Source organism: Sphingobacterium gobiense (assembly GCF_002980575.1).
In the GTDB taxonomy this organism is placed as follows: Bacteria; Bacteroidota; Bacteroidia; order Sphingobacteriales; family Sphingobacteriaceae; genus Sphingobacterium; species Sphingobacterium gobiense.
Genome location: NZ_PVBS01000001.1, coordinates 346,028 through 403,698 on the forward strand (window position 1 = coordinate 346,028; position 57,671 = coordinate 403,698).

At 40.9% G+C, this 57,671-nt stretch carries 57 protein-coding genes and 1 pseudogene (1 of these 58 cut by a window edge); 30 read left to right on the forward strand and 28 right to left on the reverse strand.

Annotated elements, in window-relative coordinates:
• The first annotated feature begins 22 nt into the window (after positions 1–22).
• Entirely contained in the window at positions 23–1,975 is a 1,953-nt protein-coding gene (locus tag C5749_RS01520; protein WP_105722382.1) for a PAS domain-containing sensor histidine kinase, read from the forward strand.
• Between the two features lie 122 nt (positions 1,976–2,097).
• On the opposite strand, the gene C5749_RS01525 is transcribed toward C5749_RS01520, so the two are convergent.
• Positions 2,098–2,715: a potassium channel family protein gene (locus tag C5749_RS01525; protein ID WP_207795763.1), complete on the reverse strand. Its 618-nt coding sequence runs from the start codon at positions 2,713–2,715 to the stop codon at positions 2,098–2,100.
• A gap of 679 nt (positions 2,716–3,394) precedes the next feature.
• Between C5749_RS01525 and C5749_RS01530 the strand changes: the two genes are divergently transcribed.
• Together C5749_RS01530 and C5749_RS01535 are read left to right on the forward strand one after the other, a co-directional pair.
• Positions 3,395–4,021, forward strand: coding sequence for an outer membrane beta-barrel protein (locus tag C5749_RS01530; protein ID WP_181151244.1), 627 nt, complete (start codon positions 3,395–3,397; stop codon positions 4,019–4,021).
• A gap of 24 nt (positions 4,022–4,045) precedes the next feature.
• Positions 4,046–4,666 (forward strand): outer membrane beta-barrel protein, encoded by a 621-nt coding sequence (locus tag C5749_RS01535; RefSeq protein ID WP_105722386.1) that lies wholly within the window; start codon positions 4,046–4,048, stop codon positions 4,664–4,666.
• A gap of 137 nt (positions 4,667–4,803) precedes the next feature.
• Here C5749_RS01535 and C5749_RS01540 read toward each other — a convergent pair whose 3' ends face one another.
• Entirely contained in the window at positions 4,804–5,229 is a 426-nt protein-coding gene (locus C5749_RS01540; RefSeq protein WP_105725094.1) for a nuclear transport factor 2 family protein, read from the reverse strand.
• 274 nt (positions 5,230–5,503) lie between these two features.
• On the opposite strand from C5749_RS01540, the pseudogene C5749_RS01545 reads away from it, so the two are divergent.
• Together C5749_RS01545 and C5749_RS01550 are read left to right on the forward strand one after the other, a co-directional pair.
• A pseudogene (locus C5749_RS01545) lies at positions 5,504–5,677 on the forward strand (PD-(D/E)XK nuclease family transposase); the annotation flags it as partial.
• 445 nt (positions 5,678–6,122) lie between these two features.
• Entirely contained in the window at positions 6,123–6,443 is a 321-nt protein-coding gene (locus tag C5749_RS01550; protein ID WP_105722390.1) for a hypothetical protein, read from the forward strand.
• A gap of 236 nt (positions 6,444–6,679) precedes the next feature.
• Here C5749_RS01550 and rsgA read toward each other — a convergent pair whose 3' ends face one another.
• Positions 6,680–7,735: a ribosome small subunit-dependent GTPase A gene (gene rsgA, locus C5749_RS01555; protein WP_105722392.1), complete on the reverse strand. Its 1,056-nt coding sequence runs from the start codon at positions 7,733–7,735 to the stop codon at positions 6,680–6,682.
• Between the two features lie 820 nt (positions 7,736–8,555).
• Between rsgA and C5749_RS01560 the strand changes: the two genes are divergently transcribed.
• From C5749_RS01560 to C5749_RS01585, 6 genes are all read left to right on the forward strand, one after another.
• On the forward strand, positions 8,556–9,140 hold the full coding sequence (locus C5749_RS01560; RefSeq protein WP_105722394.1) for an RNA polymerase sigma factor: 585 nt from the start codon (positions 8,556–8,558) through the stop codon (positions 9,138–9,140).
• A gap of 92 nt (positions 9,141–9,232) precedes the next feature.
• Positions 9,233–10,381, forward strand: a complete 1,149-nt coding sequence (locus C5749_RS01565) for a FecR family protein (protein ID WP_181151245.1) — start codon at positions 9,233–9,235, stop codon at positions 10,379–10,381.
• Positions 10,382–10,516: 135 nt separating this feature from the next.
• Positions 10,517–13,846, forward strand: a complete 3,330-nt coding sequence (locus C5749_RS01570) for a TonB-dependent receptor (RefSeq protein ID WP_105725096.1) — start codon at positions 10,517–10,519, stop codon at positions 13,844–13,846.
• A 32-nt stretch (positions 13,847–13,878) separates the two neighbouring features.
• Positions 13,879–15,438: a RagB/SusD family nutrient uptake outer membrane protein gene (locus tag C5749_RS01575; RefSeq protein ID WP_219847872.1), complete on the forward strand. Its 1,560-nt coding sequence runs from the start codon at positions 13,879–13,881 to the stop codon at positions 15,436–15,438.
• A gap of 5 nt (positions 15,439–15,443) precedes the next feature.
• Positions 15,444–16,439: a DUF6528 family protein gene (locus C5749_RS01580; protein WP_105722398.1), complete on the forward strand. Its 996-nt coding sequence runs from the start codon at positions 15,444–15,446 to the stop codon at positions 16,437–16,439.
• A gap of 29 nt (positions 16,440–16,468) precedes the next feature.
• A complete protein-coding gene (locus tag C5749_RS01585) occupies positions 16,469–17,308 on the forward strand; it encodes a discoidin domain-containing protein (RefSeq protein ID WP_105722400.1) in 840 nt (279 codons plus the stop codon).
• A 135-nt stretch (positions 17,309–17,443) separates the two neighbouring features.
• On the opposite strand, the gene C5749_RS01590 is transcribed toward C5749_RS01585, so the two are convergent.
• Positions 17,444–17,869, reverse strand: a complete 426-nt coding sequence (locus tag C5749_RS01590; protein WP_105722402.1) for a nuclear transport factor 2 family protein — start codon at positions 17,867–17,869, stop codon at positions 17,444–17,446.
• Between the two features lie 242 nt (positions 17,870–18,111).
• On the opposite strand from C5749_RS01590, the gene C5749_RS01595 reads away from it, so the two are divergent.
• Both C5749_RS01595 and C5749_RS01600 read left to right on the forward strand, forming a co-directional pair.
• Positions 18,112–19,074, forward strand: a complete 963-nt coding sequence (locus tag C5749_RS01595; RefSeq protein WP_105722404.1) for a hypothetical protein — start codon at positions 18,112–18,114, stop codon at positions 19,072–19,074.
• Positions 19,061–19,846 (forward strand): hypothetical protein, encoded by a 786-nt coding sequence (locus tag C5749_RS01600; protein ID WP_146113646.1) that lies wholly within the window; start codon positions 19,061–19,063, stop codon positions 19,844–19,846. The genes C5749_RS01595 and C5749_RS01600 overlap by 14 nt, the downstream gene beginning before the upstream one ends.
• Positions 19,847–20,054: 208 nt before the next feature.
• Here C5749_RS01600 and C5749_RS01605 read toward each other — a convergent pair whose 3' ends face one another.
• The gene (locus tag C5749_RS01605) at positions 20,055–20,780 is read right to left on the reverse strand and encodes a hypothetical protein (RefSeq protein WP_105722408.1); all 726 of its coding nucleotides are present in this window, start codon (positions 20,778–20,780) and stop codon (positions 20,055–20,057) included.
• 350 nt (positions 20,781–21,130) lie between these two features.
• Here C5749_RS01605 and C5749_RS01610 point away from each other — a divergent pair, with 350 nt between their 5' ends.
• Positions 21,131–22,069 carry an Rpn family recombination-promoting nuclease/putative transposase gene (locus C5749_RS01610; RefSeq protein ID WP_105722410.1) on the forward strand — a complete coding sequence of 313 codons (939 nt, stop codon included), beginning with the start codon at positions 21,131–21,133 and terminating at the stop codon, positions 22,067–22,069.
• A 289-nt stretch (positions 22,070–22,358) separates the two neighbouring features.
• Positions 22,359–23,084 (forward strand): hypothetical protein, encoded by a 726-nt coding sequence (locus tag C5749_RS01615; protein ID WP_105722412.1) that lies wholly within the window; start codon positions 22,359–22,361, stop codon positions 23,082–23,084.
• 98 nt (positions 23,085–23,182) lie between these two features.
• Here C5749_RS01615 and C5749_RS01620 read toward each other — a convergent pair whose 3' ends face one another.
• From C5749_RS01620 to C5749_RS01640, 5 genes are all read right to left on the reverse strand, one after another.
• Positions 23,183–23,521 (reverse strand): (deoxy)nucleoside triphosphate pyrophosphohydrolase, encoded by a 339-nt coding sequence (locus C5749_RS01620; protein WP_245893582.1) that lies wholly within the window; start codon positions 23,519–23,521, stop codon positions 23,183–23,185.
• A 48-nt stretch (positions 23,522–23,569) separates the two neighbouring features.
• Positions 23,570–23,980 (reverse strand): nuclear transport factor 2 family protein, encoded by a 411-nt coding sequence (locus C5749_RS01625; RefSeq protein WP_219847873.1) that lies wholly within the window; start codon positions 23,978–23,980, stop codon positions 23,570–23,572.
• A 411-nt stretch (positions 23,981–24,391) separates the two neighbouring features.
• On the reverse strand, positions 24,392–25,129 hold the full coding sequence (locus C5749_RS01630; RefSeq protein WP_181151246.1) for an energy transducer TonB: 738 nt from the start codon (positions 25,127–25,129) through the stop codon (positions 24,392–24,394).
• Between the two features lie 76 nt (positions 25,130–25,205).
• Positions 25,206–25,424, reverse strand: coding sequence for a hypothetical protein (locus C5749_RS01635; protein ID WP_105722418.1), 219 nt, complete (start codon positions 25,422–25,424; stop codon positions 25,206–25,208).
• On the reverse strand, positions 25,415–25,801 hold the full coding sequence (locus C5749_RS01640; protein ID WP_105722420.1) for a (deoxy)nucleoside triphosphate pyrophosphohydrolase: 387 nt from the start codon (positions 25,799–25,801) through the stop codon (positions 25,415–25,417). Before C5749_RS01640 ends, C5749_RS01635 begins: the two co-directional genes overlap by 10 nt.
• Before the next feature lie 380 nt (positions 25,802–26,181).
• Here C5749_RS01640 and C5749_RS01645 point away from each other — a divergent pair, with 380 nt between their 5' ends.
• Positions 26,182–26,424, forward strand: coding sequence for a hypothetical protein (locus tag C5749_RS01645; RefSeq protein WP_105722422.1), 243 nt, complete (start codon positions 26,182–26,184; stop codon positions 26,422–26,424).
• Positions 26,425–26,506: 82 nt separating this feature from the next.
• Here the strand turns inward: C5749_RS01645 and C5749_RS01650 are convergent, their stop codons facing one another.
• From C5749_RS01650 to C5749_RS01660, 3 genes are all read right to left on the reverse strand, one after another.
• Positions 26,507–26,974 carry a hypothetical protein gene (locus C5749_RS01650; RefSeq protein ID WP_105722424.1) on the reverse strand — a complete coding sequence of 156 codons (468 nt, stop codon included), beginning with the start codon at positions 26,972–26,974 and terminating at the stop codon, positions 26,507–26,509.
• Positions 26,975–27,175: 201 nt separating this feature from the next.
• The gene (locus tag C5749_RS01655; RefSeq protein WP_105722426.1) at positions 27,176–27,658 is read right to left on the reverse strand and encodes a very short patch repair endonuclease; all 483 of its coding nucleotides are present in this window, start codon (positions 27,656–27,658) and stop codon (positions 27,176–27,178) included.
• 81 nt (positions 27,659–27,739) lie between these two features.
• Entirely contained in the window at positions 27,740–28,081 is a 342-nt protein-coding gene (locus C5749_RS01660; protein WP_105722428.1) for a hypothetical protein, read from the reverse strand.
• 157 nt (positions 28,082–28,238) lie between these two features.
• On the opposite strand from C5749_RS01660, the gene C5749_RS01665 reads away from it, so the two are divergent.
• From C5749_RS01665 to C5749_RS01690, 6 genes are all read left to right on the forward strand, one after another.
• Complete coding sequence (locus C5749_RS01665; protein ID WP_105722430.1) at positions 28,239–28,874, forward strand: hypothetical protein; 636 nt, start codon at positions 28,239–28,241, stop codon at positions 28,872–28,874.
• Positions 28,875–29,087 carry a hypothetical protein gene (locus tag C5749_RS01670; protein ID WP_105722432.1) on the forward strand — a complete coding sequence of 71 codons (213 nt, stop codon included), beginning with the start codon at positions 28,875–28,877 and terminating at the stop codon, positions 29,085–29,087.
• A 218-nt stretch (positions 29,088–29,305) separates the two neighbouring features.
• Positions 29,306–30,376, forward strand: a complete 1,071-nt coding sequence (locus C5749_RS01675) for a DNA cytosine methyltransferase (RefSeq protein WP_105722434.1) — start codon at positions 29,306–29,308, stop codon at positions 30,374–30,376.
• Positions 30,366–31,559 carry a DNA cytosine methyltransferase gene (locus C5749_RS01680; RefSeq protein WP_181151247.1) on the forward strand — a complete coding sequence of 398 codons (1,194 nt, stop codon included), beginning with the start codon at positions 30,366–30,368 and terminating at the stop codon, positions 31,557–31,559. The genes C5749_RS01675 and C5749_RS01680 overlap by 11 nt, the downstream gene beginning before the upstream one ends.
• Positions 31,560–31,651: 92 nt before the next feature.
• On the forward strand, positions 31,652–32,074 hold the full coding sequence (locus tag C5749_RS01685; protein WP_105722438.1) for a phospholipase D-like domain-containing protein: 423 nt from the start codon (positions 31,652–31,654) through the stop codon (positions 32,072–32,074).
• An 11-nt stretch (positions 32,075–32,085) separates the two neighbouring features.
• Entirely contained in the window at positions 32,086–33,039 is a 954-nt protein-coding gene (locus C5749_RS01690; RefSeq protein WP_105722440.1) for a restriction endonuclease PLD domain-containing protein, read from the forward strand.
• 204 nt (positions 33,040–33,243) lie between these two features.
• Here the strand turns inward: C5749_RS01690 and C5749_RS01695 are convergent, their stop codons facing one another.
• From C5749_RS01695 to C5749_RS01745, 11 genes are all read right to left on the reverse strand, one after another.
• Positions 33,244–34,965: a DUF262 domain-containing protein gene (locus C5749_RS01695; protein WP_105722441.1), complete on the reverse strand. Its 1,722-nt coding sequence runs from the start codon at positions 34,963–34,965 to the stop codon at positions 33,244–33,246.
• Between the two features lie 208 nt (positions 34,966–35,173).
• Positions 35,174–35,512 carry a hypothetical protein gene (locus C5749_RS01700; RefSeq protein ID WP_105722443.1) on the reverse strand — a complete coding sequence of 113 codons (339 nt, stop codon included), beginning with the start codon at positions 35,510–35,512 and terminating at the stop codon, positions 35,174–35,176.
• A gap of 26 nt (positions 35,513–35,538) precedes the next feature.
• Positions 35,539–35,775 carry a 5-methylcytosine restriction system specificity protein McrC gene (locus tag C5749_RS01705; RefSeq protein WP_105722445.1) on the reverse strand — a complete coding sequence of 79 codons (237 nt, stop codon included), beginning with the start codon at positions 35,773–35,775 and terminating at the stop codon, positions 35,539–35,541.
• Positions 35,776–35,780: 5 nt separating this feature from the next.
• Complete coding sequence (locus tag C5749_RS01710; protein WP_219847874.1) at positions 35,781–36,857, reverse strand: HNH endonuclease; 1,077 nt, start codon at positions 36,855–36,857, stop codon at positions 35,781–35,783.
• 6 nt (positions 36,858–36,863) lie between these two features.
• On the reverse strand, positions 36,864–37,208 hold the full coding sequence (locus tag C5749_RS01715) for a hypothetical protein (RefSeq protein ID WP_146113647.1): 345 nt from the start codon (positions 37,206–37,208) through the stop codon (positions 36,864–36,866).
• Between the two features lie 10 nt (positions 37,209–37,218).
• Complete coding sequence (locus tag C5749_RS01720; RefSeq protein WP_105722449.1) at positions 37,219–37,869, reverse strand: SLATT domain-containing protein; 651 nt, start codon at positions 37,867–37,869, stop codon at positions 37,219–37,221.
• Between the two features lie 7 nt (positions 37,870–37,876).
• Entirely contained in the window at positions 37,877–40,417 is a 2,541-nt protein-coding gene (locus C5749_RS01725) for a UvrD-helicase domain-containing protein (RefSeq protein WP_181151249.1), read from the reverse strand.
• A 128-nt stretch (positions 40,418–40,545) separates the two neighbouring features.
• Positions 40,546–43,287 (reverse strand): TrlF family AAA-like ATPase, encoded by a 2,742-nt coding sequence (locus C5749_RS01730; RefSeq protein ID WP_105722453.1) that lies wholly within the window; start codon positions 43,285–43,287, stop codon positions 40,546–40,548.
• Positions 43,288–43,348: 61 nt separating this feature from the next.
• The gene (locus C5749_RS01735; RefSeq protein WP_146113648.1) at positions 43,349–43,585 is read right to left on the reverse strand and encodes a PLDc N-terminal domain-containing protein; all 237 of its coding nucleotides are present in this window, start codon (positions 43,583–43,585) and stop codon (positions 43,349–43,351) included.
• Positions 43,586–43,618: 33 nt separating this feature from the next.
• The gene (locus C5749_RS01740; RefSeq protein ID WP_105722457.1) at positions 43,619–43,840 is read right to left on the reverse strand and encodes a hypothetical protein; all 222 of its coding nucleotides are present in this window, start codon (positions 43,838–43,840) and stop codon (positions 43,619–43,621) included.
• Positions 43,841–43,874: 34 nt separating this feature from the next.
• On the reverse strand, positions 43,875–44,390 hold the full coding sequence (locus C5749_RS01745; protein WP_105722459.1) for a hypothetical protein: 516 nt from the start codon (positions 44,388–44,390) through the stop codon (positions 43,875–43,877).
• 934 nt (positions 44,391–45,324) lie between these two features.
• Between C5749_RS01745 and C5749_RS01755 the strand changes: the two genes are divergently transcribed.
• The 3 genes from C5749_RS01755 to C5749_RS01765 are packed head-to-tail and all read left to right on the forward strand — an operon-like array spanning position 45,325 to position 51,675.
• Entirely contained in the window at positions 45,325–47,058 is a 1,734-nt protein-coding gene (locus C5749_RS01755) for a redoxin family protein (protein ID WP_105722463.1), read from the forward strand.
• 1 nt (position 47,059) lies between these two features.
• On the forward strand, positions 47,060–50,302 hold the full coding sequence (locus C5749_RS01760; protein ID WP_105722465.1) for a SusC/RagA family TonB-linked outer membrane protein: 3,243 nt from the start codon (positions 47,060–47,062) through the stop codon (positions 50,300–50,302).
• Between the two features lie 11 nt (positions 50,303–50,313).
• A complete protein-coding gene (locus C5749_RS01765) occupies positions 50,314–51,675 on the forward strand; it encodes a RagB/SusD family nutrient uptake outer membrane protein (protein WP_105722467.1) in 1,362 nt (453 codons plus the stop codon).
• A gap of 64 nt (positions 51,676–51,739) precedes the next feature.
• Here C5749_RS01765 and C5749_RS01770 read toward each other — a convergent pair whose 3' ends face one another.
• Positions 51,740–52,150, reverse strand: a complete 411-nt coding sequence (locus C5749_RS01770) for a hypothetical protein (protein ID WP_146113649.1) — start codon at positions 52,148–52,150, stop codon at positions 51,740–51,742.
• 536 nt (positions 52,151–52,686) lie between these two features.
• Between C5749_RS01770 and C5749_RS01775 the strand changes: the two genes are divergently transcribed.
• On the forward strand, positions 52,687–53,175 hold the full coding sequence (locus C5749_RS01775; RefSeq protein WP_146113650.1) for a hypothetical protein: 489 nt from the start codon (positions 52,687–52,689) through the stop codon (positions 53,173–53,175).
• 34 nt (positions 53,176–53,209) lie between these two features.
• On the opposite strand, the gene C5749_RS01780 is transcribed toward C5749_RS01775, so the two are convergent.
• A complete protein-coding gene (locus C5749_RS01780) occupies positions 53,210–54,202 on the reverse strand; it encodes an AraC family transcriptional regulator (RefSeq protein ID WP_105722473.1) in 993 nt (330 codons plus the stop codon).
• 118 nt (positions 54,203–54,320) lie between these two features.
• Positions 54,321–54,677 carry a hypothetical protein gene (locus C5749_RS01785; protein ID WP_146113651.1) on the reverse strand — a complete coding sequence of 119 codons (357 nt, stop codon included), beginning with the start codon at positions 54,675–54,677 and terminating at the stop codon, positions 54,321–54,323.
• Positions 54,678–55,002: 325 nt separating this feature from the next.
• On the opposite strand from C5749_RS01785, the gene C5749_RS01790 reads away from it, so the two are divergent.
• Both C5749_RS01790 and C5749_RS01795 read left to right on the forward strand, forming a co-directional pair.
• The gene (locus C5749_RS01790; RefSeq protein ID WP_146113652.1) at positions 55,003–55,956 is read left to right on the forward strand and encodes a hypothetical protein; all 954 of its coding nucleotides are present in this window, start codon (positions 55,003–55,005) and stop codon (positions 55,954–55,956) included.
• Between the two features lie 102 nt (positions 55,957–56,058).
• Complete coding sequence (locus C5749_RS01795; RefSeq protein ID WP_105722479.1) at positions 56,059–56,361, forward strand: hypothetical protein; 303 nt, start codon at positions 56,059–56,061, stop codon at positions 56,359–56,361.
• Between the two features lie 185 nt (positions 56,362–56,546).
• Here the strand turns inward: C5749_RS01795 and C5749_RS19470 are convergent, their stop codons facing one another.
• Positions 56,547–56,726: a hypothetical protein gene (locus tag C5749_RS19470; RefSeq protein ID WP_146113654.1), complete on the reverse strand. Its 180-nt coding sequence runs from the start codon at positions 56,724–56,726 to the stop codon at positions 56,547–56,549.
• Positions 56,727–56,831: 105 nt separating this feature from the next.
• Between C5749_RS19470 and C5749_RS01800 the strand changes: the two genes are divergently transcribed.
• Both C5749_RS01800 and C5749_RS01805 read left to right on the forward strand, forming a co-directional pair.
• Positions 56,832–57,455 (forward strand): fibronectin type III domain-containing protein, encoded by a 624-nt coding sequence (locus tag C5749_RS01800; RefSeq protein WP_105722481.1) that lies wholly within the window; start codon positions 56,832–56,834, stop codon positions 57,453–57,455.
• A gap of 1 nt (position 57,456) precedes the next feature.
• Positions 57,457–57,671 carry the 5' portion of a DUF5675 family protein gene (locus tag C5749_RS01805; RefSeq protein ID WP_105722483.1) on the forward strand. It continues 199 nt past the right edge of the window, so only the first 215 of its 414 coding nucleotides appear in the window; the start codon lies at positions 57,457–57,459; its stop codon lies off the right edge, out of view.

Consider the following 57,671-nt stretch of genomic DNA (forward strand, 5'->3'; position numbering starts at 1 on the left):
CAGTGTTCAATAAACCAAACTGATGAATCAGAACCGGAAACTGAGCAATGACCATTTACTAGCTATCCTTGGGAATGTTGATAGTGCAATAGCAATTTATTCGGGTAGCGAAATGTGTGTAGAATTCGCTAGTCAAGCAATGCTTAATGCTTGGGGCAAGGGACCCGAGATCATCGGAAAAGCATTAAGAGATGTCCGTTTCGAAGCTGAAGGGCAGCCTTTGCTCGAAGTATTACAAAAGGTCTGGGAAACAGGAATAGATGAGCGAGGAACCGTGACGCCTATGGAACAGGTCGTCGGAGGAAACGTACAGCCGTTTTATCTGGATTACGTCTATAAAGCTGTAAAACATGATGATGGCAAAGTTTGCGCTATCCTTCACACCGCTACAAACGTGACAGATAAAATTGCTAGCCAAATAGAAGCTAAACAGCCGCCGAATAAAGAATTTGTAACAATAGATAAGGAACTGATCGAGTCTAAGGATCGCCTAAGAGAGACAAATATTGACCTCCAATTAACTGATATACAACTTCATAAAGTATTGAGTGAACTACCTATTCCTGTAGTTACTTTGCTCGGGAAGGACCAAGTCATTTCGGTAACGAATCAGGCGATACTCAAGCTATGGAATAGGACGAGCGAGGAAGTTTTAGGCAAGCCCATGCTGGAAGTATTTCCTGAACTCAAGAACCAACCCTATCCATCGCTCTGGAAAAAAGTATTTGAAACCGGCGTTCCGGTCAGCTTTACAGAGAAAATGGTTGTATATAAAGACAAAGTTTCCGGAGGTGACCGATCTTTCTACATTGATTATTTTTGCCAGCCATTAGTAGATAGAAACGCAAATAGGATAGGGATTATCTCTACCGTATTTGATGTTACGGAGAAAGTTCAGTCTCGTAAACAAATAGAGGAAGCCGAAGCGAGATTAAGTCTGGCGCTTGACTCAGCCAAACTTGGAACCTGGCATATACATTTGAAGAGCAACGAGCTAACGTCATCCCCTCGTTTTAGAGAGATTTTCGGATTCGATATGCGAAAGGAGATAACGTTGGAACAGGCAACCGATCAGATCCTGGAGTCACATAGGACAGATGTAATAGAAAGCATTGAGCATTCGCTTGTAACTGGAGCATTTTACGACATGGAATACCCTATAAAGCGCTATTCGGACGATGTCATTCGCTGGGTGCATGCTACGGGAACGATGTATGGTGCGACAGGCGATAAAATAAATTTTTCGGGCATCGTTCAGGACATCACGCAACGTAAATTTGAAGAGCAGCGAAAAGACGACTTCCTCAGTATCGCCAGTCACGAATTAAAAACGCCGGTTACAGCTCTGAAGGGTTCCCTTCAACTTTTAAACCGTAGGAAGAGCGATCTGGATCACCCGATGGTACCGCGTTTGATCGATCAGGCTTACGTTAGCGTCGAAAAAATTACCGACCTGATTGATGACCTGCTTAATACTGCTCGCTCCAATGCTGGACAATTACATCTCAACTATTCGGAATTTACTATTTCCAACATGCTGGAACAATGTTGCCAGCATATTAGAATGGGAGGTAAACATGAGTTAATCCTTCAAGGCGACAAGAGTCTAAAGATAGAAGCTGATGAGGCGCGAATCGATCAGGTGGTAGTTAATTTGGTGAACAACGCAGCTAAATATGCACCAGATCAACAGCATATTTATCTTATCGTGGAAAATCTTGGAGATAGAGCCAAGGTGTCCGTAAGAGATACTGGACCAGGAATTCAACACGATAAAATCGAACATCTTTTCGAGCGGTATTATCGAACAGATTATAGAGGAGCACAATATTCGGGTTTAGGCCTCGGTTTATACATCAGTGCGGAGATCATTAAAAGGCATGATGGAGAAATCGGTGTAGATAGCACGCCTGGTGAAGGTAGTACGTTCTGGTTTACACTGCCCTACAAGCCTTTAAAACGGGCAGAAAAATGAAGCGTGCATATTTAGGCTTTATCCTCAAATACTGCGGCGATAGTCTTTTCTGTCTTTTGCCTGTTTTCCTTGCTATCGCGGTTCTCAATATCCTGATTAGGTTAAAAATACGTTAAAAGCTGCTATTCCCGTTTGAAGGATTCGACCTTTTCATTGATATATGATATTGCCGTGCCAAACGTAGCGATGCCACAAAAAATAAGAATGGAGGCCAATACCTTACCGCCCGAGGTAACCGGATAATAATCGCCGTAGCCTACGGTCGTGATGGTAATGTAACTCCACCATAATGCATCTTCCGCGGTCTGGATGTTACCTACGTCTTTCTCCACATACAACACCCCTGTGGTGGCCAACACAAGTGTAGTATACGATATAAACACAACGAAGCCATATAAGGTCGCTGCTCGGTTTTCCCGGATAAACGTCAGCAACAATGTGAACGACTTGATGATGCGCAAGACCCTAAAAACCCTGAAAATCCGGATATACCTAAATTCGGAAACCATCGGGATCGACGACAACAAGTCCAACCAGCCTGTGGTGTATAAGTACCGCCACCGACGTTCCGCCCGAAAGAGCTGCCGAAAGAAATCGATTAAAAATATCGCGCATAGCGAAAAATCGAAGTATCCAATTAAGCGATACACTTCCGAATCAGAAGGAATGAAGAATGTAATGGACAGCAGGATAATACTGAAAATCGACAACAGCGCTATAACGATATTGAAAACACTCATTATGTAGTTGTTCCCCCATTGCTTTCAGCCTCAACGCACGGGCAGAGATCAAACAGGCTCGTTTTGGAGATGTTATGCTTCATACTGTAGGTGGATTTACTATTTAATTGTTGTTCTTACAAAGTTAACAGAAAATCCCGTAAAATATAACCTTGAGTTCAGCTCAAGCATACCACCCGCTTGTGGGGCGGGTAAAATCCCTGTTGCCCCCAGGCCCCCCTGACGAACCTCCCTAAAGTCAAAGTATGCTTCCAAACCAAAGCATCTATCAAAAGCCAAATAAATTAAACAACAAAGCCGTCTCATTACTTTTGAGACAGCTTCCTAACTAAACTAAACATCGGGAAATATCTCATGAAATATACCATATTGAAACAAACATCTAAAGTCTACGGATAAGTCGTTTCTGCCTTGCTCACCTACCAACCATCTTTGCCCTGGTTCAGGGTGACGTAGTGTACCTAGATGAAGTTATCGAATGCCATTGTTGCTTTGTTTACGCATACCTTTCCATACCTAAGATCATAGGTTAGCAAAAGCCTAAGGGCAGGGCCTTTATAAACTTTGGTAGTTACGACCATCATCTCGTACACAACAGAGATAGCGCATGACAATTCTCTATTGTAAAAATATAAAACTATCTTTAGCAATATTATTTATCTATACATTTCATAAATTTATGAGAAAAACTTTACTTCTATTGTTCGCAGCGACTTGTTTCGTGTCAATGTCGCATGCACAGGAATTTAACTTTCAGAAAGGCGATATACTTCTGGAAGGAAATGCTGGGTTATACTTCACAAAGAGAAAAGGAGATTGGCAGTCGAAAAGTACCAGCTTAACCTTAAATCCTAAAGTGGGATACCTTTTAACAGAAAAATTTGCTTTGGGAATCGACTTGGGGTATGGGCTATATAAAAATATACTGCCAGGCGAAAGGTCGAGTGATAGCAAAACGCAATCATATCGGTTCGGTGCATTTGGACGTTACTATTTCTTAGAATTAGGGAAGCGTTTTAAAACCTATACCGAGGGAGCTGTATCTTATGGCTTTACCAATTATGATAATTATGCAAATTTTGATTATGATAAGTTGGATAGCTATGCCGCCAGTGCAGGTATCGGTGCAAACTTTTTTATCACGCGTAAGGTAGCTATTGGTTATTCATTCGCAAATCTAATTTCCTACACTATAGCAAAGCCGGACATGCCGGATGCCGATAATGTCAGTAGGCTTAACGTGAATGTGAATTCATTCCATAATTTTTTTGAGTCAGGTCAGTTCTCTTTGACTTTCAAGTTCTAATTATCTCATATTTTATACAGACACATGAAGAAATTTACAATTATATTGGTCGCTTTCTTGAGTTTAGTTGCTATAGTGAAAGCGCAGGAGTTTGGTTTCAAGAAAGGCGACTTTTTGGTAGAAGGTACATTGAGTGCCTCTGTAGAAGAAGGAGGGATGGAAAATTATGACAAACGCTCTACTTTTGGATTTCAACCACAAGCAAGTTATTTTCTGAGTGATAAGCTAGCTCTGGGCTTATATTTTGGTATCGGTAATGGTAAGTTTGAAGAGAGCGTCGACGCTACTGAAAGAACAATCGATCATAACTACTATTCTGTAGGAGTTTTTGGCCGTTATTATTTTTTAGATCTTGGTACACGCTTTAAGACTTTCACATCGCTGGAGGGAAGTTTTATGGAGATGAAATATAACGATGATTTATTCGATAGGCCTAATATAGAACAATACAACGTTAGAGGTGGTATTGGAGCACATTTCTTTATTACAAAAAATGTAGCTATAAACTATACATTTACGAATATTGTTGGTTTCAGTTCCGTGAAATTAGACGAGAACTCAACAACGAATAGTTTCTCTTTAAGTTTGAATAATTTTCAGAACTTCTTCAATTCCGGGTCGTTCTCTTTGAGTTTCCGTTTTTAAGTCATAAACCCTCTTCTGCACTTGACTCTCGTTAACAAAAAGAAGATGAGGAAAAAAATCAAAGCCTGCATTTGCAGGCTTTGCTAACTAAACATCGGGAAATATTTCACAACATGTCCCCACTAAACAAAAGTTTATTATGGATAAGTTGTTTCCACCTTGCTTACTTTCCAACCGTCCTTTCCTTGGTTCAAGGTAATGTAGTCTACGCGGGTGAAGTTGTCGAATGCCATCGTTGCCTTGGCTAGGCATACCTTGCCATCCTGCGATAGTATCTGGTAGCTGCTCTCGCAGTCGTATTGCATGCCTTTATTGGCCTTCAGGTATTTGATGTATTCCTTTTTGCCCGCACGGTCGTTGTTGTTCACGTTGCGGTACACAAAATCATCTGCAAAAAGGAACTTGTTCAGGTCGATGCTACCCACGGTAACAGCATCCATATAGGAGCCAATTACCATGTCCGATTCCACGTCTTTCAAAGGATTGGCTTTTTCCGAAGCAAAGGAGCTTAGTGATGTAGCCATAATCAAAGCTGCTGCGATAGTTTTCAATGTTGTTCTCATATCTGTAGTTTTTAATGTGATGTGTATAATGTTTTTTTTATTTCTTATTTGATATCTCAAAGGTAGGGCAGTGGGTAGATTTACCGAATAACGATTAGACCAAGCTCCCGCATTTCTCGGTAACTGCGGTAAAAAAATCGGTGAATAGTTTCTGCCCGACAATCCATAGCCGTTTTTAAACGTTTATAAATGCTTATTTACCGGCTTTTAGGGATGCTACTACCTAGGTTTGCTTCACAGTTATCAGAATTATGTACCATAAATTTTAATCATTATGAAGCAAGACACAACACCTGTATTTATCGACCCGACGACCGACTTCGGTTTTAAGCGCATATTCGGAACCGAGGCGAACAAGGATCTATTGATCTCCTTTCTCAATGAGCTGTTCCGCGGGCGGAAGCTTATCGAGGATCTCTATTACAACAAGAACGAACATGTAGGCGACAGATAGCAAAATTTACAAAACTTACGGTAAAGGAAATAGGCGAATTGCGATAATAACAAAAAATCCTGAAGCGGGGAACTTCAGGATTTTTACTAACTAACCAATTATAAACCTAATTATGAAGTACAAATATAACGACAATTGCTTACGTTTCGTTTCTTGTAAGTGTATATTTAACACATATTAACACGAGTCCGGTCCCATACGTAGTATTGGCTTTACTATTGGGATCTCAGCCTATTTTCTTTAAATAATAGCACTCAGTCACCTATCGCTGATAACCCGCCCAGTGAAAATATTTTTTACTCTTGTCGCGTTTAATCTAGGGCTGCCGTTTATATTTTTATAAGGCGCCTATATGTGAAATACATCTATGCCATTATTGCTACATATTATTAAAAGCAGCTTTCATTATAGATTCTAAAAGATTAAATATTTATTTGAAATGAAAAAACTATATTTTTTGATAGCCATCTTTACCATTGTATTGCATGCATGTACCAAGGAAAAAGAGCTGGATGTAGATGATGTGCCTGATTCGCTACAGCAGCACATGACGGAAGGTTGCACATGTGACCCTCGGATAGGGCTTTTTAAATGGAATGAGCGCGTACTATATGTGCATTGGTACATAGGCCCTGCGTGCAACACGATTTCGAGTTATTATAATGAAGAAGGCGGCAAACTGGATCTGACGGCAGAAGAGCAGAATCTCTTTTGGGAACAGAAAGAACTGGTGAAGATGATCTGGGTGTGTGGCGAATGAGTTAGCAGTAACTTTTCTATGATGGCATAAGTTACGTGAAGCATAATGCGTTAAATATAGGCGGTTGGGCTTTAAGTTCATTTGATCAGCCAATAGATGAGGTTTCAAAGCCGATTTGGTAATTTTTGGGGTTAAAATATCTGTCCATTCGATTATTCTGAATGATAAGGAAGTAGTCCCTTGATAAAAAGTGGAGATACTCCAATCTAAGAATATCCCCACTGTTTAAATAGAAACTAGAAATTTGATTTGCGTTTCTTTACTTCTTCCAAAATTTTCGAGAAAGATTTTTCCCTCTTACGCTTTTCATGTTCTGAAGTAGAGAAGTGCCAAGCTTCTTTACGCAGTTTCAGATAGCTTTCGTAGACTTTACGGTCTAATGTATTGTTGTTTATTGCTTCCAAAACAGCACATCCCGGTTCGTCCATATGTTTACAATTTTTAAAACGACATGATTCAGAATAATCAGAAATATCTAAAATTTCCGCGAGTGAACCAGCGTCTTCAATAGCCATTCCAAATTCCCTGACACCTGGCGTGTCGATTAAAACACCTGAACGTTCCATCAATACCATTTCCCTCCTTGTTGAAGTATGCTTCCCCTTCCCTGTAGAAGAACTTATTTCTGAAGTGAGTAAACGAGGTATATCGCAAAGAGAATTTACCAAAGAACTTTTTCCTACTCCAGAAGAGCCCACAAACACAACTGTCTCTCCTTCCGCAATAGTTTCCCGCAATTGGTAAATTGTGTGGGGTAGATGAATACTTGTAAACAACATAGGCACCTGATCGACGAGGTGCTTGGTCGCTTCCATTATACCCTCTTTGTCAAAGACTAAATCAGCTTTATTAAAAACTAAAATAGGCTTAATCTTTGCTTCAATTATTTGAAAGATAAAGCGTTCGGCTCTGCGGACATTGAAATTATCATCAAGGCTTTGCACAATAAATGCTTTATCTACATAGGATGCAATAGTTTGTTTGTCGGCAACCGTTCCACTTTTCCTGCGATACAATGTCCGTTCACGAGGCAACAAATCAACGATGATCCCCTTGCTTTCATCGAATGGTTGAAAAATCACCCAATCGCCCACACAAGGCAGTTCAAAATCCGGCTTGCCGAACATCTTATTGCCCGTTAGTTCACATTGAAATAATCCGTTCTCTGAAACAACTTCATAACAGGTACGGTGTACAATAGCTATCCGTCCATGATACAAAGATTTATGTATAGACTCTTGTTTTAGTTGGTTTAATTTATCGTTCCAACCATAAATATTCAAATTAATCATTGCTTTATCTTTTTTGCGATAAAAAACGTGTAGCCGTAGAATTCTTTATGCGAAAACATACCATTGTTCTCCACGTTATACGCACATTAAAAATTAAAATTTAATAATAGGAAATCACTCCCGAAAGGATTTATCGAGAGCAAACGAAAAGACAATCTGTAAAGGAATTACAGATTGTTTATTACACCAAATCCGACTTAGTTGTTTTTGTCATACAGCAAAGATATCGCTTTTTGATTAAAAAAATAAATCGCGGCGTTTAAGATAACGTATATATATTCTCATTTTAAATAATAAAAGCCTGCATTTGCAGGCTTTGCTAACTAAACTAAACATTGGTGGCTGCATGTTCTGAAAAACATGTCCAAAATGGACAAACTGCCCACCTACCTTCGGAAGCGGTTTTGAAACCATTCCAAGTAGTGGAATAGCTTCGATTGCATTGAGAACAAACACTGATCGAAAACATGTTTGCCATTGCAACATACAGTAAATTAAAAGGTCCCAATTTATTTTCCTTCGGATAGCGCTCCTCCACATTGGCATATTATTCGGTAGATTTACGATAGCTTAACACTTCCTTCAACAGAGATTTTTTTCAGATTGATATAATTTTTTTCATTACATTTGAAAACTGATCGCGATGACAGCGAAGGAATACGTCGATTTCAGAGGAAGTGGTAGCTACTAAATAAAGAACCTTAACATACAATTAATATTAGTAAAGGATCAAAAATTGCGAATATGCCTAACTTTGCAGTCGGATGAGAAGCATGGCATTCGTTTTATAAATGTATAAGTTAATTTTCGGAACCTGCTGATGGAAAACCTCAAAAATGAAGAATTTTTAGCGGGATACTTAGATACGCTTTCGAAGAGGCAAGTTTTTGAACGTGCTTTCAAAACGCATTGGGAAAGCATTTACCGATCTGCTTTGCAAAAGGTCGGGTCGGAAGAAGCCGCCAAGGATATCGTGCAGGACGTATTTATCGTCTTGTGGAATAAACTCGACGAATTGAAAGACCGCCCGTTGACGCCTTTCCTGCATGCGGTGTTGAAAAATAAAGTACTGCAACTTTTCGAGAGGAACGCTGTCCGGCTTCGATACGTTGTAGAGTCGACGCAGCAACCCCAGGTGGCTGAACCCTGTGACGAACCGCTGTTTGAAAAAGAACTAGACTCCATTATAAAGGATGAAGTGCTCAATATGCCTCCCAGAATGCAGACAATATATCGGATGAAAAAAGAAGAGGACCTTTCCATACGAGACATATCCAAGTCGCTACAAATATCCGAACAAACAGTCAAAAACCAATTATACAGCGCTTCGGAGCGTCTCAAAGCTAAATTAAAGCTGTATAATCCACAAATAACCTTGATGCTTTTGATCCTGTTCGTCAATTAATTTCTAGCACGGCACTCGAACAAACTAAAAAAAGAAAAATTTCTTATAGTACTTTGTCATAGCCAAACGGATATATGTTAAAAGGCTTGATTTTGAAGATATCCGACTTACAAAGACTTATAAAGAAATACAATGATGGAACCGCAAGCCCTGACGAGCGAAGATTTGTTGAAACTTGGTATGAAGACCTCCATGTTGATACAGGCAAGGCAGAAGGCGAGCTACCAAGCGATCTCGAGAATTCTATATTTTCGGCAGTAGAGGCGGAGATTGGCGATTCAGAGCAGACCCGCAACCCGAGCCTACGTATGGCTAGAACACTGTTTCGGATTGCCGCGGCGGTCACTGTCGTGATATCGATATCGATCTATCTCCTTTTCTTCCGTCTGGCACCGGTAAGCAACCACACGGTGCCTAAGGTCGTATCGGTTACGCAAAACGACGTCGAAGCAGGAGGAGATAGAGCAACCCTGACCTTGGGAAGTGGAGCGCGAATCATACTGAATGAATTGCAGCAAGACTCCTTAAACTATGGCGCTTCGGTAATAAGGAAAAATGAAGAAGGCAGTATCCGATTCGAATCGACTGGCCGCTTATTGCCGGCCGCGGAGCTTTTGGCATGGAATACGCTTTCAACGCCAACAGGCGGACAGTATAAGATCGTTCTTCCCGACGGTACGAAAGTGTGGCTCAATGCAGAATCGCATCTGCGTTTTCCAACGGTATTTGCTGGAAACGAACGGCATGTTGAACTAGTGGGTGAAGCCTATTTCGAGGTCAGCCAAGATAAAAGTAAACCTTTTCGCGTAATCGCCGACAAGGCGAAGATCGAAGTACTCGGCACCCATTTCAATGTGATGGCCTACAAGGACGAAAAATCTATGGTCGCAACCTTGTTGGAAGGGTCAATCAAAATCAGTTCGAAACATGGGGAAAAGATTCTGTCTCCGGGTCAACAGGCGCTCGTAAATCAAACATTATCGGTGAAAGAAGTTGACACAGACCTAGCGGTCGCCTGGAAAAACGGTTTCACCCTTTTTGAGAACGAAGATCTAAGGACAATCATGCGCCGAATCGAGCGGTGGTATGATGTGAAGGTCATCTTCCAAGACCATCTGACCGAAAGACGATTTACTGGCGGGATTGACAGAAAGGCCAAGTTATCATCCCTCCTTAAGATTCTAGAACTAAGTGATATACAGTTCGAACTAAACGACAGAATATTAACCGTAAAAAAATAAAACATGGAAAGTTAGGCGAATACGAAATAAAAAAAACCGGAAATGGGCCAACATTTCCGGTAACTCCGCTACTAGGTAACGGATAGAAATTTTCAAATAATCATCTTGATATTAATGAAAACTCATATCAAAAATATGAAATTTAACTATTTTATTTTACCTTTTTCGTATAAACGACGAAGGTTGTTCCTATTTGTAAAATTAATTGTTGCCCTGATACTGCTTTCATCTCTTCAGGGAAACGCAAAAATTTTTGCCCAATCGATTTCCCTCAAAAAGAAAAATGCACCGTTGGAGGAGATCTTGAAAGATATCGGAAAACAAGCCGGATACGTTTTTTGGTACGAACCGCAAACTATTAAGCCGTTCCGGGATACCGACGTTTCGCTGCACAATGTGAGCTTAGAAACAGCGCTGGAGAAGGTTCTCGAAAACAAAAATCTGGCATATTCAATTGTCGGAAAAACTATCGTTATTAAAGACAAACAAGAACGCAACGCGCAACGCGCAGTAGTAGATTTTGTGTCAGGAATTGTTGTCGACATCAATGGTCAACCTATACCCGGAGCCACGATTCGAGTTGTCGGAACAACGAGGACATCGAGCACCGATGATACGGGAGCCTTTCAGCTGAAAGATGTGGACGATGGCGATGTGATCAGTGTAAGCCACACAGGATATGAAACCGTGGAAATAAAGTTAAGTGCGCAGCGCGAACTTCGGGTCATCCTGAAACAACATATCGAAGCGGTTGAAGAAATCGTCGTCGTGGGATATGGCACACAACAAAAATCCCATATGACCGGTGCCGTATCGGTTTTGGATATGGCGGAAAAGAAAGATCAACCATTTACCAATGCAAGCCAGGCACTGCACGGGGTGTCTGGGCTATGGGTAAACCAGGCCGGTGGAAAGCCCGGACAGGACGTCGCTACCATCCGCATCCGGGGCGTTGGTACACTAAATAATCAAAATCCGCTAGTATTGGTCGATGGAATTGAATTTAATATGAACGAGCTGAATCCAAACGATATCGAAAGTATTACGGTGCTAAAGGACGCCTCTGCAGCGATATATGGTTCACGCTCCGCCAATGGCGTAATCCTCGTCACAACAAAGACGGGCAAGCGCGGACGGACAGCCGTTAATTACAGCTTTTCTCATGGTATACAACAGACCACCAGAATGCCCGATGTTGTATGGGATCCAATCCTATACATGCAGATGAGAAATACAGCCATGATCAACGAAGGATCGCCAATTACGTATTCGGAAGAACAGATTGAGGAGTATAGAAATGGTATGGCGACAAATCCACACATTTATCCCAATATTAACTGGTTTGATGAAGTCTTGAAGAATGGTTATCTCCAACAGCATAACCTTCGTTTCTCGGGAGGGAGTGAAAAAACCACATACAACCTCTCCTTAGGCTTTATGGATCAAGATGGTGTTTTAATAGACGCCAACCATGCAAATAGGTATTCCTTGGCATTGAACCTCGCAACTGATATCAGTAGCAAGTTGAAGGTTGGAGGAAGTGTTCACGCAAACTATCGTAAATATGACGAAAATGCACATGGCACGCCGTATTTCTTTAACCGATTTATGCGTGTCCTGCCGATTTTTTCACCCTACTTACCAGACGGCCGGTACGGTAATGCCGTATTTGCCACACCAGGCCGTAATGCGGTTGAAAACCCCTTGATGCTACTAAAAGAAGGACGTAAGGACCATGCGGTCCAACGTATACTGGCAAAAGCATTTGCAGACTACGAACTTCCGTTTGGGCTTCGGTATAACATCAATCTGGGAATTGATAAGCTTGACGGCTATGCAAGACAATTTGTTCCGTTTTTGACCACCTATAACCCGAAGACGGAGGTTCCGTACTATTACAACAATAATCCTTATGCCTTTAATTACGACGACAACGTGCTTAATATGTCGTTCTTTCAGACATTAACCTGGGACAAAGAAATTGATCTCCATAACGTCTCGGCGATGGTCGGTACATCATATATCAGCGAGGAAAGAGGGTGGTTCGATGCGCGTATCGAGGGATATTTTGATAATGCACTGACCGATATCTCGGCAGGCTCTATTAATCCCAGAAATAACGGTGCGGAGACGCGCGATAAACTGGGGTCATACTTCGGCCGTCTAAATTACAATTACGATGAAAAATATCTAATAGAGACCACCTTTAGATACGATGGGTCTGCCCGTTTTGCACCTGCCAACCGTTGGGCTTTTTTTCCGTCCTTTTCGGCCGGATGGCGGTTGGATAGGGAAAGCTTCTTTCCACAGTTTTCGGGTCTCAACCTTCTGAAGTTACGTGGGTCTTGGGGAAAACTCGGAAATCAGGACGTGCCATTATTTAGCTACTTACCGAAAGTTAGCTTAGGAAACGATTATAATTTCAATGGTATTATCGTTCCGGGAGCAGCTATTACCGGTTCGGTCGATCCCAACATCTCATGGGAAACGACAACCACGACGAACCTCGGGCTAGATGCCGAGATGTGGAATGGAAAATTAGGACTCTCTTTTGAGTTGTTCAAAAGGCGAACAACCGACATTTTACGCCCTGTAAATCTTCCTGCACAAGTCGGTAACCTCAGCGGCGCACAACGGAATATCGGCGTTGTAGACAACAAGGGATATGAATTGAACCTTTCACATCGCAACCTCATCAATGACTTTAGTTATGAGATTTCGGGAGGCATAACCTATGTGAAAAACCAGATTGTAGACCTTAACGGCGAGACGGTCATCAATGGGCGGCGCATATTGAAAGAAGGATACCCAATCGATGCGTATTACCTTTACGATGCGGAAGGCATTTATCAAAACCAAGAACAGATTGATTATAGCGCGGTAATCAGTTCCAATGTGAAGCCCGGGTTTCTTAAATATAGAGATGTTAATGGAGACGACAAAATTAACGGCGATGACAGGATTATCGTGGGCAGCTCAATACCAAAGTATATGTATAGTTTTAACCTTAAATTCGGATACAAAAACTTCTCTTTCGATACTTTTTGGCAAGGTGTTCAAGGGCTTAATATATACCCGACAAACAATTTAGCATATCCTATTAACAATGGAGCAGGAATTACCCATGAGTGGGTTACCGATTCCTGGACACCGGAACGTCCTGATGCAAGACTGCCTATTCTGGTGACCCCACAAGGCGCCTCAGAAAACTATCAGGCCTCTACATTTTGGCTGCAGGATGCCTCTTATCTCCGACTACAGAACGTGCAGTTAAACTATAGCTTACCAAAGGATCTCATAAGTAAGGTTGGACTCAGCAATTTCTCCCTGTTTGTTAATGGACAAAATCTGTTGACTTTTTCGAATTTTAAACAGTTCGATCCGGAAAAGGAGATAAAGGACGACACCCTTTATGATTACCCTATGCTGAAAACTTTTAGTTTCGGCTTAAATGCGACGTTTTAAAAAATGAGTAGAGTTTTGAAGAGAAAGACAAAATGAAAAAGTTACTACTAATAATATGGAGTCTGCAGCTGATGTTGGTGAGCTGCAGTACCAATGATTTGCACACAGATCCTACTGGATTTTATACAGATGAGAATTTTTGGACGTCTGAAAAGGGCGCGACAGCAGCGTTGTCGGGTTGTTATGCGACGCTACGCTCGGCGGGACTGTTCGGCGGGGACGCTGTTCCGTTATTGGAAGATACCGCTACCCCCAATGCCTACAATTATGATAATTCGGGCGGCTTCAGTGTGATCGCAAACGGGACGCAAACGGCGAATAATTCGGCCATCATCAATAACCGATGGAGAGCTTGTTATGAAGGTGTAGGACGCACGAATACATTTCTGGATAACGTCGGTAGTGTGCCGATGAGCGAAGACATTCGAAATAGAATGATTGCCGAGGCAAAATTTCTGAGAGCGCTCTATTACTCCATTTTACAGATGTATTACGGAGGCGTGCCGCTGATATTGGAAACCCCGACACTGGATCATGCATCGCTACCGAGAAATGCGAGGAACGAAATCGTTACGCAGGTGCTGAAAGATCTTGATGAAGCAGCCGAAGGACTGCCCGCAACGTATACAGGAGACGATATCGGTCGCGCGACAAAGGGCGCTGCTTTGGCGTTAAAGGCGAGGGTATTGCTGTTTGAGGCTAGTCCGCTCAATAACCCCAACAACGCTGCCGACAAGTGGGAAGCCGTAGCAGCGGCTTCCGAAAGTGTGATGAATCTCAGCGAGGCGGGGTATAACCTCTTGTCGAATTACCGTCAGGTGTTTATGCCGCAAAATGATAATAGTGCAGAATCGGTATTTGCCGTGCAGTTTAAAGCACCAGAACAGGGAAGTTCCTTCGACTTGATTGGTAGGCAGTACAATACCAACGCGCCCATTCGAGACCTGATAGATGCTTACTATATGAAGGACGGACGTTTATCTTCCGAATCAAGCTTGTTTGACCCCGCATCACCATATAGAGACCGGGACCCACGTATGTATCAGACCCTGGTATACCCGGGGGATATCTACATGGGATCGGTGACGACACCAACCGAGCCTTTCAAGATCACCGGTTACGGCGTAAAAAAGTACACCATATATGACAAAGAGCCCAATACCAATATTATTAACGGAGGACGCTCTGAAACAAACTATATGTTGATTCGGTATGCCGACGTGCTATTGATGTACGCCGAAGCCAAAAATGAAGTGTTGGACACGCCCGACGAAAGCGTCTATGCCGCTATTGAACGAATCAGGAAACGTGCCGGGCTTGATCCATATTCGCTTCCCAGAGATCTGAACAAGTCACAGATGCGCGATTTGATCCGGCACGAGAGACGGATCGAATTAGCATTGGAAGGCTTCTATTATACAGATATCAGAAGATGGAAAACGGCAGAAACTGTGTTAAACAGCACCGTCTACAACGCCATGGAGCAACCCTTGGTCACCAGACGTTTTAATCCCCAACGAGATTATTGGTGGCCTATTCCAGATCGGGAACGTGAGTTAAATCCAAATTTGGAACAAAACGCAAACTATTAAAGATCATGAAGACAATAAGTAGCTATCTGACATTTCTTCTCCTATTGATAAGCTGTTCTGGCGCGGCCGAGCCTCCGGTTCCCCCAACGGGAAATGGCGAGGAAGACCAGGTACAGCAACCGCCCAAGACAGTAGCCGAATGCGAGCAATGCATTGTTATTTCTGAACAATCTGACTCGCAGGTGGCAATAGCCGATGTGCGTTCGAACGAAGTCATCTGGTACTGGAAACCGAGGGAGAGCAACGTCAAACCGGAACATTACGCATGGTTCACCAACATGAGCGATGCCAAACCAGTGTTTAACGGAGAATATATACTGGCAACGGCATCAGGTGGCGGTGTAGCACTAATCCGTATTCGGGACAAGAAAACTATGTTCTATGTCCATGTGGGCGGAAATACACATTCAGCCGAAGTACTCCCAGACGGAAATATCGTAAGTGCATCGAGTACAGGGAATTTTCTGACAGTAATAGGAGTAGATACGTTAAACTTCCCAGAAAATGTATACAAGAAAAATATTCCTATTGATTTTGGGCATAATGTCGTTTGGGACCGGACCAATGAACTGCTATGGTCGGCTGCAAGAAGTGAGATGAAGGCTTTTGCCTATAACTTTGACTGTCATCGCCCCGATCTAGAACTGACGGAGATTATCACGATACCGGGTATCGACGCACACGACCTTTTTCCAAAGCACGACGAAGATTTGTTATGGCTGAGCATGAGTAAGAACATTTACTTGTTCGATCCTAGAACAAAGACAACAAAGCCCGCAGAGGGGCCTCAGGCAAGTATCAAGAGTATATCGTCGGGCCCGGCGAGTTTTCCCGATATTTTTCTAAAGCCCAAGGAACAATGGTGGTCCGATGAAGTGGTAGACAGTAGAGGCAATGCAATCTTTTTCAAAACCGGTTTCCGGATTTATAAAGCAAGATGGTTTGTGAAAAATGCTTTTAGCTACCCAGAGAAGCATCTATTTAAATCTTGCAATAAATAACAAGATAACTGATCTAATTTTTAAAAGTAATGAAAACGAAATATATATACGCGCTTCCCAAGATATATTGTGTAGTATTAGTATGCTTTACATGTTTTATCACCAGTTGCAGTGAACAATGGGAATCGTCGTTGTCGGAGATAGCGCCCGGCAAAGTTACACTAAAGGTACAAACCGTAGACAGCCAAACAGGCGAGGTCATGCCCAATGTTGAGGTGGCCGTCTATAGTAAACCTAGAGGACAAGCTGATGCCCGCAAGGTATTCGAAGGCACTTCCGATGATAATGGCGAGCTGAGTGTGCAAAATTTTGATGTGCCCAACCAGGCAGAGATAGTCGTCGTTGATACGCGATTTCCCCCAGCACCACCTCAAAGTGTAAAAGTATTGAGTGAGGCTACTGCTACTATTTCATTAGAAGTCAGTAAAACATGGAGTGAAACCCATATTTATGATGCCACAGGTTGGGAGGTGCTTGCAGTCAGCAGCTTAAACGGCAGTAGCCATGGACAAAATGTATTGATCGAGAATACAGCTACGTGGCACACGCGATACAGCCCGGCCCCAGCCGAAGATTTTCCACATTGGATTATCATAGACATGAAGAGCGCGTACGCCCTACACGGATTAGCTTTCAAACAGCGCGCCAACAACAATGGGCCGATTAGGGCGATCGAATTTTATGTCAGCAGCGACAACGAAAGTTGGACGCCTGCGCTCACTACAGAAGTGCCATACACGAATCCCGGCTCATGGCACGTCCTACCTTTTACCCAGGAGCACGAGGCAAGGTATCTTAAGTATGTTGTTACAGCGGGCTACCTGCAGGATGTCACGTTTATTAATCTGGAACGCTTAGGCGTGTTTTAATACAAATCAAATAAACCATACAGACAACTTTCCAAAAAAGAGCCTGCTAGTCAAGAGACTGCAGGCTTTGCTAACTAAACTAAACATTGGGAAATATCTCACGACGTATCCCTATTGAAACAAAAATTTAAAGTCTTATGGATAAGTCGTTTCCACCTTGCTTACTTTCCATCCGTCTTTGCCCTGGTTCAGCGTGATGTAATCTACGCGGGTGAAGTTGTCGAATGTCATCGTTGTCTTGGCTATGCATACCTTTCCGTCCTGCGATAGGATCTGGTAGCTGCTCTCGCAGTCGTATTGCATGCCTTTATTGGCCTTCAGGTATTTGATGTATTCCTTTTTGCCCGCGCGGTCGTTGTTGTTCACATTGCGGTACTGGAAATCATCCGCAAAAAGGAACTTGTTCAGCTCGATGGTGCCCACGGTAACCGCTTCCAGATACGTACCTATTACCATGTCTGATTCCACGTCTTTCAAAGGGTTAGTTCTCTCCGAAGCAAAGGAGCTCAAGGATGTTACCATGATCAATGCTGCTGCGATGGTTTTCAATGTCGTTCTCATATCTGTAGTTTTTAATGTGTTGTGTATATTATTTTTTCTATTTCTTATTTGATATTTCAAAGGTAGGGTGGATCGTAGATTTACCGAATAACGATTAGACCAAGCTCCCGCATTTCTCGGTAACCGCGGTAAAAAAATCGGTGAAAGTGAAGGAGGGCATTCGCCGATTTCTAAAAAAAGCGAAAATTATTTTGCATACTTTTATATCGCTCGCTATCTTTATAATAAGTAACTAATCCTTTATGAAACCTATTTCTATCTGTCTCATACTATTTTTTATCTCTACAGGGGCCCGTGGGCAGTTGTATTCCGTTGACGGCGCACATTCTTACGGTCTGGGTAGTAATATTACGCTAGGTCTACACCTCAGTCATGTGAAGAAATTTGCAGCGTATATCGAGGCAAATATCAATGCCGGATATCTTTACCAAGGGAACTGGCTCGGCATCACTCCTCAGGTCCAATACGCCTTCAAGTGGAATACGTTTTCTACTTCCGACAGAAAAACGTCTCATCAGCTATTTGGGAGTTTTCAGATCCCCATATCCTTATACCACGGAAACTGCGGTGCGTCCCTCAACAATGGATTGGAATATAACCAACCTTTCTACGCTTTTGCCGACCTCAGTATGCCAGCCATCAAAAATCCATATCGTTCAGCTATTTCACTAGGATTGCAGACTATTTTTATATTCCATCCCGGCGAGCGGATGAAATCTCAACGGGTAGGCACCTTACATCTCAAGATCCGGGAAGCGCATGTTTTTTATCAAAACGACGGCGTTTTGCCTGGCCTCCCAGTCGATAACCACGATCGTTGGTATACCAGCAGTGCCATGATCGCCTGGCATAGAAACGGGCACCGAACCGTTGACCATTTCGCGCTGGCCTATAATCGCTTTACGGGTTACAGCCATCTCGCTTACGAGGCCGCTAAGGTAATTGGCGACAATCAGGTCGATTACAAAGATCTATCCGAGATAAAATACAACGAAGACTACTGGCGGTTCACCGTCGGCCACAACCACATCGGAAACATAAACCTGAGGCTTACGAACCCGAACTTCAAACTTATGCAGGGGCAAAAAGCTGTTCATTTTCTCCAAAATATGCCGTATCACGTCGACAACTCCAGTCCCCGGCTATCCATAGATGTGCAATCCCAGGTATTTATATCTAATCATCTAAAGCATGAAGACCATTAACTATCTTTTTCTCTTACCTATCGGGATTGTATTTTTCGTTGCCTCCTGTAGGTACACCTACTCGGTCATGTCCCTTCCCGCTCATGAGACCCTTGACTCTTTTCGGGTGGACGCGTTTGATGTGTATGCTAAGTATGATACGCTGCTAAATGTTCCGGGCACTCCCCATTATACCACATCCTTAGTAGATGGGAGTGTTGTGTTAGGCGTACATTATCTATTTATAGAAAAGGAATCGACCGACTTGCGAAGGGTAATCCATTGCGCTCCCATCCATTACTATCATCGTTTTAAATCGTGGCCTCTCGCGTTGGGTAGGCAAACCGATCCGAATTTCAACGACGGACTGCACGGGAGCCGAAACCTCATCAATATCCGGGAGATATTGGAGATCCGCGAGGGAGAACTGCGGCAAGACGGTCGCGTCACCTTTAGTTCAGCGAAAAGGCGTCAAGGCTGGAACATTGTGTTAGCGGCGGACAGCTCCACTGTTACGCTCGAAAGTTTAACGGCAGCGTCTTTATGTAAAAAGAATAAAGGAAATCCTACAGTAAGGTTAGACACGATCTTCTCAGACCCGGTCGTATTCGAGCGAATGGTCGATCCTGCGTTGGTATTCGCCACACCCGGTGGCTGCGTGTTTCCGCTGTCGGACGTTTTTTATTTCACGCGGACCTGCTCTAAACGCAACGACGCCTATTTTCCAGTAACAGGCTGTTGCCCCGAGATCAAAAAACTGAAGGGAAGGGTGTACCGGGGTGTAAAACACTAGAGATAATAACAAAAAAATCCTGAAGCGGGGAGCTTCAGGATTTTTACTAACTAACCAATTATTAACCTAAATTATGAATTACTAAAATAACGTCAATTCGTGTGCCTTTCTTATTTTTGTAATGCTTTTTAACAAATCTTAACAAGTACTCCGCCCTATATGTGATAATTCCGACAAACAGGCACATCCGCTTCTGCCCAGTCGTAGCTTATAATTCGTTTATTGTATACCACGGAATTCCAAATTTTCCGTTGAAAATTAGGATTACTACATGATCCTTAACTTGATGATCCCTGAAAAACTTGCTGGAAACATAGATTGTATTCTTGTTTTTTTTAGGTCCCCACGGTCCAAGCAGAAAACTTGGTGAGCCGCGTCTCCCTCCCAAATGCTTTTTTAGGATCGTCGAGTAGTAAACTTGTGGAGTCGAGTCATCCAGTACCGCGTTTAAGGAAGTGATCGTACCGTAGGCATAACCTATTAGGAATACGTAGCTGGTTGCTGTCTTCAGGTAAACTTTAAAAGGTTGAAATTTGTATTCAATATTATTGAAGAATAAGAAACAGAGTATTAACAATGTAAATCCGAACACCAATAGCCACAGCAGGAAGTATTCCAAAATATTAAATAGTTTGAAACTTGTTAGAGTCAGACTCAAAGAAACGTATAGCATGGCATAGTATATCGTAGGTTTTACCAGATGACGCTCCGCATCTATTCTTACATACTTGCTATACAATTTTAATACGGCAATACATATCAATGGGATGGCGATGTTTACGGCAACAGCCAGTGGGTATGAGCTAGGAAAAAAGACAAGCCCTGCAGCGCACAAAATGCTCAGAGAATTCAGAAACTTGCAAATCCTTTCAGCCGTACGATGCTTAGCAACTTTTTTGTCGTAAACAGGGCCTTTGTTATTCCTGTAAATCATATAATACCGTCGTTATTTTCTGCGTATATCATATCGCTCGTATGCATACATCGGAGATTGTCAAAAATTTTTCAATATTCATATAACAGTTAATTAGTTCGTGCGAAATTAAAGCTTTTAACCTATATTTTTTAATACCCCAAACAAAAAAACAAAGCCTGCATTCCTTTTTGCCCGCGCGGTCGTTGTTGTTCGCGATGCGGTACTGGAAGTCCTCTGCCCCGACAATCCATAGCCGTTTTTAAACGTTTATAAACGACTATAAATGCTTATTTACCGGCTTTCACACTAAACATCGCTTAAGTTTGCTTCACAGTTATCAGAATTATGTACCATAAATTTTAATCATTATGAAGCAACACACAACACCTGTATTTATCGATCCCACGACAGACTTCGGTTTTAAGCGTATATTCGGTACCGAGGCGAACAAGGATCTATTGATCTCCTTTCTCAATGAACTGTTCCAGGGGCGGAAGCTTATCGAGGATCTCTATTACAACAAGAACGAACATGTAGGCGACACCGAAGAAGTCGGTACGGTCATATTTGACCTGACGTGCACGGCCAGCGATGGCGAACAATTCATTATCGAGGTCCAGCGGACCCCGCAGACGAATTTAAAAAAACGTATGCTGTACTATGGCAGCAAACTGATCGCAGACCAGGCGCCCAAAGGGAACAGAAGAGGATGGGGCTATACGATCAGTGAGGTCTATGTGATTGTGCTGATGGATGGCTTTCCCATGCCCGACGGCAGCGGCAGCACCGACTATCTCCATGACATCTGTCTATGCAACAGGGATTCTGGCGAAGTTTTTTACGAACATCTTGGGTTTATTTATGTGGAATTGATTAATTTTACCAAAGGAGAACAGGAACTGACCGTTGATCTGGACAGGTGGCTGCACGTTCTGAAGAACATGTCCAAAATGGATAAGCTGCCGACCTATCTACGTAAGCCGGTTTTTGAGAAATTATTTTCTATTGCAGCATATAGTAAGTTAAACAAGGAGGAACGCGATATGTACGATGCGAGCTTGAAGAATAAGTGGGATGCGGAGTCGATCCGCCAGACAGCCATCTTGGAGCAGAAAAAGGCGAGAGAGCGCGGGCTTGAGGAGGGTCGTGAAGAAGGTCGTGAAGAAGGTCGAGAAGAAGGTCGAGAAGAAGGTCTAAAAGAAGGCGCTCTTGCCATTGCTTTAAAATTGAAAAACATGGATATGGCTGTGGAAGATATAGTCCAAGCTACCGGTTTATCGGCTGAAGAAATAGAAAAACTAAAATGATAATCAAAAAATCCTGAAGCGGGGAGCCTCAGGATTTTTACTAACTAACCAATTATTAACCTAAATTATGAATTACTAAAATAACGTCAATTTGTGTGCCTTTCTTATTTTTGTAACGCCTTTTTAACAAATCTTAACGAAATATAGTCCTACTAGCATAATGCAATATTTCACTACGCACTTGGACTGATGGCAAAATATGCCAGTCAAGACGGCTGGCTACCTTTACACACGGTATCTACCGTCACATACCTCTGTTGTTTTACGAACAATTTTTTATGTTTGTACTATGACTGATTTATCTATCCCCGACCTTTACAAGTTTTATCGCGATCAATTGTCTTATCAAGCATTGATAAATGGTGGTGGCTATAAAAAGCACAGAAACCGGATACTGTGTGTTTTGATTCTTCCCCTAATTATTGTATTTGTATTCGGGCTAAGAACTTATAACTATCCGATACTTGATAGTGAAAGGTTGATTAATGTGATTATTTTTATTGGATTGTATATTATCTACCTCATCGGAATGGGATATTATTTCAAGTTCATGGACAAAAAGAAGGATAAATGGCTTCGTTCGCAAGAAAACCCAGAGCAGCTTTCCTTTCCAGAGTTTGTCCATAAACATCGACATCTAGCGCTTAAAGAATATCTTATGAAACAAGGTGTAAGTACACCCGAACAATGGCAACACACTATTGAAGAGTTGGAAAAGCACCGTAAGAAATCCTTAGAAGAAATACTGTTTTTAATGGTTCTGATCGGTGGAGCGCTGGGGCTGCTTAATGACGATATCAGAAATGTCTTGGTAGGAAATATTGGAGACGCGCCTCTGCAATCATGGATGTATATTTTATTTGTGTCAGCTTTGATATTTCCAGTCTATAAATTATTATTACTATTTCGTAATCAAGATACCGGGAAATGGCCTATGTACAAGGAAATGGTCAATATACTCAAGACTACCCAACCACAATCTTTGCCGAAGCCGTCCAAAGATACTCCGGAATAGGTTCCTCTAGCTTCCATTGGATAGACACCGGTTTCGATCCCGTATGGCTTACATAGTGAGCAGGGTCTATAAAAACATAACCATTATTAACAGGCCCTTCACCTTATATCCAATAATTCCCGAACAACCGGCACATCCGCCTCCGCCCAATCATAGTTCTTCAAGTCATTGTAAGAAACCCAGATGGCTTGCGCGTGCTCGGCAATAGCCAGCGAACCACCTGTCCATTTACATAGAAAAGGGTAGCGGTAGAGCGAAAATTCCGGATAATGGTGCTCCACATGGCTGAGCGCAGATCCAACTTCGATTTCCAATCCTAGCTCTTCTTTAATCTCTCTTTTTAGGCAATCCTCTTTGGTTTCTCCAGTTTCAACCTTGCCACCGGGAAACTCCCATTTCAGCGGAAGCTTCATAGAAGCCGAGCGTTGGCATATCAATACTTTACATCACCATTCCTCTCCTCCTTTCTAATCATCTAACACTGTTCAGCTTATATCCGTCAACTTTACGATCTTTCCGTTCTGCGAAAACTCAAAAATAGATTTGCCTTTTAGTTTTACCTTATCTCCTTTTTTAATGCCATTAGGGAAATCCATTGCCGCTATCGCCTCATAATCAATATCGATTTCAACAGAATTTCCATTAGGTCTAGTCTTTAGTATAGTTTGTTTTCTTGTCGAAAAGTAGGAGAGAGCTGTTATGGCTTGTTCTCTAAATGCGTCTTTACCTTGTATAGAAAGCGTAACTTCGTGATTGCTTATATTCTCAAATAATACGTCGTCAGAAAGGTTTTCAATCATCTTGTTTACATCCTTACTGTTGTAGGCATTAATATATTCTTGAATAATTTCTTCTTTCATCTTTCTAGTTTTACGGATCGTCTTAATCTTCTGCATACAATTCATCGGAAACCAACCCATCTAGGAGTTTCTCAAAATTATCAGCAACAACTGACTGCGATGTTTTCGTCATTATCATCCTTACTGCACCCAGTGAATAGGAGTGTGTCCACGCTCAAACATGCGGCATATTTTAATTTGATATTCATCTTCATTACTCTCTTTTTAGTTAGCATATCTTGATTTATACAGACTCATCCTTGTTTCTTACCTCTGAAATTATCGGGCTTCTATACGTCAAAACACTAACACAGTCACTAATGCCCAATACGAAAAATTCAGGGAAATTATGTTTAAACGGTAATCTTTCTATTCCGATTGCGATACTCTCTTTCATCATTTAGTGAGTAGCTAATTTGCCGAACTTCATATTATTTCTTTGAGGCCTATTGAATTTTTCAATTTTGGTTAGTTGTTAAAACTCACAGGAAGTTCCATTGTAATTTCTACATTCTTTCCATCCTGTACACCCGGAGTCCAACGAGGAAGGGATTTTATAAAGTCAAGCGCCGCCTTGTCCAGAACCTCATTCACGCTTTTAACAATCTTTGCATCCTTTGTCTTTCCACGCTTGTCGACGACAAACTGGACGATTACCTTTCCGTTAGCACCCTGCGCGCCTGTAGGATAAGAGAAGTGCTTATTTACATAGTCCGAAAAAGTAGATTTTCCGCGATTGAAAATCGGAGCTTTTTCTAATGCCTTCATTTCGTAACTGCGCTCACCATTTTCATAATTTACAGTTTTTACCTTTTCCTGCTGACGCGTTATCTTGCCATTGCTATCCCATTCCGTGATTTTGATAGCTTCACCCTCATCAAATATCATCCAACGATGCTTTTTTCCATCTTCATGCCACCAGGTAAACTCTCCATCTCTAATCTCCGGTTCTAATGAACGATACCAGCCGTCCATCTGCTTAACACCATTCGGGTAATAATCTTCTACACGGATTGGTTTTTTCTTGTCGTCGCGGTGTATAACGCGGTAGAAATGTTTGTTTTCACGATCTGTCTTTTCCCATTTGGCATTGTAATATACAGTATCGCTGGCTTGAGCCATTGTTTCCGTATAGGAAAAAATGCTAGCTACAATACATATAACAAACAAATTGCGCTCGTCGCTTAAGATAGCTTTCCTTTTCATCAATTTTGGGTTAATATTTAAAGTATCCAAGTATTCTTGCATCGTCCATATGTGGTCTCCAATTTTAGAATCCTTCTTAGACTGTTCGCCCCCTCACCGGCGTCAGCATATCGCTACAAACGCTTGGATAAGTCAATAGATCGGTCGTTATCCCTGATTCACATCTAAAATTAGCGACTTTTATTTTGGCTTCCAAATCAAAATTTTGTAAAGCCTCTTCGCTATCCAACTTTTTGTCATTGGCGATAAAATATTGCTTGCAGTTCAGTTCAGACAGATGCAGACCTAACTCCATAATTGCATTAGTTCATTCACAATCGGTACATCTGCTTCTGCCCAGTCATAGCGCTGCAGTTCCGCAGGCGAGACCCAAAGCACTTGCGCATGCTCAGTTAACATCAATTCTCCGTCGGTTACCGTACAACGAAAAGGGTAGAGGGTAATCTCGAAATTTGGATAAGCATGCGTCACCGCGGTCAGTTCTTCATGTACTTCGATCTCCAATCCGAGTTCTTCCCTGATCTCCCGCCGGAGACACGCCGATCTGCTTTCTCCTGCTTCGATTTTACCACCCGGGAACTCCCATTTGAGCGGAGGTTTCATGAAAGCTGAGCGTTGGCAGATCAAGATTTTATTATTGTGTTCTATGATGGCACAGGTTACGTGAAGCATAATGCGTTAAATATAGCAAATTCACCTTATTATAAGGCATCGACCGGAATTACGTGATCACTATTATACATGAATCTACGGAACTCCAAATTCATAGCCGTTTTTGAGAACGGCTACAAAATCACTTCTACATTTTGTACACTGATCTTAAATTTTAAACATTCTTTATGTTTTGATTATTAGTGTTTTGTGTTTGTTTGTTGTGAGTTTTTGTACATGAGATTTCTTTTTTGTACATATTGTCCATGCTTTTTATTGTGTGTTTAATCCATAGCATCCGAATGCACTTTTGACAGTTCAATGGCCTCCGATGTTTGAATCGATCCGCGATTGAAAGTATTTTTGATGAGAATAAACCATAAATCAAAAAGACGTACGCTATGCGGATATTAAAATTTGACCAGACCACATATCTAATAAGAACTATATCCACTCCTGTGTTTGGAGAAGTAGACGTTGCTCCAGTTTCATTGAACGATAAACTAATGGATGAAATTGGTACATATATCTCGGAAGAAGCCCTCCTGATAGATGAACAGATTTTCTTCTATGTTGACGATGCTGTGCTTTATAACCCTGACGAGTATCTGATAAAATATCTTGAGGAAGAGGTTTTGATTTAACTCTTACCCTAATGATTAAGGTCAAAATTCAACCGTAATCTATAACTACAGTCATCATTTATGTTAAGTCTATAAAAGACTGCTAAAGATTTATAAAATTCTTCTCAAATTCTGTTAGTTCGTTATTGTTCTTTGGATTTTTTTCGAATCCGAGATTCAAAATGAGCGGTATGCCATTTACTCGTCCGAAGCCGATTATGCGCGTCGTACCGTTAGCCAATAGATATTTAGATCCTTTCAATTTATGGTTCTGCGACGTAAATTTGATAGTCTTTTTAGTTTCATATGTAATTTGCTGCTCAAACTGTAAGAATATCTGTTCGTTAACACCCTGTTTGACCATCTCTTCGTTCAAATATAGCCATTGGGCAGAAAAACCATTACAATCCGAGATTTGATATTCGGATTTTGTCAAACAGCCTTCGGGTACCTTAATGGCTGTTCTGGCGTAGGTTAAATTGTCAATTCTTTCCTGTGCCCATGTCAGCGATGTGGTCAAAGCTATCTGGAGTATAACAAAAGCGGTTAATAATGTTTTTTGTAAATTCATAATTATGCTATTTATCGAATAAAGATATAGTATTCTTTCTCTATATCGATATCTTAAAGAAAATACCCCAAGGACATTGCTTTCGCTAATTCCACTCTAACTCCCCCTTTTATTCGTCCAAGCTCCCCCCTTTTTGTAAACCAGTATTTTGTATTTCCTTGAAAGACAGATCAATGGATTTTTAGAACTCCCCCCTAAAACCTATTTAAACACCCTCCTCGTCTCCAAGAACAGCTCAATCTGGTTAATCACCGTTGGAAGCTTTTTGAGGATATCCTGCGACCAGAAGCGGAACACCGTGTATCCCATATTCCGCAGGGCGCGGTTTGCCAGTTCGTCCTTCTGCATATTGCGTTCTATCTTCGGTATCCAGAACCGTCGGTTGGATTTAATCTGTGCCTGCCTTTTCTTCCACTCGAAACCATGCCAGAACTCACCATCTACAAAGATGGCAAGCTTGTATTTCTTGATAACGATGTCAGGAGAACCCGGTAGGCTCTTGTCGTGCAGGCGGAAGCGGATATTCTTCGCCCAGAGCGCGCGGCGTAGGATCATTTCGGGCTTCGAATTCTTGCCCTTGATGCGGGACATATTAAAGCTACGCTGCTTACTGGTATAGAAGCCGGCCGATTCCTCAAAACGGGGAACTTTTATCCTATGTTCCTCCTCATCGTAGCTTTGCATGACGTAAATTTACGTAAAAACTAGCATGTAATGGAAGAACGGACCTAGCGCGTATTTAGTTTTTCGCTAAATCTGTTGCCGTTAAACCTCCGTACTCACCGCTAACGGCATATCTCTTACGTAGATTCCGCCCATATTGCCATCCCAGCCCTCACGACCCCGCATCACTACAACAAAAACGCAGATGGCAGCATGCTCTTTTGAGAGCGGTTCGTAACCTTCCGCGATGCTGTCTTCATCACGGAAGATACCATGCACGTCATTCCAAGCAAGCCATTCGATAAGTTGCTCCCGAGGCATAGCGTTTACTTTCTCCAATAATGCATCTTCCGACAATTCCATCAGTTGGTATCGCCAGTCATGGTGCCGCTGTTCTTCCGGAACGATGGGATAGGGGCGATGAGCGTAGTAGTTTTTTTTCATGAGCAATATTTTAGGCAGTAAATAACCTGTTTAGATTTTAAATATACTAAAAATATTAGTTAAACACAAAAGATTTATCTACCTTTAGACAGTTATGTTCAATGGGAGATTATGAGATAATTAACATGCTGTTACTTAGATTTAATATACGGTTACAATGGATATTTCAAAATTAATTCAGGATGTTTTGGGAACAGACGACGTTCCCCGAATTGTTATAGTAGTCAATGCGGTCATGGTAATACTTGTAGCTATCGTCAAGTTTTTAGCTTTACAAGAGCACCTGCGCAAATGGATTTTAGGGAAATGGTCGAAAAGCAAACATTTGGTCACGATTAGTAGTTTTGTGGATCCTGTGTTACATTCCATCAAGCAGGATGCAGATAGAAAACTGAAATTTAAAGAACTTACTGGAATTAATTTGAATCCCGATAGGATCGATGCGCTGACGGCGCTAAGAAATAAATCTAACGGTTCGTTCGATTGGCCTCACATCAAGACGGCTATGCCTTTTATTAGATTTAACGGTCAAGAATACGAGGTTTCGATAAGCAGGAAAGCCAGAATACAGGATATCGCCGTTAGGACACTTTTTTTAGTGCCAGCTTTATTATTTTTCATGTTATTTGGCTTGATGATTGTCTCCCTCATTGTGGAAACCGACGCTAAACTTTTTCCACAGTTTTTAGGAGTGTTTTTTTCGTTGGTGGGTACTTTTATGACGTTGTTTTTTATCCAATATATAAGAAGTCCTTATTTATGTGCTAGGATTATCGAAAAGAACCTCATATAAATGTCACTATCTTTAACCACCAATGAGCGAACATTAATGAGCGTTGATGCCAACTATAGGATTTTGGTGTCGCCGCATGTAGAAGAGGATACTGCGCACCCTTATAGTTTGCGTAAGCTTGAAGGAAAACCGATTGTATTACCGGAACAAATTCGATATCAGCCTTCGCAGGAGAATCTAGAATGGCATAGGAGGGAAGTGTTTAAGGGGTGATTCATTGTAATTAACGGTGAAGATAAGATAAATTGGGATTGAGTTAGGTTAGAAATAATAGAAAATTATCAAAGAATCGTTAAATTAGTTTGTTGATTTTTTGTGGTACATTTGCGTGAAAATATAGACAATCACTTCGGCTTTTTGTAATGACAATTGTAAAATACGAAGGCTCTGTCTAATCAAAATTAGTGTAAACAAAGAGAAATTAATTCTAAATGAGTAAGATTTTAACTGCTATAGATCTGTTTTCTGGGTGTGGTGGTTTTTCATATGGATTTCAACAGGCAGGATTTCATGTTGTACTTGGCGTTGACAATACGGAGGTAGCACTTAAGACCTTCGAAAAGAATCATAAGAATTCCAAAGGGCTCAATCTCGACTTACATAAAGAAAGCTCTATCGATGCTATAATAGACGCAACAGGAGGGAAACAGATTGATGTTATAATCGCAGGTCCACCGTGTCAGGGATTTTCACTGACAGGAACAAGGAATGAAAATGATGAACGAAATTCGCTTTTCTACTCAGTTTTTAGGGTCGCAGAAAGGCTTAATCCGAAGGCGATTATAATTGAAAATGTTCCAGGATTATTAAAACTTTACGGAGGGAAAGCAAAAAAGGAAATTATCCGGCTTTGTGATGAAATGGGATATACATGTAATCCGCAATTACTGTACGCACCAGATTACGGAGTACCCCAGATTCGCAAGCGAGTTTTTTTTGTGGCTCTAAAAAAAGATCTAGGAATTTTTGAATTTCCTGAGCCGATATTGAAAGAGGGGGAATATATAGGGTGTGAAGATGCAATTGGGGATTTACCTGATCTAGTATCCGATTTAGGTAAAGAAGAGGTAGCATACGATAAAAAAGCATTTAGTGATTACCAGAAGATGATGAGAAATGGCAATAAAGTGCTGAAAAATCACGTGGGAACACAGCATACAGACCATGTCATAAATGTTATATCTCAAGTTCCGGAGGGAGGTAATCATAAGGACTTGCCAATGGGTGTAGGCGATTCCAGAAAGTTCAACGAAGCTTGGACAAGATATCACAGTAAAAAGCCTTCAAAAACAATTGATACAGGGCATAGAAACCATTTTCACTATAAATGGAATAGAGTGCCGAGTGTAAGAGAAAATGCTCGCTTACAGTCGTTTCCCGATGACTTTTTGTTTTTAGGAAATAAAACTGAACAATACAGACAAGTAGGTAATGCAGTTCCCCCATTATTAGGGAAAGTACTCGCAGAACAACTATTGAAATATTTGAATTATGAAATTTAATATAATTGATTTATTTGCAGGTTGTGGAGGGCTAACAGATGGGTTCCTGCAGACAGGAATGTTCAAGACCTTGGCAGCAGTAGATTGGGAATTGCCGACTGTCCAAACCTTAAAAAAGCGATTGATTACCAAGTATGGTTACGATTCCAATTTAGATAATGTATTGCATTTTGATATCCAAAGGACTGACGAGCTGATTAACGGGTACGCGGATCCCTTGTACGGAGACAGTAAAGGAGTAGACTCCTTGGTTGGTAATAACCAAGTTGATTTTATAATTGGTGGGCCGCCCTGTCAAGCATACTCCATTGCTGGAAGAGTAAGAGATACAAATGGTATGCAGGATGATTATCGAAATTTCCTTTTCGAGAGTTATGTATCGATGGTTCAACATTATCAGCCCAAAGCTTTTGTATTTGAAAATGTTGAGGGAATTCTTTCAGCGAAACCGGGTGGGGTTTCTATTATAGACCGTATAAAAGAAGCTTTTGGAGAGATAGGTTACGATATAGCAGATGATTTAAGAGCCAATGCACTTTTTGATACATCATTTTATCATGTCCCGCAAAAAAGAAAACGTGTTATCATCTTTGGAGTGAAACGAAGTGAAGGTGGTTTGAGCAAGGTAACAGATTTTTATGATAAGCTTCAAAGAAGAGCCACTAAAGAGCCTTTAAATTCTAAGCGGGCGTTCGATAATTTGCCCAAGATCTATCCATCCTCTACTCTCGCTAAACAATCGCATGCGGTCAAACTTAATGGAGTAGCCCTTCCTAAGAACCATGAGCCGAGGGTGCATAGTCGACGCGATATTGAGGTTTTTGAACTGTTAGCAAGCGATATTAAAAGTGGGAGAAACAAGTATGTCACTAGTAAAGCCTTGATTGAATTATACAAAGAAAGGACAGGTAAAGAATCAAATTTTCATAAGTATCATGTGATCAGGGAGGATCGACCTAGCAATACAATTCCAGCTCACTTATATAAAGATGGGTTAAGGCACATTCATCCTGACCCCGAGCAGGCGCGCTCAATAACCGTGAGAGAAGCGGCAAGATTACAATCTTTTGATGATGATTTTGAGTTTTTGGGGTCAAGAGGCGATCAATATAAAATGATTGGAAATGCAGTGCCACCACAATTTGCTAAAGTTATCGCAGAGACAGTTTTGGAAATTTTTTAATAAAGTGAGTTATCGATGCAATCTTTATTGTTGACTATCGATTGATTTATCAGTTAATTTTGCTATATTTAGGTCTATATTAATTATTTGCCATGGCCGAACTCACATTATTAACAGCAAATGGACGAATGCATTCAACTGGAGGGCTCAACTGGGGCTCTAATGCATTGAACCATACACGTCCTTATGATAGCTACATTCCAATACATATTGGGTTTATCCGTGCAAATCCCGGTTTAATTGATAGAAAGCCTCCCGTGCAAAGAATCCTCTATTTTCATTGGGATGACGGAACTGTTATGGAAGTATTATTTGAAGGAGATGGTCCGGATGGATATCCTAAACAGATAGCGTCAGCCCATCATAAAGATATTCTTGGCAAGTACTTGAGAAATCGTTTGGGTCTCCCTCTTAATAGAAGGATAGAAATGGCTGATTTGATCAGCTACGGAAGAACGACCGTGACAATTGAAAGGATAGATGCACTGAATTATAATGTAGATTTTAGTGTTTAATATATTTCTCTATGCTTTACACAGAAGATTTAGAAGAGCTGATTTTTCATCGTCATGAAATACATGAATCGGATGAGTTAATTGTGTTGTCAGGATATCTGGGCCCTAGCCCCGTTGCTAGACTAGAGCAGCTACCATTTAATTCTACCGTAATTTATGGGATGTATGGTTCCGAAGGCATCAAGCCTACGTTACATCATTCGTTGCTAAGAATTCAAAACAGTATAGATAATCTCAATGTTTTCTATTCCCAACTACCAGTTCATTCTAAATGCTATGCTTGGAGAAGACGGGGTGAAATTATTCATGCACTTGTCGGTTCAGCGAATTTTTCTACCAACGGTCTAAGTACTCCTTTTAGAGAAGTTTTAGCCGAAACCACCTACGACACTTTTAGGCCGTTGAATGCATATATCCAACACGTACTCAATAACTCTATTTCTTGTTTGGAGGTTGGCAACGAAAGAATGGTTGAGATCGAAGTTAATTTGGAGTTTTGCCGTATGACACTTCTTGGCAAAGATGGTGAAGTTCAAAATGCCGCGGGGTTGAATTGGGGGCAAAATCCTAATAATCACACCACACCTAATGACGCTTACATCCCAATCAGAGCCGAGCATATCAGAATATATCCGCATCTTTTTCTGCCTAAGCAATTGAATCCTCAAAATATAGATAAAAGAGGGCGATTGCAGCGGCACAACGATGCGATTGAAATTATATGGGATGATGGCCTTACTATGGAAGGGCTATTTGAGGGATCGCAACCAGTTGAAGGCGTGATTTATCCTAAACAGATTAGTTCATTTCCTATAAAAGCCCAACTTGGAGAATATATAAGGAATCGTATCGGAGTTCCGTTAGGACAACCTGTGCGAAGACACCATTTGGAAAAATATGGAAGGACAGATGTTACGGTGTCTCTATTGGCTGAAGGGGTATATAAATTTGATTTTTCAGTTTAGTACCTTGCTAATGATTAATTTGCTTTCCGCAACCTATTGTAATCACTCTTGAGTCGACCCCATACTTTCCGACTCTTAGACGACAGTCCTCCAAAAGAGGTTTAAACTATTTAACTGGTTAAGTGCATTAGTTTCGATTTCATCTGACAGTTAAAGTAATGTAGTTAAAGGCTCAAAAGTAATTGAATATTTGAGCCTTCTATTTTATTTCGGCCATCTCTTTATGGCCCAGTCTGCAATAACATTTGATCTTTCTAAGATGGTAACTTTATTCCATTCAGCATATGTACTACCTAATCTACGCGCGGATGAAAAAAGAGAATGCGATTCAAACTCCGTTTTTTTTATCGTAAATTCAGAATCAGATAGGTCGCAGTTCATCTTGCTAGTTAAAGGAATTAAATTACCCCACGTGTTTAATAAGTTTTGATGATCTTCTGCACTAATTACAGTCTCCCATTTTCTTCTTTGCTGTGGCATCACATGTTCAATCCAACAATCATTTTCTGGTATATCAGAACCTATACTTTTATCATACTCTAACAGCGCGTACGTACAGATATGACTGGAATAAAGATTTCTAGTTTTTATAGCAGTTATAAATCTGTTGTCATCTGGCCAATCAATAGTGTTTCTTTTTAAGATCACTTCTTTTAAAGCGTCTTTAGACGGTTTACCGTTCATATTGTGCCATGCAGATCTAAATACGGCTAGCAAACCTGTTGGTTCAATTCCTGTTATAGCTCTTCTGACAAGGAATGCTTCCAATACCTCCAAACATTCGATAGTGTCTTGTTCGGACACGGTTCCAGCTTCATATTCCTTTAAAAGCTTCATTACAAAAGGGAAAATGGAAGTAGGACTCTTCGACTTAACTAGTAAATCCAGAATTGCCTTGATCGCTTTGGTGTAGATGTTAGGATATTTGCCTGTTGCAATAGCGAGATATGGTGTAGAGTACTCTTCTAACGTATCGATAATATTTTCCGGATTACTTGTATTGCCCCAGATTTTTCGTAAGCCTCTAAAAAGATCAGCATTATTTATATTTGGTTCGCGGATTATTGCATAAGGAAAAAAATATTTATCAAAATGCTCTCCTAGCTTTTCTCTAAAGGGAATCCAAACATCCCGATGTATAGTGTGGGCGTAATCTGCATTATCGCTAATTTTAGAAAACACTTCATTTCGTACTAAATCACCAATTCCTATTGGAATCCCAGGGTCGTTTAAGCCCTCAAAAACAGTTGTAGCTGTAGCAGGGTCTTTCAACAAAATAAAAACGAAAGTTAGTTTAGTTTGTGCAGTGGTAATGATATCCTGTAAATGTCCAATTCCATTTTCATTATATCTCTTCTGTAAAAATGATTTAATACGATTAAATTGTGAAATATATCTTCCTTTTTCATTTCCACTTTTCTCCGGCAGTTTCACTTTGGTACCCAGCCAATCCGATAAATTTCCAGTATTTATTAATTGTTGGTATGCTTGGATAAATTGATTTCTATCTGCAAATGATGGAACTAACTTTGTATTTGTTCCGCTTTGCCACCAATCAATGATCAAGTTGGTATTTATTATACCTCTTGCATAGTCGTCATGCTTATTCCGCGCTGCTATATATGCCGCAGCTAACACGAAGAGATATAAAGTAGATAGCCTTTGTTGTCCATCTACAATTTCGTATGGTTGCGGTTCCGCTGGATTAGCATGTCTCCTTACAGCTATAATAGCTCCCAGAAATCGATTTGTGTCTTCGCCGTTTATTATAACATCAATTTCCTCAACCATCCTATTGAACTGTTTTTCGGTCCAAACATATTCTCTTTGAAATAATGGAATCTTAATTTGAGTTGTTTGAGAAAAAAGCTCATGAAAACTCATTTCGTGCGTATTATCGGTTACTTTTGATTGGGATAGACTCATGATAAATATATTAAGTATTAAATTGTTTAATTGTCGAATTCCGCCTTCGTTTTTTACACCTTCACCTCTCTATCTTGGGTTAGTCCCGTAGCCCATTTTTACCTTTATGAACATAAAAACTCCTCGGAATTATGAATTGATAGAAGATCTGATGTTTCTAAAAGCGCTTTGGTATTTATCCGGATTAGTAATATTCACTATAATCTGGTTATTTTATTTTCTTATAAAATCTTACTGGTCGCAATTCATATGCTATATTAGGAGCTTTGGCTAACACAGCACATACAATGGAAGAATATCTTTTCGGTAGCTCTTCGTTGATATACTCTCTGCTGATTGTACCATTTACCATGATATAGTTATACACTGCTTCAAAAATCTCTCTCGGTATTGTTTGTGAGGGCGAATCATTTTCGGAGTCTCTAGTCAGACTTTCGTTGGTCACTTTCAAAATCTCATTTGGTTTGCCTTCATCCAACGTACATATTGTTTTACCTTCCAAAGGTCTGATTGCCTTTTTCCAGATTTGGTCGAAACTTATATTCATAATTTTAAAATTTTACAAAACTCAATCTAACAACAAAAATTAACGGCTTCCTGATCAGGATCTTGGTCGCATACTTCGAATCCCGCTGGAGCATTTCGCTGTAAGCTTTTAAAAACAAATTTTTCCCACAGCATATTCATGTCAAACATTAGCGCCAGTACGTTTTTGTCTCCTTGATATATTTCAAGGTTTTGCAAATATGTATATTCTGTGTATGTCTCAATTACGTCAATGTCCTCATCCCAATTATATTTAATCTCCATTGTTATTAGCTGTTTTTGAGCACATGCTTCCTATGGTATTCCATATATTTCCTAGTGCCTTCATTTAAATCAATCGTTATGGATTCATCTATATCAAAGAAATCTGAATCTGAAAAAAGATCAGAGAATATAATAGATCCATTTTCTTTAAACGATATCAAGCCTCTATCAAAAAGTTTATCGTAGTTTGGTATTAAAAGCAAACCATTATCGGGGTCAAGCTTTTCAATATGGTCGCATTTGCTCCATGGTTTGATATGTGACGCTACTAGGAGAGAAGTCTCCGGATATCCCGAGATTGTACAGCCTTTCCATTTATTAATAAGGTCGTTTCGAAATTTTCCCTGACCTATCCTCGCTAAAATTAATGTCTCTTTTTCCGTACTCCCTAGATTACCTTGAACTATATCTGCAATATCCTTCTCTATTGAATTAGTGGGTCGCTCAGGGAGTTGCCAATCTGATTTGTAAGTATATAGTATTCTGGTAATCAGGTGGGTGATGTTTCTTTTGTCCTTAACTTTTGATACGAATGGTTTGAAATAGCCAATAATGGCATCTGTAAATGTTGCTGTACTATAGCGTTGCTGCAAAACATTTTTCGAGATAAGTCGTCGATGTGTATTGCTTAGAACATTAATCTGATCAGTTGGAGACAACAAATATTTAAAAGCATTCGATGTATTTCCCGCTTTTAATCGTTCGGGATAAAATTTAAAATTTAATAAATGCTTCACCCAAATGTTCATTCGCACAAATGCCTTAGCTATGGTACGAGGCGGATTGTACTCATTGTAGAACGATTTATCTCGGGCCTGGAAGTCCGCATAAGCAACTATTGAAAAAAGCAAATCGACTAGTGGAGACAGTTCGTCTTCTTTTTTGGACAACTCCCGCAAAGACCTGTAATTTTTCGATAGCTCAAAAAGTTTGATCTTAACTTCATCACTAACTTCAAGATTCAGCCATTCCTGTAACTTATCCTGTCCCTTTTTGAAGAAAAACTCTTCGGAATTACGAATTGATAGAAACTCTGGCGTTTCTAAAAGTGTTTTGATTTTTTCCAGATTGGTAATATTCATTATGGTTTAGTTATTTATTTCTTTCTTAAACAATCTTACTGGTCTCAGTTCATACGCTATATTAGGAGCTTCGGCTAATACAGTGCATACAATCGAAGAAAATCTCTTTGGCAATGTCTTGTTAATTTCCATTCGGGAAATCTCGCCTTTATCCATAATATAATTGTACACCGTTTCAAAAACCTCTTTTGGTATGGTTTGAGCGGGTGAATCATTCTCAGAATTTCTTTTTAAATATTCATTGGTCACTTCAACAATTTTGTTTGGTTTCTTTTCGTCAAGGGTGTGCACTGTTTTACCTTCCAATGGTTTTATTACCTTTTCCCAGATATCGTCAAAATTTATCTTCATAATAAACATTTTAAAATTTCACAAAACTTAATCCAATAAAAACCAATGGCGTTCCAATCAGTAACAGAGTGTACCATCCATACACCATCCACCAGTTCTTGAACTTAATTCGGCGCGCCTTTTCTTTAAACTCAGTGAAATAATCAACCTTGCTCACACGGAACATGTCATAGTCTATCGGAAGATGGTTTTCATATTTACAAAGTATTGCTTCGTAACGCTTCGTTATATCAGAACAAAATGCTCTATTTTCTTCATCTGTAGCGGGTGGGCCGAGTGTTTTAAAGATTCTCAGCTGGTTGTACAGGTCACTTATTTCTAAAGCACATTCATGAAATTTTATCGCGCGTAATTTGTAGTCCTGATTACTTTCATATTGGGAGAGTACCAAAAGTATAATTGATAGGGCCGTAACGAAATAGTTAATCAACTGAAAATTCATACTAGCATGACTACCTACGTACACCGATATTAGGCTGGCAATAATTAGATAGGCAGAAAAAATAGACATGCTGATACTAGACATTCTTGCTTTATCCCGCAGTCGCTCGTCAGCTTTGAAGCGAGCGCCTTTTGTTGTCCAGACTTTGTAGGCAAGTTCTTCCAAAAAACTTTTTTCTAAATAGGCCTTAGAGCCAGTAAATATTGATTTTTCTGCCATGTTTATCTTATTGCAATTTTATAGTATTCCTACATCCGGGATAATTTGTACATCCGAGAAAGTCACCGAATTTTCCACTTCTTTTAATCATGAAGCCACTTTGGCACTTTGAACATAGAATTTTGTCCTGCAAAATTTCAATATGTTTAAAAGTCTGATTACAAATTGGGTAATTTGAGCAACCTAAAAATTGCGAGCCAGTAGACGTGTTCTTTCTAATTACGAGCTTACCTGTTTTACAGTAAGGGCATTCAGTACTGTTTAGTTCACCATCATCAGTCGACGTTAACAAATAATTGTTGTCTTTTAGAAGCTCTTCTACAAATAAAGAAGCATCTGAGGGCGTAAGTAATACCACTTCATTTCTTGTTCTCGTCAGTGCCACATAGAACAATCGACGTTCCTCTGCAAATCTGTATTCTTCGTTGTCACTGAGCAATAGCGATAGGATAGGGTCATCTGTCATTTTGTTCGGGAAACCGAGCAAATGGTTTTTGAGCTTTAACACGATAACATTATCAGCCTCCGTACCTTTTGACCTGTGTACAGTTAAAAATTTAATGTCAATTTCTTCAAACCCCTTTACCTCCAATTTGCCTGTTTGTTCATAATATTTCACCCTGTTATCCGGCGTTAGTGCAATTAAATCATGGATATCAAAGGTGTGCCTTCCCAGAACTAAGACAGATTTGGAGCCATATTTACTGACGAGATATTCTAACTCCTTTATGAAAACATCTGTTATATCGGCTTCATCGTAATGAACAAATTTTATAGGGCTGTCCAATTGCTCTTTCATCGATTTCGGGCTCTTCAAAATCTGTCTTGGGTTCTTCTTAATGTACTTTGAACTGATGTCGATAAGCGATTGTGAGTTTCTATAGGTTTGTTCGATCAATAACTGCTCATACTTCCCCACATATTTTCCGAAGTTACTAAATAGTGAAATATCGCTACCTGCAAAGCGGTAAATCGACTGCCAATCGTCACCCACGCAAATTAGCCTAGCACCAGATAGGTTCCGGATCTCCATAATTAAATTAAACCTCGAAAAAGAAATGTCCTGATATTCATCGATGATGATGTACCTATAACCGTATTTCGGATTGTTATTCTTTATGAGATCCGTAGCGAGATTTACCATGTCGTTAAAATCAATCTCATTTCGATCTCTCAGCGTCTCATCATATTTTTGTAGAATTGGCAAAGCAAATTGCAGGAAGAGTTCTTGGCGTTCGTACATAAAATCGTTTTGGATTGTACGTTTATCCGAAAACAACTTAGATAGGTCACGGTGGTTTAGCCTTCTGGATTTGCTTAAGTTGATAAAGCTTTCAATGAGCTTCATTATTTCTTTGCCAAAATTTTTGTCATTATTTGAGACCTTAGTATAGATATTTTTGGTATCCCTCGGTTTGAAGGCAACATCCTCAGCCTCCAACATTTCTTGTAGCTTTTGCAATAGAACGTTGTCCCTGTTATAATAGGAGTATGTTTCTATTAGTTTGGTGTTGTATGTTTTGTGGGTTTCTCTTTTTACGAGCATATCCTCAACATATTTTTGCTCGTTAAATGGTTTCAGCCATTGCGCACGGTTGTGCTCATCGACACCGAAATGCTCGAGATAAATATCATAATCCGTGAGATAGAAGTCGGGTCTATACATTACATCTCCATGAGGGTAGGGGTGTTCATATTGATAGTTGATGCCATTCAGGTAAAGAAAATTTGCAATCATAAGTTCTTCAACACTCTTTACCCGCTCGCCTTGTATAGTATCATGCTTAGCTTTTGACACCATGTTCAATGACTCGCATTTTGATTTTAATGTCTGGAAGTCAATTCCTTTCTCCGTATCTATCTTTTCACCAAGCGAGTCGTAATTATCATATTCTTCCGGAATATTCATATAGCATGCCACATACTGAATAAATGCCTGCAGTGCTTCGTTGTTTTCCAGTATGCCGGTTTGTAAATATTCCTTGATTACTCCGGCAATTGTATTTTCATTCGTAACTGCAGGAATATCCGAACGGTGATTCTTTATTGTATCATATCCAAGTTTATGAAATGTAGTTGCTCTGGTGCCAATTCCAATTCTGATTAATCGTTCATTTAGCTCTTCAACGGTCTTTTTGGTAAAAGACAATAGTAAAATGTCATCTGGGCAGATACCTTTCTGTTCGATAAGGTATTGAACTTTAGCAAGAATAGTTAACGTTTTGCCTGAACCAGCACCCGCAATTATTAAATTTGAATACTCATCGGTAATTACTGCGGTACGTTGCTGCCTGTCAAGCCTTTTTCCTTCTATATTGGCAAAATATGCTTGCAGTCTTTTCTTTTGCGTATTGACATAGTCGTGGTTATACCGAGCAATATAGTTGTCAAAATCTTCAAATATTTCATTAAAATTTTTGACAGTTACGTCTTTCTTGTAATAATTGGTTTTATTTTTAAAGAATTGTCCGGCGGAGGCATATCTGGATTTTATCTGATTACGTTGTATCCACGTGACGTAATCGTTTAATGAGCGGATTACGTTCATAAACTCTGTGATTGCCTTCAGATTTTTTAGATATAAGGGGTTTTCATATTTCTTCTTCTCTTTTAGTAATATGTATGAAACCAGGATAATTAGTATTGAGATTGAGACGATGATAGGTAACTCCATGTTTACTCTTTTATCGAATATTTTTTCTCACGTAGTTTGAATGCAATATTTCCCCCTTCCAATACCTCACAAACGTGTTCTCGTGTTCCTTGGCATTCAAGAATTTCATCTCTATCCCCAATACGTGGAAAAGTATGCTCTAGACTACCGCTAACATACTGAAATTTTTTCTCGCCATTATTGACGTTCTTTTCTCCGTGTTGATTGGCACAAATGATTAATTCGCTATCTGCTCCAACAACAATATTTGGATTATGCGTTGCGACAATTACCTGCCTAAGCTTTTTCTTATTCCGTAGGTACAAGACAAGGTTGTTGTAAATTGCTCGGTTATCCAAATCATCTTCCGGTTGGTCGATTAAAATTGGACAGTTTTTATCACTAAAGTCTAAAAGCAATTTAAGTACTACAAATGCTTTTTTGCCATCAGACATCTTCCTGAAGTCATCACCTTCATATTCTATATCATGGCTGAGGCTAAAGAAATTTGTTGAGAGTAAAGCAGATACCAGACTTTGACCGTCATAGCCACCCTTTAAGGTTAATTGTTTGTTTTCTAATTTTTCAAACAGATTAAGTTGGTGTTTTTCGAATCCATCAAAATCATCGTAGCTATACTCTGCTAAATCTCTATTTGCGAAACCTTGTAAGTTTAAGCCGGAATACAAAAGACTCTTATATTGCTCTGCTTCAAATTTATATTTTGTTTTAATAGCTAAGCCATCTTGATGATCTGAAAGGTTTGCTAAAAGATCTGTAATCTTTTCATAAAATGATTTATGAGCTACAATAATCTTCTTCTTTGTTTCACTCGCCTGATTTTTAAGACTAGCAATTTCGGACAACAAGGTCGTTATTTCAAACAATTTGTCTGTTTGAATTTTAATTTTAGCTTCATACTCGGACAGCTGAGAATTGTGTTTGTATGCTTGAAGAACTTTCAAATAAACTTCATCTATTTCAAGCTCTGAAATTTTTTGAAACGATGATTTTTTGCTTTCCTCTCCGAAAGCTAATAACCTTTCCAATTCATCTATCCATTTCTTTTGCGCATCGGCCTTAATAGCACTTAGGGAAGTCGAAAGCTGATTTTTCACTTTTTCAGATAAGGATGTTAACTCATAATCGAGATTTTCTTTAAGTATACTAATCGATTTCAGTTTTTCAATTAATCCAGTCTCCCTGCCAATAAATTGTATCTGTTGATTTGAGGTAAGAATAGAAGATTTCACTACGTCATAGTGTGTTTTTTCTTCATCTGTTATCGCTGTGACAGAAAGTTTTTGCAATTCTTCCTTAAGCTTTGCAATTTCGTCATCTATACCTTTTTTGTCGCCCTTATCTCTAGCTTTATTTTCCTTTTCATGAATATCTCCTAGCAGTGTAAAATAATCACTTACGTAACTGGCTATATTCTTAGAATTATCAATTGAAAATCGTCTATACTCATCAAGAATTGATTCTTTACCTTTTTGAACCAATATGTCATTTACAATTTTATTAAGTTGAGATTCATCTCGAGCGATTTTATGCATGTACCCTTGCTCAAAATATTCAACTTCTCGGTTATTCTCTTCTTGACCGTCCTTCCAAATGACCTTTATCGTGTCAGATATTGATTGCACATATTTTTGATAGTCTTCATCCGAGAACTCAACGGTCCTTGTTGTTTTTACTTTTGTTGCGATAGCCCCCAACAAAACAGATTTTCCAGATGACCTGCCACCAATAATGGAATTAAGGTTTTGATTTAAATGGAGGTTATTGTTAAAAATTGAATTATTATCAATTTCTATATGGTCGATTATTTGATACCCTGCTTTTTCTTCAGGCTTATTCGCTTGAATTAGTACCCTATCTTCAGGCTCATAAATAACTTGCTTCAATCCTTCAAAGTTAGGGTCTGCTTTTATCCAACAAAATCTATTCATATCTGGAATACATATTAGTTTTCCATCTCTGGAGCCGTGATAATCGGAACCGTGCAAACATGGCTTAAGGTTTCCGTACTTCTGTCTTATTATCTCTTTACTATCTACACTATTTCCAAGAAAATAAATTCTATCATTAGGTTGAGAAGAGAAGATAAAGTGTACACCTGAATAAATTATTTCACGAATACCTTGAATATCTTTAATACCTGAAGCACCATCACCACTATTATTTGAAACTCCGATTAGTATGTTTTCCCTTACTTTGGCTGCTAAACCATTATAAGTTTCAAAGAACTTGTCGTAACTAATCGCAAACTCATTCAATCCTTTTTTAAAAGCCTCTTCTTCACTATAATTAGCATTAGCTTTTCTACCAAGTCGAATTAAGTCATCTTTTTTACAGGTTAATTTATCCGGACCGAATTCAAACTTGTACAAAAACCTTTCTATTTCATCTACACTTAAAACCTCGGTGTTAGGGATTATATGAAGATTAATCTTTCTATTATCGCTTGTTACGGGTGTTATTCTTAGCTCAATATTTGGTAATATTAAATCAAATTGGGGTAACTCATGAACTCGCGACAATACTAACTTATATCCATCCATAGAGAAATAGTCGGTGATACCTAAAACTGTAATATCATTTACATTTTTAAGTTCATCAATAAAGCGATTTTGTTTGTCGTGTAAATCACTTCCCTCATACTGGTCATTTTTTGCACACGTATATTTACTTGGTGCATGAAAATGTAGATCCCATTTTCGCCATTCGGATCCTTTATGATATTTATTAATATGTTCACTCATAATTTTATTCCCAAAAATCCTCTAAATTTTGCATGTCCATACCTAGTTATACATGATCAAATCAAGCCGCATTTCCCCTCTGCCTCGTCCTTGCATCGCCATTCTTGCCAATCGCCCAGTATAGGAGCCACCCCAGAAGGCTACCCAATACAATAATCAGTATCCAGAGCGAGCGCTGGTAAGTGGTTAAATTTTTATTGGTAACAGCATGATACAAAGTGTACACAAACGCTATTAATAACGGAAGGGCAATAAATGCCATTTCGGTTGCGCCGACATTCAAAAAAAGTAAGTTCATATTATTTTTGTTAGGTGGGAATCATTTTAACACTTACTTATAGTCCTCGTTTGCCGAACTTTCACCACGATCTCTCAGTGCCGCTGCGATCTGTCTCAAAGTCTCATTTCGCTCGCGCAGCGCAGCAGTCTGATCCCGCTTGGCATCAAGGTATCGATCTAGAAGGGTAGAGAGTACCCTATACAACCCATAAAGTACAATGGCGATAAATCCTGCCCAAACAACGTAAACGAATAATATTCCGATGGAAAACATATTTTTAGGTTTTTAATTTTGTCATCTATAAAGGTTAATCTTTCAGCTTCCTCAGGGCTGCCTCGTATTGCCGCTGGCTGTTCAGTTTGATTTTTGAAAATCTTTTCTTCACTAATGTCCCGATGGCCAGATCTAATGCTAATTCGATTTTTGTTAACTCGTCAATTTTTATTGTTTCATCTTCTTCTTCTATAATATAGTTAAGTCTTTGGGAAGTAAGTCCGGTCAATTTACTTAGCTCCTTTTTAGGAAGCCGTTCATAATAATACTGATCCGTTAAAATTTCACCAAGCTTGGTTAACTCTACGGACTTCTGAATTGGCGTGACCCCGGAAAAGTATTCTTCGCCAAAAATTTCATAAACAAACTTTTCATGGTCTTTCTTGAACAGTAACTTAAGTTTGACAAACTGTTCAACTTTTAGACTGTCATGCTTCTGATTACTCATATTACTAAGTACAGGTGTTGATATACTAGTCCATGCATGAATTTGTCTATTAGAATATCCTGATTCAGCGATAGCTTTCGCTAGATTTTCCTTCCAACTCATCAAATTTTTAAATTTCTATATTTTTATTTTTGATAAAACGTAAATTATTTTTATCTTTGTTTTGTACTAAAAGCGAATAAGTTATGTGGCTTATTTAAGCCGCTTATACGATGTTTTGCTCGCCCACGTTCCGCCAGAATAAACTCGCGAGTTAAGCCTTGAGTTCGCCTATTAACTGGATTTCTCATATCTTTACTATATGTAAGTCCAGTATGGCGTCCTCTTGATAAACTTGGGAGTCTCATATCCTTTGGATATGGGCGGTCTGGCGGCCGAAAAGTGGCCAAGCTAAAAGAGGTTCGTCTACTGGCATTTTTGATTTGCCAATAATAGCCCTAGACATTAGCTTGAAGAGCGGCATCGTTCTCATAAACTAGAAGATTATGAAAACGACAATATTTACCACCAAGCAAAACCCACAAGACCCGATCAAGGATCACAGTCACTGGTTTTCCCATTTATTGCTAATAAAGAACGTTAAGCGTTCGCCCGAATAACACCACCGACAAGCAGATCGCAAGGAGAGGAGGCAGTATGCTTTTTGTTAAAACCCCTATGCCTGGTTTGGGGTGAGACCTCATACGTCTCGACAAAAGCAAAAATGCCATCTCAGACTTCGCGTCTGCTACCGACCCCTGATAATCAAAACAAAACGTTTGCACAGGTCAAAAGATCGGTTGTTATTTAAGCGTAGCACCTAAAGTTATCAACTTTTCTATTTCCTTGCAAATAAATTTCCCGTAAAACGGAAATATTGTTTTTCGATAAAATTCTTCGGTCGGTTCTTTTCCCTTGAATGCGGCGATGCAAAACGCACCGTAAAACCATCGTAGAACACCGTGTAATCCGCATTTTTTCGAATTAGTTGTAAATCCGTGCCGCTTGGAGTGTAGGTTTTTCCTGCACGCAAGCGCCACTTTAAAACTTAGAAAAAATGAAAGAATTATGCGAAAGGGGAAGTTATGCCCTTTTTCCAGATCGGTTCCTAAGGTGCGGTCGCCCGAACATCCACGCCAAACCAGCGTGTAGAAGTAAAAAACGACTAACATATCAAGAATTTATGCCATCAGATTATTATACCAGTTATATACCTTTTATAACAGCAACACCGAAGGAGGATTTCATTCCCATTGGTAGCACCAATAGAAAGCAAATAGGAGGGAGGAAGCTACTGTCCACTTCCCGTATAGTATTATATATAGCCGAAACAGTGAAGAACAGAACCATACCTTTTGTGTTGGTATGGTTTTGTGTTTCAATAAGTTCATTGTTTTTAATGGCATTGAAGAACATAAGAATCCTTTGTCTGGGATTCTTATGTGTTTCGTTGAAGAGTTTGTTTTTTAAGGCAACGAAGAACAAAGTAGTCCTTTCTTATGGACTCCTTTGTTTCATGTTGTTTAATCTATCAGACGCCTGGGCGCAGTCCGCGGAATCGCGGACTGCCGAAGGGCAAACCGAGATTAAGCCCTTGCAGATAGGGGATACAATACCCGAGGAACTGTGGAACCTGCCTTTGCAGGTGGTAAACCACCCGGAAGGAAAGGATACGATTACGCTAAATGACTATAGAGATAAGAAGCTGATCATACTGGATTTTTGGGCAACGTGGTGCGGGAGTTGTATAGAGAATATACCTCATATCACTGAATTGCAAAAGAAGTTCGACAATGATTTTGCGGCGATATTCGTTAACTCGAAAAAAGGAGGAGATACTAAGCCAAAAATTGAATCATTCTTAGCAAAGAGGGAGAAATACACAGGCGATAAACTGTTGTTCACGTCAGTGGTGCGAGATACGGCGTTGACGGAATTATTTCCCTACCGCTTTATTCCACATTATGTATGGCTTGTTGATGGAGAGGTGGTGGCCATAACATCTGCCCACGAAGTAAACGAAGAAAACATCCAAGCTGCACTTCTCGGTGTTGCAGAGGACATCCATACGAAGACAGATATAGTCGATTTCGATCCAAAGGAACCGTTGTTCGCGTACCTGCATCAAGAAATGAAAGGCGAGAAATTCTTTCAATCAACGTTTACCGGTTACTTGGAAGGTGCCGGTATATGGTCGGGAAAGAATATCGATGCTAATAGCAAAGTTTGGAGATATTACATTATCAATAAACCGCTGATCGAAATCGTGCAGACAGCTGTTCCAGAAGTTCGTGTCCCCAAAAATAGGTTGATTATAGAGGGAGAGAAAGGTACGGAACGTGTTTTATACGATAGTCTATTTTGCTATGAAATCATTGCAAAGCCGACGACGACCGAACGCATGTTAGATTTTCTCAGAACAGATATAGAACGATATTTTGGGATAGGAGTGAAGAAGGAGACTAGACGACAGGAAGTATGGGTGTTGACAAAGATAGAAGACAATAAGAATTTGAGATCAACAGGAGAAAAGCCAATGTGGCGAATCGATAAAAAAGCAAAAGAAAAGTTCATTCGAAATATGCCTGTTTCAGCCTTAGTTGATGTGCTAAATACGCTTTCCCCGATTCCCGTGGTGGATGAAACGGGTATTACATCACCTATTGATATCGATCTGCCTCGGTCATTACATCAGATCCCGATCTCGGAAAGCAATAGTTACCTCATAAAATATGGTCTGCGATTAGAAAAGGAGGAGCGTGAAACCAAATTTACAATTATTAACCTCTAAAATGATGACGAGTAGAAAGATATTAATCATAGTTTTCCTGTTTCTCGTTTGCGGCAATGGTATAGAAGCACAGACGAAAACGCAGCAGCTGACGCTTGCCGGCAGAGTTGTATCAACTTCAGGCAATGTTCTGGAAGGAGCAAGAGTATATCTACTGAAAAGCAAAATAAGTACATACGCAAAAAAGGACGGAAGGTATGGCTTGACCTCTACAGTCTTGAATGACACACTAAAAGTAGAGAAAATGGGATATAGAACCGTTTCTTTAGCGGTATCTGATATGGCTGATCCGCAAGAGGTGGACATCGTGATGGATAGTGTCTCGTTTGAGATCGAAGGGGTCGAAGTATTCAGCACCGGATACCAAACATTATCCAAGGAGAGAGCCACGGGCTCTTTTGACTATCTGGATGAGGAAACACTCAATCAGCAGGTAGGGACAAATATTCTACAGCGGTTGGATGGGCTTGCAAGTGGTGTGTCCTTTGATACAAAGCCGGGGCAGTCGGGGCAACGGAAATTAGATTTCACGGTACGGGGATTCAGTACGATTGACGGATCGCCCGATCCACTGGTGATTCTCGATAATTTCCCATTTGAAGGGGATATCAATAACATCAATCCAAATGATGTGGAGAGCATTACAGTACTAAAGGATGCCGCAGCCGCTTCTATCTGGGGAGCACGGGCCGGAAACGGGGTAATTGTCATCAATACCAAAAAAGGGCGTTTTGGGCGGCCAACAAAGATCGACGTTGGTGCGAATGTTATCATCGGCAGTAAGCCGGATCTTTTTTCATTACCGCAGATGTCGTCAAGTGACTTTATAGATGTAGAAGAGATGTTGTTTAATAACGGTTTTTATAATCGACTGATCGACGCGAACCCTTCTTACGTAGCCTTGTCTCCCGCAAATGAGATCTTTTTGTTAAGACGGGAAAACAAGATTACTGCGGCTGATTCGGCCTATCGGATAGAGGAGTTGAAACAATGGGATAGCCGTACAGACTATCTGAGGTATTTCTATACAAATCCTGTTATACAGCAGTATTCTCTAGGTGTTTCCGGTGGCGGCCAAACCTATGCCTATTCCATTTCCGGTGCATACGATAAGAGCATACAAGAGACATACGGATTACATGATAAGTTTAACTATCGTATACACAATACATTCAAGCCAATAAGAAATCTGCAGATAGACCTAGGCTTGTATGGTACTGCGAGCAAGGATAAGAATGGTAGACCGGCTTACAATGAAATTAAGGTCACCGGTACGGAAGTGCCGTATCTCAGATTTGCGGATGAATTTGGTAACCCGCTTCCGGTGGCTACCAACTACACACCGAGATATACCGATCATGCCGGAGACGGAAAACTGATGGATTGGAATAATTATCCATTGGAAAATTACAAATATATCGACGCAACAAATAGTATAAACGCTATCGTGGCGAATCTAGGAGTGAGTTATGAGATCAATGACTGGTTAGGAGTTACCGCCCGGTATCAACATGAGCGGCAGGAAAACCGGACAAGAAATCTGGCTGATGAATATGCCTACGGTACAAGGGATATGATCAATAAATTTACCCAGATCAATCCAACCACAGGGGAAGTGACGTATAGTGTACCGCGTGGTGGTATTCTCAATACGACAGGTACGCAGATGAAGTCTCAGAATTTTAGAGGGCAGATTTCTGTAGACAAAGATTGGAGATCGCACAATCTGTCTGGGATAGTAGGGGGAGAGATCAGGCACACGGTAACCGATGGTATCTCTGATACAAAATACGGTTACAACGATAACCCACTTGGGTTTGCTCCTGCAGATTTTGTCAACACGTATCCTACATTTATTCGGGGTACCAGAGAACGTATACCGGTCGGATCGGTTTTTTATGAAGACCTTCATCGTTTTGTTTCGCTATTCACAAATTTTGCATATACCTATAAAGATAGGTACATCGTTTCTGCCAGTGCCAGAAGGGACGCGTCCAATATATTCGGGGTATCAACGAACGACAAATGGACACCACTCTGGTCCGCAGGCTTGGCTTGGGACATCACCAAAGAAGCATTTTTCGAGCAGGCGCTCTTTACACACCTAAAACTGAGAACTTCTTATGGCTATCAAGGAAACGTTGATTTGAGTCGATCTGCTAATACGATCATCAGCTATGCCGGTCGAAACCGGGATACCGATCTGGAACAGGCTAGGGTACTCCAATTGGGTAATCCTTCGTTAAGGTGGGAAAAAATAGGACAGTACAATGTAGGGGTTGATTTTACCTTAAAAGGGAACAGGCTTTCTGGAAGTATAGATATATATCGAAAGCGCGGTGCAGATCTATACGGCCCTGAGGCATTTGATTATACGGGGTGGGGTGCATCCAATGTGATGACTAAAAATGTCGCCGAGATGAGAGGTACTGGATTTGATATTTCTTTGCTTAGCCGGAATATAGATGGCGTATTTAAATGGAGAACACAGGCACTGGTCAATATGAATAAGAGTAAAACGCTCAAATATTATGGCCCTTCGGGATATTCTGGCGGCATGCTAGGAGCCGGTATGATCGTTACGCCATTGGAAGGGAAGCCATTGTACAGCCTGGCAAGTTACCGATGGGCAGGATTAGATAACAGCGGCGATCCACAAGGCTATTTGGACGGCGATCTAAGCAAAGATTACAACGCTATTATTTTGGATGTTAACCGGAATGGCGAAGCGAGCAACTCCATGATCTACCACGGCTCCAGTGTCCCGGAGCACACCGGATCTCTGATCAATACACTCGAATGGAAAGGACTAAGTCTTTCTTTTAATCTCGCCTACAGGTTTGGATATTACTTCAGAAAGCCGACTATCGCCTACATGCAGCTATTCAACAGCGGTAGGATGCATACGGATTTCGCGAAGAGGTGGCAGCAAGCGGGAGACGAGTTGAATACGGATGTTCCCGCGATGGTCTATCCGGCAAACTCCCCTCGGGATCAGCTTTATCTCTGGTCAGAAGCTACCGCTGCAAAAGGAGATCACATCAGGTTGCAATATGTGAATGTCAGTTATAGACCGCCTGCATTTCTTTTAAGCAAGCTGGGGCTTACTGATGTACAGTTGTATAGCAATATCAGCAACCTAGGTTTGATATGGGTAGCAAATAAAGAAGGGCTTGATCCACAATACCCCGGGTCATTGCCGCCATTGAGAACTTATACTATTGGCCTGCGGGCAAAACTATAGAGAACACGAAAATGAAAAATATTTTATATATACATATCATCTTGCTGTGTATGGGAAGCACGGGATGCCAGACATTTCTTGATGAAAAACCGAATAGCCGTGTGGCTATTCCAGAGACGTTGAACGATTTACAGGCCTTGTTGGATAGGTCTGAAAATATGAATGAGCTGAGCCCCGTCTATGGAGAGGCATCGGCTGATGATTACTTTTTGGCAGCCGAAAACTTTGCCCGTGTTGGAATAATTGGACAAGAAGCTTATGTCTGGGAGCAAAGCCCTTATGTTTTTAATAATGACTGGGCGAGATCTTATAATACAGCCAATATTGCGAACATCTGTCTGGATCAACTTGTCAAAATCGACCGAACACCACAAAATGCAACCGCCTGGGACAATGTAAAAGGATCGGCATTGTTTTACCGCGCTTATACTTTTTTAAATCTTTTGTGGATACACGCCAAGGCTTATGATGAAGAAACAGCAACGGAAGACTTGGGAATTGTACTGCGTCTAAATGCTGATTTTAATGAAAAATCTATTCGGGCTAGTGTAGCGGAGAGTTATGGTCAAGTGATACGTGATCTGGAGGAAGCGGTAGATTTATTGCCGCAGCGTCCCCGTCATGTGATGAGACCATCTAAGGTAGCGGCTTTAGGTTTACTTGCACGAACTTATCTTTCTATGCGCGAATACGCTATGGCGTTGGATTATGCAGACAAGTGTTTGGAAATAAAAAGTGACTTGATGGACTATAATGAAATTGACCCTACCTTGATACGACCATTTGTAAGCTTTAACCCGGAAGTAATATTTCATTCTAGCGTTTCAACATTCTTTGTTGTGAACACGCAGCCAAATTATGCATATGTTGATACCGTTCTCTATAGCTATTACGACAATGACGATCTACGGAAGAAGTTGTTTTTTAATTCGGTAGACACATATCACACGTTTAGGGGTAATTACATGAATGGGTTGTTTTCGCACTGGATGTTTACGGGGATCACCACAAGTGAGATGTACTTGGTGCGTGCGGAATGTAAAGCGAGGTCTAATGATATAGAAACCGCTATGAAGGACCTCAATGTGCTACTGGATAAAAGGAGAATTAATACGAAGCCTTATAGGGAACCAACGCCGCAAAACAAGGATGAAGCATTAGAGATTATATTAAAAGAGCGGAGAAAAGAATTATTATTCAGGGGGCTGCGTTGGATAGATATCAAGAGATTGAACAAAGAAGGCGCAGAGATTATTATTACTAGATTCGTTGATGGCACAGAATATAAACTTATGCCAAATGATAACCGTTATGCTTTACCGCTTCCCGCAGATATTGTAGACATTGCAGGTATTCCACAGAATCCTGCTTAAATTTTCTCCAATCCAGATAATGCCTTTTCTGGATTGGAGAATTTGAAAAGATTAATCCGATAATTTATGGATTTCTATTCGATGCAGAGAGGATCATACTGCTACTGGTGTCAGGATTGAGATGCCCCGAAGCATTGACTACTGGCACAGGTTGCGTCAGAATTCGTTCGTTACTGCTATTCGTAGTAGTAAAATCTCCGTCAACTTCGATTAGACAGCCATCATTAGCTCCGCTACACGCTTCGGCGCCTGGATTGTCAGTCTGTTCCCACAAAGTCTCATCTGTTTCCTGACCGGGAGAGCCGTTGAACTTGAAATAATAAGAGTCTGCTTTTTTAGTTTCAACTGGCGTTGTGTTTTTCGCGTCATCCTTCTCCTCTCCATTTCCATTAGGAGCAGCAGATACTGTTCCGATTAAACATAGTGCAAATACCGTAAATGCACCTTTTAGATATTTTATTTTTAATGCTTTCATAGCAAATAACTTAAAATTTTGAATTTGGTTGTATAATTTGTTAGAGGGCATGCCCGTACCGCTAAGAATAGACACCTGCAAGTGCCTGGGGCATTGATCAGCACACCCCGCGGGGAAACGGCGCGTACTTACGCCACCGCCATACTGCAGGACCAAGATGTAAAACTGGGGTTATATGTCTTATACGTGTTTTCATTTCTTCTGTATCAAGCACTGGCGTTTAAGAACCAGTGTCTGATACAAAAGTAGGGCAACTTCAGAGGCAACGTTTGTCTATGTTTGCGATACGGTGTTGTCCATTTTTGACAGCCGATATATCTATCTATAAATTTGTTAACTTAGTACAGCTATAACTATTGTTGATATAAAGATCATGATGTAGTATGTCAATTAAGCAAAAAGATTGGGTATGGATGATGTTTCCGAGAGAGCCACAACTCGGGTTGATTCTTGCCGTACGCGAACATACCGTCGTTCTTCGATTGCTCGCCGGACACAGAAGGTTGCATGCTGCACGCGAGGTAGTAGCCAAGCGCATGGTGTGCAAAGCCGAACTCAGTGAGGAGGAGACCCAGCAGTTGCCATGCGGCAAGCGTCCTCTGCTCTTGGGGCGTGCACAACAGATTGTAGCGGTCAATCGTATTTTCCCGGATAACGACCAACGAAAGGAAAGACGCGTGTATTACTGCAGGCGCTGCGAAGCTTTCCATACCACGGCACAATTTAAGATACCCGTGCAGATACTCAAGAACCTGGCCGCTAATCCCTATGCACCACAGTCTCCAGAAGATTACAGCAGGGGGCAAGACCGAAAGAACGTATGGCGCTGGCTACGTACCGATATAGGCGTCGTCGTTTCCTTGCGATTGTTTGATTATTCGCTGCCGGGCTATGGTAACGATAGCAAACGCGATGCAGTAGTCAAGATCCTGATCGATCCGCTTGATTACCTCCACTATCTTTTTCTCTTTCTATATAACCGCCGGAAAGAACGCATCAAGAACCGAAATATACCGCAGCACTAAATAGGCCTGCTTTTACAGCTGGCTTCGGGCTGTTTTATCTGTTTCGGAATGCACCCGGCGTTTCACCTGTATGCTTTTTAAAGAACTTGCTAAAGGCAGCCGCACTGGAGAACCCACAACGTTCGGCAGCATCGCCCACCTGCCCGTAGGCAAGCAGTTCTTTACGGCAGCGTTCGAGCACAAAGCGATCCTTATATTGCTTGGCCGGGATACCGGTCTGCCGTTTGAGGATGTGGCTCATGTGCGATTCGGAAAACCCCATTTTTTCTGCAACTTCCTGTAGGCTAAAATTCTGACCATACATATCTACATATGCTTTTATTAGACTTATGTATTTATAAATCAGATTTTTATACATATCTTTATGATCATATTCTTCATGTATCTTTTGCCTGGAAAGTTCGATCAATTGGATCAATCTTTCCAAGATAAAACTTTCGTTGTGCAATTGCTTGGCCACTAGATTTCGGCACAGGGTCTCGATATAGAGCTGGGTGATTGGGCCTACGCGGAAATCGATGCTGCATTTCGGCAAAGGCGACTGGCTGCGGTAAGCATCCAGTAGAGGGTGCAGAAACGTATACTTGGTATCGTTGCCGTCACGGAAAATCGAGGCGCGGAAGTAGAAGCCAAAAATGGTCGACTTGCCAGGAGGCAGTGCAATATGGTAATCTTCGGGAGGTAAGTACAGGTATTGGGCGCGATGGTTGGCTACTTTGGATAATAAGTGGGTATCTTGATTGTAAAGCTTGATGGGACCGCTATCCGAAAGCACATACAGGATATGCAGATCGGCATGATCTATTTCAAATGGAATGTGCCGCTCATCTTCCAATAGTATATCGATAAAGTAAAGGTACCCCTGGTGTCCGTCAAATTCTTGTAATACAGCTTCTTCTTGTTGATTCTTCCAGTAGGTTTCTTCGGCGTTTCGCATAGGCGTACTACGTTTGATTTCATCTAGATCGCTAAGGAAGCTCACTTGCTCGAAGTATTCATGCAAGCCCAGATGCATGCTCTTTTTCATGATGTTAGGTTGTTTTTAATAGTTTTATAATACTTGGTTTAAGTGGTAAAGGTAGAGGATTTTTGGATTCCCCTGGAAACCCTGTTCGACTAGTTTCCAAGGGAAATTGGCAAATGAGTTAGATGGTTCTCTTGTAGCGTATCCAAATGGCAAGCTCGGGAACCGCTACACTGGGTTCTGAACCAAGAGTGTACGTAACTTGATCCATCCCATTTAAAATTAGGTCTTTGAGATCTTTGTTGTCATCCTCCGCGCGCGTCTCTTTGTAAAACTGCACGGCCACACGCTGCTCATAGTGATCAGCAATCGCATTTGCAAGCCGTTGGGCAAAATCATCCGGCATGATCTCCAGTTGGTGTTCCTGATTGGGATGCAAGTCAAATTTGTCTCTCATCCATCCTTTAAAATCGCTACGGATGTAGGCCACCTCTGTAGCCAATTCAGCCGCCGGAAGCTCGATCGTAGACGTCTGCACATGGGCGACGCCTGCATTGTCAAAAAGCTGTTTCATGTTTTTTTTGTTTAAAATTTTGCAGCCAAATAAGAGCTTCTAATAATTTGAAGCAAGCCGGTTGCACGGAAAAATCGCCCAGATGCCGTTTTTTGGATATGGGAGGAAAGAAAAAATCCCCAGCTAGTTGTTTTTGTCTTTGGGGAGATTAACGATGACGATAGACCAAGGGCTAATTATTTGGTTATAGGGGGATTTTTATTTGTGCTTTTAAAGAAATTTATTACTTTAGTAGTTGAACCGAAGAATGACGTGTGCGGACGTACCGTAGTAACCAAAATATAAGAATTTGAAGTCTTTTATTGTTTTTCTTTTTGCATTCGTAGCGGCAGCCCTTTTTAATTTAAGATTGTTGCATCCCGGCGTGCTGGACAGGGTGAGCAGTGGAAATTTCTTACCGTTGACACTCGGTACCACGATGCTGTTTTGCGCATTTGCGGTATGGATAGGTACACAGCATCTCTGGATAAAGGACAATAGATATGGATGGACGAAAGACAATCAAAAGATAATTTTAATATCAAAACGCCTATGGCCAATCTATTTGATACGTGTGGTGCTGCCGGTGCTGGCCACTTATATACTTATCATTTATCTGGCCGCCGCTGCCACCGATGATCCCGCGGGTCATATATTTTTTCATATTGTAACCTATGTTCCTATATTATTCCTCTTTATAGGGGGGTATAGTCTATTTTTATGGTATTACCCCGGTTATATATTGGCAACGAACTTTTTTAGGGCAAAGGAAAAGGCCAAAACAGCGGAAGAACCGGACGGTGAGCAGGGAGATCTTTATGTATATATGCCGTTTTATGATATAAAGAAGCATACGGAGATGGGACCTGTCAGGAAAAACGGGCAAGTACGTTTTCTGGATATTTTCGCGATTTACGGTAAACGGGAAGGTCGGTTTGTGTTCCTCACCAACGGCGAGAAAGTGTTTGCCGATAAGATTATGCAGGAACTCAAGGAACGGGGCCTGGACCGATGGATCTTGAAGATATCACGGAACTACAGCATCAATATGTTGCTGGTACTGTATACTATAGATACGCGCAGTAAAACGTTGAAACTGCATCAGGAGGTGTACGATAATCTGTTGAAGAACTTGAGTGCTGCCGAAATTGAGGAGATATCTACAATTGGTCCGGGAATGAAAAATACGCTGGTAGAGGATTTTTTGGTCGGTAATGACGGAATGGATTACGAAGGTTGGGATGACTTTATTCCATTGCATTGATTTTTTTCATCCTTATTTGTAAACCTATTCAACGGGAGTGGGCTGGTCATGTGTTGACCTGTAGGACGGCTGTTCGGCTGTTGTTCTTTAATATTTCCAATTATGCAAAGCGGACTGAATCATGTAATCGAACTACTAACTGCAATCAAGAACCTCCTGAGCGAACTTGTCAAATTGTTTCGCGAACTTGTCGATATCAAGCGGCAACAGCGCGTGCCGTTGCAGGATCGTCACATCTGGACAAAAGAACAGGTACTGGAGAAGATGAATATGACCGAACCGACCTACAACCGTAATCTGAAAAAGAAGTTGTTAAACCCGATGCGCTTAGGCGGTTCGGATATGTATTTTGAGGAAGACATCCTTAAGGCGATTGATGAGAGCAGAAGAAAGGGAAAGATATAACGCCTGTTGGAGCGATCGGCGTCGCTATGTACATCTACACGTGGATGCACGCACGGGACGTAAAGGTTTTGTACCACGACATAGCCGTTATATCACACGTGTTAATGCTTTTGTCACTGGACATGCGCGTTATGTACTGTGCGTTAACGATGCCTGCACGCTACATGTGAATTTTGTTGGATGACTTATTGATCAACCATAGATAGTGGTGCGCGATGTCCCGTAAGTGGACGCATTTGTTGCCGGATTTCTCGACGATGTGCCTTGCGTGGTGTGTTTTGTGCCGTGACATAGCCGTCAACTACATTGCGGTAAACACGATGTATATGTACAAAATGCGTTTCTTTTCGGTTAATTTTTATCAAATCTTATCAATTTCTATCAAATCCTATCAAAAGTTCATTCGGGGCTAGGTTGCTTTTTACGTTTGTACTGTTCGATCTCGCGAGGAGAACATAAAAAGCAAAAAAATGGCTATAAAATTTAAAGCGCTTATCGGCTTTACACGAATGAAAGACGATGAGCTCATGGTAACCGCTGCAACGATCATCGGTGCCATGACAGACAATGTACATTTCGAACAACCGACGCCTGAACTGGCGACGGTACAGGAACTGTTGGATGATTTCTCGGCGAAGCTGTCGGCTGCCAGGCGTCGCGGCTCACCGGAGGAAACGGCCCTCAAGAACGAAAGCCGACTGCCGTTGGAGGCCGCATTAAGGCAACTGGCATATTACGTGAACAGCGTGACCGAGGGGCACTTATCGACACTGCTGAGCTCGGGTTTTCCGACCAATGGAGCCGGCGGCTCGGTACAGGTGCCGTTGAAAGTGGAAGGTGTGAAACTCGGTGACGGTAGACAATCCGGGCAGATGAGGCTGGATTTTGATAAACAGCGGAACGTATTGCTATACGAGTATCAATACCGCCTGCAGGGCGAAAATGAGTGGAGTGAGCGGTTCGCCACGAGCTCATCGCGAGCCAATATTATTGCACCGCTGATGGCAGCTGAACGCTATGAAGTTCGGGTACGTGCGCTAAATACGCAAGGAACCGGGGACTGGAGTGATCACGCAACAATGATAGTTAGATAATATGGCATTGAAGAGCACCTTGGTTCTCCGACGGACTTACGGAGAACAGGGAACCAACGGAACGATTTACTTCGACGGCGAGAAAATATGCCATACGATCGAGCTTCCTTGGCGTAACAACTTACAGCGTTTAAGCTGCATCCCGGAAGGGTGCTACAAGCTGGAAAAGCGGAAGTATACCAAGCATGGCGAACAGATCGGCATACCCGCCGTTCT

Bases quoted from the DNA above. Each gene is read 5' to 3' on its own strand.
- C5749_RS01520 (WP_105722382.1), top strand. From the start codon at position 23: ATGAATCAGAACCGGAAACTGAGCAATGACCATTTACTAGCTATCCTT.
- C5749_RS01525 (WP_207795763.1), bottom strand. From the start codon at position 2,715: ATGAGTGTTTTCAATATCGTTATAGCGCTGTTGTCGATTTTCAGTATT.
- C5749_RS01530 (WP_181151244.1), top strand. From the start codon at position 3,395: ATGAGAAAAACTTTACTTCTATTGTTCGCAGCGACTTGTTTCGTGTCA.
- C5749_RS01535 (WP_105722386.1), top strand. From the start codon at position 4,046: ATGAAGAAATTTACAATTATATTGGTCGCTTTCTTGAGTTTAGTTGCT.
- C5749_RS01540 (WP_105725094.1), bottom strand. From the start codon at position 5,229: ATGAGAACAACATTGAAAACTATCGCAGCAGCTTTGATTATGGCTACA.
- C5749_RS01550 (WP_105722390.1), top strand. From the start codon at position 6,123: ATGAAAAAACTATATTTTTTGATAGCCATCTTTACCATTGTATTGCAT.
- rsgA (WP_105722392.1), bottom strand. From the start codon at position 7,735: ATGATTAATTTGAATATTTATGGTTGGAACGATAAATTAAACCAACTA.
- C5749_RS01560 (WP_105722394.1), top strand. From the start codon at position 8,556: ATGGAAAACCTCAAAAATGAAGAATTTTTAGCGGGATACTTAGATACG.
- C5749_RS01570 (WP_105725096.1), top strand. From the start codon at position 10,517: ATGAAATTTAACTATTTTATTTTACCTTTTTCGTATAAACGACGAAGG.
- C5749_RS01575 (WP_219847872.1), top strand. From the start codon at position 13,879: ATGAAAAAGTTACTACTAATAATATGGAGTCTGCAGCTGATGTTGGTG.
- C5749_RS01580 (WP_105722398.1), top strand. From the start codon at position 15,444: ATGAAGACAATAAGTAGCTATCTGACATTTCTTCTCCTATTGATAAGC.
- C5749_RS01585 (WP_105722400.1), top strand. From the start codon at position 16,469: ATGAAAACGAAATATATATACGCGCTTCCCAAGATATATTGTGTAGTA.
- C5749_RS01590 (WP_105722402.1), bottom strand. From the start codon at position 17,869: ATGAGAACGACATTGAAAACCATCGCAGCAGCATTGATCATGGTAACA.
- C5749_RS01595 (WP_105722404.1), top strand. From the start codon at position 18,112: ATGAAACCTATTTCTATCTGTCTCATACTATTTTTTATCTCTACAGGG.
- C5749_RS01600 (WP_146113646.1), top strand. From the start codon at position 19,061: ATGAAGACCATTAACTATCTTTTTCTCTTACCTATCGGGATTGTATTT.
- C5749_RS01605 (WP_105722408.1), bottom strand. From the start codon at position 20,780: ATGATTTACAGGAATAACAAAGGCCCTGTTTACGACAAAAAAGTTGCT.
- C5749_RS01610 (WP_105722410.1), top strand. From the start codon at position 21,131: ATGAAGCAACACACAACACCTGTATTTATCGATCCCACGACAGACTTC.
- C5749_RS01615 (WP_105722412.1), top strand. From the start codon at position 22,359: ATGACTGATTTATCTATCCCCGACCTTTACAAGTTTTATCGCGATCAA.
- C5749_RS01625 (WP_219847873.1), bottom strand. From the start codon at position 23,980: ATGCAGAAGATTAAGACGATCCGTAAAACTAGAAAGATGAAAGAAGAA.
- C5749_RS01630 (WP_181151246.1), bottom strand. From the start codon at position 25,129: ATGAAAAGGAAAGCTATCTTAAGCGACGAGCGCAATTTGTTTGTTATA.
- C5749_RS01635 (WP_105722418.1), bottom strand. From the start codon at position 25,424: ATGGAGTTAGGTCTGCATCTGTCTGAACTGAACTGCAAGCAATATTTT.
- C5749_RS01640 (WP_105722420.1), bottom strand. From the start codon at position 25,801: ATGCTTCACGTAACCTGTGCCATCATAGAACACAATAATAAAATCTTG.
- C5749_RS01645 (WP_105722422.1), top strand. From the start codon at position 26,182: ATGCGGATATTAAAATTTGACCAGACCACATATCTAATAAGAACTATA.
- C5749_RS01650 (WP_105722424.1), bottom strand. From the start codon at position 26,974: ATGAATTTACAAAAAACATTATTAACCGCTTTTGTTATACTCCAGATA.
- C5749_RS01655 (WP_105722426.1), bottom strand. From the start codon at position 27,658: ATGCAAAGCTACGATGAGGAGGAACATAGGATAAAAGTTCCCCGTTTT.
- C5749_RS01660 (WP_105722428.1), bottom strand. From the start codon at position 28,081: ATGAAAAAAAACTACTACGCTCATCGCCCCTATCCCATCGTTCCGGAA.
- C5749_RS01665 (WP_105722430.1), top strand. From the start codon at position 28,239: ATGGATATTTCAAAATTAATTCAGGATGTTTTGGGAACAGACGACGTT.
- C5749_RS01670 (WP_105722432.1), top strand. From the start codon at position 28,875: ATGTCACTATCTTTAACCACCAATGAGCGAACATTAATGAGCGTTGAT.
- C5749_RS01675 (WP_105722434.1), top strand. From the start codon at position 29,306: ATGAGTAAGATTTTAACTGCTATAGATCTGTTTTCTGGGTGTGGTGGT.
- C5749_RS01680 (WP_181151247.1), top strand. From the start codon at position 30,366: ATGAAATTTAATATAATTGATTTATTTGCAGGTTGTGGAGGGCTAACA.
- C5749_RS01685 (WP_105722438.1), top strand. From the start codon at position 31,652: ATGGCCGAACTCACATTATTAACAGCAAATGGACGAATGCATTCAACT.
- C5749_RS01690 (WP_105722440.1), top strand. From the start codon at position 32,086: ATGCTTTACACAGAAGATTTAGAAGAGCTGATTTTTCATCGTCATGAA.
- C5749_RS01695 (WP_105722441.1), bottom strand. From the start codon at position 34,965: ATGAGTCTATCCCAATCAAAAGTAACCGATAATACGCACGAAATGAGT.
- C5749_RS01700 (WP_105722443.1), bottom strand. From the start codon at position 35,512: ATGAATATAAGTTTCGACCAAATCTGGAAAAAGGCAATCAGACCTTTG.
- C5749_RS01705 (WP_105722445.1), bottom strand. From the start codon at position 35,775: ATGGAGATTAAATATAATTGGGATGAGGACATTGACGTAATTGAGACA.
- C5749_RS01710 (WP_219847874.1), bottom strand. From the start codon at position 36,857: ATGAATATTACCAATCTGGAAAAAATCAAAACACTTTTAGAAACGCCA.
- C5749_RS01715 (WP_146113647.1), bottom strand. From the start codon at position 37,208: ATGAAGATAAATTTTGACGATATCTGGGAAAAGGTAATAAAACCATTG.
- C5749_RS01720 (WP_105722449.1), bottom strand. From the start codon at position 37,869: ATGGCAGAAAAATCAATATTTACTGGCTCTAAGGCCTATTTAGAAAAA.
- C5749_RS01725 (WP_181151249.1), bottom strand. From the start codon at position 40,417: ATGAACGTAATCCGCTCATTAAACGATTACGTCACGTGGATACAACGT.
- C5749_RS01730 (WP_105722453.1), bottom strand. From the start codon at position 43,287: ATGAGTGAACATATTAATAAATATCATAAAGGATCCGAATGGCGAAAA.
- C5749_RS01735 (WP_146113648.1), bottom strand. From the start codon at position 43,585: ATGAACTTACTTTTTTTGAATGTCGGCGCAACCGAAATGGCATTTATT.
- C5749_RS01740 (WP_105722457.1), bottom strand. From the start codon at position 43,840: ATGTTTTCCATCGGAATATTATTCGTTTACGTTGTTTGGGCAGGATTT.
- C5749_RS01745 (WP_105722459.1), bottom strand. From the start codon at position 44,390: ATGAGTTGGAAGGAAAATCTAGCGAAAGCTATCGCTGAATCAGGATAT.
- C5749_RS01755 (WP_105722463.1), top strand. From the start codon at position 45,325: ATGAAAGAATTATGCGAAAGGGGAAGTTATGCCCTTTTTCCAGATCGG.
- C5749_RS01760 (WP_105722465.1), top strand. From the start codon at position 47,060: ATGATGACGAGTAGAAAGATATTAATCATAGTTTTCCTGTTTCTCGTT.
- C5749_RS01765 (WP_105722467.1), top strand. From the start codon at position 50,314: ATGAAAAATATTTTATATATACATATCATCTTGCTGTGTATGGGAAGC.
- C5749_RS01770 (WP_146113649.1), bottom strand. From the start codon at position 52,150: ATGAAAGCATTAAAAATAAAATATCTAAAAGGTGCATTTACGGTATTT.
- C5749_RS01775 (WP_146113650.1), top strand. From the start codon at position 52,687: ATGGTGTGCAAAGCCGAACTCAGTGAGGAGGAGACCCAGCAGTTGCCA.
- C5749_RS01780 (WP_105722473.1), bottom strand. From the start codon at position 54,202: ATGAAAAAGAGCATGCATCTGGGCTTGCATGAATACTTCGAGCAAGTG.
- C5749_RS01795 (WP_105722479.1), top strand. From the start codon at position 56,059: ATGCAAAGCGGACTGAATCATGTAATCGAACTACTAACTGCAATCAAG.
- C5749_RS01800 (WP_105722481.1), top strand. From the start codon at position 56,832: ATGGCTATAAAATTTAAAGCGCTTATCGGCTTTACACGAATGAAAGAC.